Origin of the sequence: Microbacterium endophyticum, assembly GCF_011047135.1 — a bacterium.
GTDB classification, from domain to species: Bacteria; Actinomycetota; Actinomycetes; order Actinomycetales; family Microbacteriaceae; genus Microbacterium; species Microbacterium endophyticum.
The window spans coordinates 2012056-2069726 of sequence record NZ_CP049255.1 but is presented as its reverse complement, the minus strand read 5'-3'; the positions used below and the strand labels follow the sequence as shown (position 1 = coordinate 2069726).

Sequence of the window (57671 nt, the reverse complement as noted above, 5' to 3'; positions counted from 1 at the left end):
CGTGATATCAGCGGCGACCGAGCCCTTGACCTGCTCGCCGATAACAGCGGCCTTGTCGAGAGCATCGTTCACAATCGTCGACACCTCAGCAACCCGCGGATACGTCGCGATCAGATCAGCGTCCGCCGTCTTTGACCGTGCCACGTTCTTCGCCTCGTACGCCTCAACATCGCCCGTGACCGGATCAACCTCGAGCACAACCTGACCAATGTTCTCGCCATAGCTACCCGTCTGAACCACCGGACGCGTGCCCTCAGAACCCGGAATCGGACCATCCCACGCATACTGCTTATGCGTGTGACCGGTGAAGATCGCATCCACCGACGCCGAAGTCTTCGTCACGATATCCGCAAACGCACCACCCGCCGCGATCTCTTGCTCGATCGTCGCGTTCTCCGCAACACCATCGGTAGAACCCTCGTGATACTCAGCGATGATGACATCCGCCGTGCCCTCAAGCTCAGCCGCAACACGGTTAACGGCCTCGACAGGATCCCCAAACGTCAATCCCGAAATCCCACCAGGCGACACCAAAGCCGGCGTCTCCTCAGTAATCGCACCAATGACAGCAACAGTCAGACCATCCACCTCGAACAAGGCGTACTCATCCATGATCGGATCACCCGACGCGTCATACACATTCGCCGCCAAATACGAGAAATCAGCCTCATCCGACACCCGACCCGTCAGATCACCAACACCCTTATCGAACTCGTGATTACCCACAGCAGACGCCGCAAGACCCAAAGCGTTCAACACATCCAACGTCGGCTGATCATCAGCAGACGACGACGCGAACAACGACGCCCCAATATTGTCACCCGCAGACAAGAACAACGTGTTCTCATCGCCATACTCCGCACGCAACTGCTCAATCGTGCCCGCAAACTTCACCGTATTCGCATCGATACGACCATGAAAATCATTGATATTCAACAAGTTGAGCTCGACAGTAGCGTCAGCTGCATCGAGGTCGAGACCGACAACGACGGGGTCGTGATCGCTGGAGCGATACGGTGACTTGTCATAGAAGATGGTCGCGTTGTAGTTGTAGCGACTGTACTCAAGAGCGATCGACTCACCAGAGTTGATGTTCCAGATGTCGACGCCGGTCACCATGTCATCCGCAGCCGAAGAGGCCAGGATGTGGTCCAGTGATCCGCTCTGGCCGCTGAAAGAGTAGGTGTACTTGTCTGTCTTCGAGCCCTGGTCGACGTATCCCGCTTCGTAGAAGACCTGCATCGGATCTTCTTGCGTATAGGAGTTGAAGTCACCGATGAGGAAGACGTCGTCGGTACCAACCTCAAGCTGAAGCTCAGCAGAGAAGTCGACGAGCGCTTCAGCCTGCGCAACTCGCGCCGCGTTCGATGCGCCCTGACCGTCGCCCTGGTCAGCGTTTTCGCCTTCACCCGAACCCTTCGACTTGAAGTGGTTCACGATCGCGAGGAATGTGTCATCTTCGGTACCACCGACAGGCTTGAATGCCTGAGCGAGTGGGTAGCGCGCATTGCTGAAAGCAGCGTCATCGTCGATGACTGAGTCGCCGACGGGCTCGACAACAGCCTTCTTATAGATGAATGCGGTACGAATCACGTCTTCGCCCGTGGGAACTGCGTCGGGCGTGCGTGCGTAGTCCCACACGTCGCTACCAGCATCATCGTTGAGCGCGCCCACGAGTTCGGCCACAGCCGAGTCGCGGTCTTCGCCGGCGATGGTCGAGTTCTCGATCTCTTCGAGCGAGACAACCTCAGCGTCCAGGCCGTTGATCGCCGAGACGATCTTCGCCTGCTGGCGCGCAAGGTTCGCGTCATCTGCAGCGCCTCGAACTGCGGCGGTTCCGCTGCAGTTGTTGACGGTGACCTTGTTTCCGGCGCGGTCGTTGTAGTAAGAGCACGATGAGCCGAGCGCTACAGCATCCTCACCGGTCGTGGTGAAGTAGTTGAGCACGTTGAAACTTGCGATCTGGATATCACCACCGACGTCTGCGGGTGATGCGGTGCGCGTGTTTTCGAACGTCGCGGGCTGCACAGTTGACGCGTTGTCGGCCGTGAGGTGCTGGGTGGGCTGGAAGTTCCACCCGGAGTTGCGATATTCCACGATCACTGGCGCGGTGAAGCTCACTGCGGCACCCACGCGCACGGGGTCGGTAGTCGAAAGATACGGCAACGGGATGCTCTTGTTCGCCGAGGAGTTGAAATTGATCGATGCACCATCGTCGAGTGTCACCGCCCGAGCTGCGTTGTCGGTCACTGCGGCGTCATATTCCGCACTGCCGGGCTTCGCAATCTCGGTCGGCGTCATCAGGGGCGTCGTGCCCGACGCGAGGCCGATCGATGCGTAGTAGTTGGTGCTGTAAGTGTCGCTCACGGTGAAGTCGCCCTGGGGGGCTACGAGCATTCCCTCGAGAGTCTCGCGGGCTTCTTCGCTCTCAGGCCAGGCAACGTCGGCCGCTGAGACACCGGCAAAATCTTCGTCGAGCACTGTCACGTTGGCTGCCGAAGGCGAGATCTCAGTCGTACCGTTGTACTCGCTGACGGGGCCAGTGACCTCGACGTAGTCGCCGATATTCACCTTTGCGGTCGCCTGCGAGCCGTAGATAAACACAGCTTCAGACGCCGCGTGCGTCGCCATATCGAGCGCGCCACCGGTACCCGGTGTCTGTATGTAGAAACCGTTGAAACCGCCCGTAGGATACGCGGCTGTCACAACACCACGCGTCGTGACGGTCTGCCCGGCGAGCGGACTCGCAGCACCGGTGCCCTGAATTTCCCTGATCGACGTCATTGTTGGCTCAGCCGGGGTCGTCGGCTCCGGCGATGCGGTTGCGGTGGGTTCCGGTGACGCGGTTTCCGTCGGCTCCGGGGACGGTTCGCTCGAACCTGACGACGCCTGTGGCGTCACTGTGGTCGCGACGGTGATGTCGGCGGCATTGTTGTCGCTGTCACCGAAGTTCGTGCGAACGAGCGAATTGGGAGTCGGGTTACCACCGGCGTCGGGACCAACCGCGGTTTCGTACGTGTTCGAGGAGCCATAGCCGATGAGATCGACGATATCCGCCGCTCCCACGTTTGAACCGACTGCGGGGCTGAGTGCAGAGGTCGTGTCAGCCAACCAGAGTGTGCCGTTCTGTCCACCCGGATTCACGGAGGTCCCCGTCAGGTCGGGAGTCGGCAGAGCCGCACCGTTCGCGCCGTTACTCCCCAACCCGATAAGGAAGTAGTCACCAGCGTCTATCGATCCTTCGAGTGTCAAGACGCCATTAGCCGCCCCGGTTCCGCCCGCTGAGCGATACTGCAGCGACCATCCGGAGAGGTCTTGAGCAACATCTCCCGCGTTGTAAAGCTCAACGAACTTGTTGGTGAACGGTGCGCCAGCACTCCCGCCCTTCAGGTAAGCCTCGTTGATGATGACGTCTGAGCCATCGGCTGCCATCGCTGGCAAAGGAAAGAGCATTCCCCCTGCGAGTGTGGCGCCGATGCCTACTGCAAGCACGCTACGCGAGCGCGACTGCTGTGAGCTGAACATGAATCTCCCGATGATTTCCTCGACACGAACCATCAGAGGCTATGCGCCGGACAGCTACGCACTTTTGCCGAAAAATGTCGCTCGGGTGAACATCGGAGGAGAACTTTCTCATCTCGCTCTCATCTACGGAGGTGAGGGGTCATAAAAAGAACCCCGGATGCCGAAGCATCCGGGGTTCTTTTTAAGAGAACGAGATTACTTGAGGGTAACCGTCGCGCCAGCCTCTTCGAGGGTGGCCTTTGCCTTCTCGGCGGTCTCCTTGTTGGCGCCTTCGAGGACGGGCTTGGGAGCACCGTCGACGACAGCCTTTGCCTCACCGAGGCCGAGCGAGGTGAGCTCGCGAACGACCTTGATGACCTGGATCTTCTTGTCGCCAACCGACTCGAGGATGACGTCGAAGGAGTCCTTCTCTTCAACCTCTTCAGCTCCGGCTCCACCGGCGGCCGGAGCGGCAGCAACGGCGACGGGAGCGGCAGCGGTGACCTCGAAGGTCTCCTCGAACTTCTTCACGAACTCGCTGAGTTCGATGAGCGTGAGCTCCTTGAAGGCTTCGAGCAGCTCGTCAGTGCTGAGCTTTGCCATGTTGTATCTCCTTATTTGGGGTTTCGACTAGCCGCGGGCCGTAAATCAGGCTGCGGATTCCTGCTTTTCACGCAGCGCGTCGACCGTACGAACGGCCTTCGACAGCGGTGCATTGAACAGATAGGCAGCGCCAAACATCGAAGCCTTCATCGCACCGGCAAGCTTTGCCAGCAGGACTTCACGGCTTTCGAGGTCAGCGAGCTTGTTGACCTCTTCTGCGGAAAGTGCGGCACCGTCGAAGTAGCCGCCCTTGATAACCAGAAGAGGGTGTGCCTTGGCGAAGGCGCGCAAGCCCTTTGCGACGGCGACAGGGTCACCGTGCACGAAAGCAATAGCCGACGGACCCTTAAGGTCGTCGTCCAGACCCGAGATGCCAGCCTTTTCAGCGGCAATCTTGGTCAGCGTGTTCTTCACCACGGCGTATTCCGCGTCCTGACGAATGTTGTTGCGTAGCTCTTTGAGCTCGGCAACCGTCAGACCGCGGTACTCGGTCAGCAGAACAGCGGTCGAGTCCTCGAAGTTCTTCGTGAGCTCGGCAACCGTTGCATCCTTCTGCGCCATGGCCACTCCTTGTGTGTACGTGACACCCCGCGGAGGCGGAGCGCCGCCGGAGACACTGGCACCGCAATAAGAAAAGCTCCGGCGCAAGCGCACGGAGCTTCGGTTCCCGTTGAGGAAATTCGTTCGTGATGCCTGCGCGGGCCCCTGCATTGCAGAGCTTCGATTGGAGCCTGATTTCTCAGGCGCCAATGACCAGCGGTCTTCGGATACGCCAATAGTACCCCATCGACACGCCACACCGAAACCAACCGCTGAGTGCACGGCATCCTGTCTAGTGAACGACTTCCGACCGCAGCGATCTCGCTCACTCGGCGGCAGCCCGCGGTCTCGAGGGCACTTGCCTCGCAGCGCTAGTTCGGAAAGATATGGAAACTAGAAAGCCGTTGCGCCAGATCTTGTGGAGTTCGGATGTGCTCATGGCCCCAGCGTGCGAATTTTCGCTGAGTTGCGCCGCGGATCCAGTCTTCCCGGGATTTCTCCGCCAGCAAGACCTGCTCAATGGTTCGCCCCGAGCGCATCGCTTCATCCAGATACTTGTCTTTGCCATCAAATTCGCCAAATGCTTCTTTTCCCAGTTCAAAGTCGAGATAGTACGAACCACCCCCGGGTGCGGCAACAGGTACCTGCAGCCGCACATTCACGAAGCCGAGACGCGCAAGCTGCACTCGACTCACGCTTTCGCCCGGAAGTTGCGCCCTGCCATCGCAGAATTCGACGACTCTCCTTGCTGAACGGATGCCGCGAACACCCGTTGCTGCCGCGCGAGTGATCATTTTGCTGCGCCACTTTTCGGCCTCAATTTCGTCGTACAGATTCCCCGCCAGAGCCACGCTGCGTAGGGCCGCGTCGGCGCTAGCGGTAGCGGCTTCAACGTTGAGAGTGCAAGCGAGATCGAAGACGGTTCGCTCCAAGCTCGTGCACCGATGACCGAAGCGGACGACGACATCCGCCGCATCCACGTCAGCCACGTGACGCATCACGTCCGGAGACGAAGAGATGCGTACGTCCGGCCCGACGGTGAGGTGCACCCGCGGTGTGGGCACCCGATAGAGCGGTAGCCCATGCAATACAGCCGCGGAGGAGTGAGAGGCAACAACAGCCTCGCTGTTACTCGCACGCAGGACAGCAAGTGTGTGCAGCAGGTGGCGCGACTCCGGCCATAATTCGCGCCAAAGCGTTCCAGTGACATAAATACCGCGCCGCACCCGATGCAAGGCGCCCTCTGCCACTGCTGCCCGGATACTTCGTTCACTCCATCCCGCGTCACGCAGCGTGCTCCACATGACAAGGGCAGTCTCAATCTTGGATCTCGCCAGATGTCGCGGCATCTGCCAACTCTCTCTGAGCGCATTTCACTCGCGCCCATTCGACTGTCTTTCTGTTGAGCACCTTATTTTCACTCCCGCATGTGGAGAGGTGCCGAGCGCGCGGCTTCACGACGAAGACACGGCCTGTCTTCAACGCCATGCCGTTCTTTCGACGCGACGGCGTGCGTTCGGCGCAATCCGGAAGTCACGGTTAGCCTCGAATAGTGACACCCGAACTCGCCGCACGTATCGTCGCGGATTCCCGCGACCGTGTCGCCTGGATTCGGGCTCGCTCGCGCGGGATCACCGCGACAGATGTAGCGGGTCTCACTACCGAGAAATCAATCCAACGGGCAGCAGACGCGAAGCTCATGGGCTCCGGGTTTTCAGGAAATGCGTACACCGATCATGGCCGCCGCCGTGAGCCTGAGATCGCCTCGTGGGTTGCCGCTACTCACGGCATTGTCCCGTCATCCGCGCTGTTTCACGCCGAGATCGAAAAACGCCATCTCGCAACACCCGATGGCGTCGGGTTAGACAGCCAAGGACGGATTATCTTGGCGGAGATCAAGACGACGAATAAAGCGTGGCGCTCAATCCCTCGTCCCTACCTTCGTCAGGTGTGGTGGCAACAGCACGTGCTCGGCGCCGAGCGCACTCTCGTCGCCTGGGAGCAGCACGCTGACTTTGTTCCGATTGACGACGAGCCCCGGTGTGCTTGGGTCGACCGCGACGACGCCGAGATCGCCAAGCTTGTGGAACTCGCAACAAGCCTGATCGACGAGCTCCACCACCGAACGATGGGAACTCGTGCGCGGATGCCGCAACCCGTCGCACCGGTTGCAACCAGTGCGATCAAGACACCCTCCGCGTCTCGCGACCTCTTCCGCGCACTCGCACTTGGCGACTAGTCGCTGAGGCCCCCGCGTCACACGCGACGGCGCAAACCACATCCGTTTAGTTGACCCGAGTCAACCAAACGGATGTATAGTTGATTTCAGTCAACTATCTGCGCCAGTGTCGTCGCGCCTACACATCTTCAGGAAGTCATTGCATGGCCACTTCACTTGACGCGACAGCCGCTAGCGGATCAGCCCCCGCGATGTCGCACCGGAAAGTCCTCGAAGCACTGTCGGGCCTGCTGCTCGGCATGTTCGTCTCGATGCTTGCATCCACTGTCGTATCCTCGTCACTCCCCGTCATCATCCATGACCTCGAGGGGAATCAAGCGGCGTATACCTGGGTCGTGACGGCGACTCTTCTGACCACCGCGATCTCCACGCCGGTGTGGGGAAAGCTTGCCGACCTGTTTAATCGCAAGCTGCTCATCCAGATCGCGATCGTGATCTTTGTTCTCGCGACGGCTGCCGCCGGATTCTCGCAAGACACCACGACACTGATCGCCTTCCGCGCGATCCAGGGCCTCGGCGCAGGTGGACTGGCCGCCCTCAGTCAGGTCATCATGGCCGACATCATCAGCCCGCGCGAGCGCGGCCGCTACATGGGATTGTTCGGTGCGGTACTCGCCGTCGCCACGGTCGGCGGCCCGCTTCTCGGTGGGGTGATCACCGACACGTGGGGATGGCGTTGGAACTTCTTTGTCGCGCTTCCCTTCGCAGTCCTCGCACTCATCATCCTGCAGCGGACGCTGCACATTCCGGCACGCGCTCGACGCAAGGTCCACATCGACTACGTCGGCATCGTGCTGCTCGCATCCGCCGTCTCGCTCCTGCTGATTTGGATAACGATCGCGGGAGACAGCTTCGAATGGTGGAGTCTGCAAAGCGCCCTCATGGTGGGCGGCGCCCTTCTCGCCGCCATACTCTTCGTCATCGTCGAGCTGCGCGCACGCGAGCCGCTCATCCCCTTGACCCTGTTTCGGAACCGCACCTTCAGCCTCGCCGTCATCGCATCGATTGCCACCGGAATTGCGATGTTCGGAGCATCCGTCTATTTGAGCCAGTACATGCAGTTGGCGCGCGGTGCAACACCGACGGAGGCGGGCCTCATGACGATTCCGATGATCGCAGGACTTCTCCTCGCGTCGGTTGGAGTCGGTGCGTTGATCACCCGCACCGGAAAATGGAAGCCGTTCTTGATCGTGGGCGCTGTGTCGCTCATCGCCGGCGCCTCGCTTCTGTCGACGATTCACTACGACACGAACTTCGTACTCGTCTCGGTGTACATGTTTCTCCTCGGCGCCGGAGTCGGCATGACCATGCAGAATCTCGTTCTCATCGTGCAAAACACCTCGAACCCGAACGAAATCGGTGTCGCCAGCTCTGGAGTCACGTTCTTCCGGAGTCTGGGCGGCACAATCGGCGTCTCAGTGATGGGGGCAGCGCTCGCGTCGAGCGTGACCTCGCTTGTGGCAGATCGCACCAAAGAGATAAGCGCAGCAATCGCTGGTCTCGGCGACAGCGGAACCGCAGTCGCCGCGCAGTTGCAGTCCGGCACCATTCCCGCCGTGGCATCCCTGCCCGACACAGTGCGCGTGATCTTTGAAGACATTTACGCGCAGGGTATCTCGCACTCGTTTCTGATCGCGGTTCCTTTCGCGATCGCCAGCCTCATCGCGATCATCTTCATTCCAAACAAGCCGCTGACGCGCATGACGACAAGTGAGCGAATCGCTGCCAGCGAAGCTGACCTTGCCACGGTTTCTGTCAGCGAAGGTATGGATACGCTTGGTGCATCCGCATCACCCGAAACGGATGCACCAACCACCCCCATAACCACCCGCACCCGAGGAGACCAGCGTTGACGACTGACCCGGCGGCGCCCGACCCGCGCACTCAAGCGGTGCGGGTGCTCGAAGCCGAGATGGGCGAGCTGATCGTCCGATTTCGCACGGTTATTCGCGAAGCTGCCGAACGCTTCTCGCCCGGTATGCACCCCGGCGCATACAAGATGTTCACGATGATCGCTCGCCGCGGGCCGTTGACGTCGTCAGCACTGGCCGAGCGGTCAGGTATCGATAAGGGCTTGCTCAGCAGAACTGTACGGCAGCTCGAAGACCTCGGTTTGATCGAACGAACACCAGACCCGGATGACGGGCGCTCGAGCCTTTTGAGTGCATCGCCTGAAGGGCGCGCTCGACTCGAGGCAACGCGCGGAACACGCAGTTCTCATCTTGCCGAGTCGCTCGACACGTGGTCGGTTGAGAACATTCAAAAACTCGCAGTGCTGTTACACGCACTCTCCACGGGAGAAGAGCCGGCCGCGTTCGAAGATCTCGCGACACCCAGCGAAGAACAGTGAGCGAGGCTGTGCAGCGCTCACACCAGCGCTGCACAGCCTCATCTTCAGTCGTGAATGGCAAGCTCGTAGACTCGAGCGATCTTCACTTCCGTCGTTGATGCGGATGGGTTGCTCACCGTGAGGCGTACGCCGTCAACGTCAGCGATCCCCACAGCCACTTCGCGCGCGCTCGACGTATTTCCGGTGATTGCCGCGACCTGTTGCCACCCGGCCGTGGTGTGGACGTCCACGGTGAAATCAACGAGTACGACACCGCTCCCACCGGTGTAGCCGCTATAGATACCCACCGACGACACGTACTGCGCCGCATCCAGGGACACCGTGGCCGTCGGCGCGGTGTCGCCCGTCGCCGACAACCAACGCCCGGCATTGGTGCAGTCCCCATCCGTGAGGTTTTCACCGCCATACGCTGTGCTGTATTGCGAAGACACTTGAACTGAGGCGCCAACCGCGTCATGCGAAGAGCATGGAGATCCATTCGGCTCGCCCGCCAACCAGTCCTTGATGAACTGGCCCTGATATTCCCCACCCAGCAAGTTCCAGTCGTAGTCGAACATCTGCGGCTTCCAGAAGTTGTCGAGTATCCACGCCTGCCAACCAATCGAGGGGTGCGCATCGAGGTATTCGCGAAACGGCACTCCCCAGCTCGTTGTAGTTCCCGCGGTGATGCTGTCGGAGAACTCCCCCGGCGGGTTCCAGCCGAATTCGGTTATGACGACCGCAAGTTGGTTGGCCGCATTGCCGAATTTGCTGTCGAGCAGGGCAGTCGTGGGTGAGCCCTGATTGGGATAGATGTGGAACACGTACGCGGTGTTGTCATCTTCGATCGGGTTGGTCAACGCACCGTTCAGCATCGTGCTCCACTGCGGCGACCCCATCAATATCAGCGTGTCCGGAGCATCCTCTCGAATACTGTCGACAACAGGCTGGATGTAGTCCTTCCACGTATCCCAATTCGCCGGATTGATCGGCTCATTGAACACTTCAAAGATCACGTTGTCAACGCCGCCGTAGATCGGTGCGACATAGTCCCAGAACCGCGACACCGTCGATCGCGGCACCCCGCCGGCAGCATCGCCGTAGTCTCGCACCAGATGCAGATCGATGATGAGGTAAACCCCGAGCTCAACGGCCTGCTCGACATAGGGCGCGATGTACTCAGCGTCGTACGCTGCGAGGTCCGTTGTCGCTCCGATTTCGGTTACTGGCAACCTCACGACCCCGGAACCCCACTCCGCCGCAAGCTCGATCAACTCTGACGTGGGACGGGAATCGCAGTATGTGCACAGGTCGTTTTGTTCCGGAGCGAGCACAGATACACCCTGTAATGTCACCTCCTCACCGTCTGCGTTCGTGATCCAGTTGCCGTCAACGTGAAGCGCGGGCAACTCGGCTGGCGCTTCATCTTCGTCAGCGCTCGCGACAGCAGGCATACTCACCGCTATCAGCGCTGTCGCGGCGAGTGCCGCGAGTATGACGCGGATGCGTCTCGGGCGATGGGATAGTTTCATATTCTTTCCCTTTCCAGTGTGCGTTGTTGCACTGCGCTGACGGCATCGTTGCCGCCGGCCCGCTCGGTCCTAACCGACCGAGACACTATCTTTCGACTCTTGCGCGTCCTGTGGCACATAGTGATGAGTGCGGACGACTTCGGGCCACTGCAGAGTGATCCCCAGACGAGCGGTGAGCACGTGTTGATAGTCGAGAAGAAGTCTGCGGTCCGCGCGCACAGCGCGCGGCGGACACCCTCGCTCGAGCGCAAATGCCGCGAGAGCGCCGACTGCTTCGCCGATGCTCCACTCCACGGGGTGAAGTCGATAGCACCCGTTCGTAATGTGAGTAGATCCGATATTTTTCGCGGCAGGAAGCAGGTTGTCTACCCGAACCGGCAGGAGCGCTCCGAGCGGGATCTGGAACGGGTACGACTCGATATCAACGTACGTTCGACCCGCCGTGCTCGGATGCAAATCAATACGGTAGTGACCGAGCCCCACGCTGTCGTCGAAAACTTCGCTCCCGGCTCCCGCACCCCGAGCTTCCACACCGACGTGTTGCTCCACGACGCGAAACTCGGTGAGTGCACGTCGCGACTCGCGCACGTACACAGCCTTGGCGTATCCGTCATCTGTTCCTGTGATATCACCACGTAGCCGCAGGCCGCGGTAACCGTGGCCACCATCTTCGCGAGGCGCCTCCGTCTGCATCCAGTACAGAAAGGATGCCGACAATTCTCTGCTGGCGTGGAGTGCACGCTGGGCTGAGACCTCGTCGACGCCGAGAAGCGGCGCCTCCCAGTAGTCGATCTGTGGCCAGTTTACGAGCGAGACATCAGAATCGATCGTTCCATTACGGAAGTTCTCCGCAGCTAGAATCCTGCGGAACCGCCACAGGTCGAACGATGCGTGAGGCGTGGGCCTCGACTGGAATATGGGCCTCGTGCGCACCGCGAGTCCGATGGGTTCAACATCGGTCCACGACAGCTGCGGTCCGGGCCAAAACGGATCGACGTGTGTGCGCCAATGATCGTAGCGTTTGGGTTTGTCACCGACGTGGTCCTCGCCAGACCTGTACTCAAGCGCGAAGCACCACGACACGGCTTGCTGATCAAGAGGGTTCGCGACTTCCGGGGCGTGCAGCTCTCCAGTGTCGTCGCGCCCTTCTGCTCCGATGACGTGTTCGATGTGGCCGAGCTCCAGCAGGTCGCCGAGTTCAGTCGCATCGACGATGATCGGAGCCGCTAACGTTCGCTCGACACCGTTGATGTCACGCACCGTGACAGATCGCACGAGGTCGCCAGCGATCTCGACGTGCACGGGGCGATGCTGTAGCAACACCTCGAGGTGCCCTGATGCCCGCCAAGGCGCGAGCATCTCATCGATTACAGCCACGGCGACCCTGGGCTCGTGGCAGAGCCTGCTTACCACTCCGAGCCCCGGATTGAGAGCTGGGTCGGATGCCGCAGATGTCGTCAGCGGATAGTTTCTGCGGTAGTAGTCCCGCACGCGTCGCCGAAAATCGGCATAGCTAGGAGAGGTCTGGGGCCCTTCCATCCATGCATTCTCATCAGGTGGCACCGCCTGGCTTGTGAGTTGTCCGCCGAGCCAATCGGTTTCTTCGGTCATGATGACACGGCGACCGAGTCGAAGGGCTGCAAGAGCTGCAGCGACCCCTCCGGTGCCGCCACCGATCACGAGCAGGTCTGGTGTCGTTTGACTCATGCGTCTCTCTCATTTCGTGCAGCTGCAATGGTTTCGCCGTGCACGGCGTCGCACGCGACGAGCACGCTCTCACGCGGTCCGGCCGGGTCCTCGACCATCGCAATAAGGCGGTCGACAGCGATCGTGCCAATTTCTTTGCGCGGAATACGAAGATCGCTCCACGGCACTCCCGCGCCGCTCGTGTCTTCGAGCACCGCCACCGAGACATCGCGCGGAATGCTGACGCCTCGTCGGGTCAACTCCGCGTGCAGTAAAACCGCAAGCCCTTCCGACTCGACGACCGCCGCGGTCGCTCGCCCGCTCACGAGATCTTCGAGAACTGAATCGGGAAGGTCTCTTTCTCCGCTGGTGAAGCCCGGCGAATCATCGCGCAGGCGTAACCTCTCAACGGCCTCCCGGTAGCCTGAGCGCCGGTCGTCGTAGGGCTCACCTTCGATGGGCGAGCGCACATACACAATCGATCGGTGTCCGTTGTCGTACAGGCGACGCACGATCTCGGCTGCAGCGCCCCAATAGTCCGGAACGACACACGGAAAAGGCGCGCCAGCGACTTCACGGCGTCCGATGTGAATGAAGGGGTAGCCGTCTCGCCATAGCCGTGCCAGCTCATCGCGATCAGGGCTCATACCCAGGAGCACGCTGCCATCGGCAATCGTCAGGCGATTGGTTTCTTCTCGATATATTCGCCGTGCCCCAGCACCGTCTCCTGTCGAGCTGAAGAGCACGAGATCATGACCGGTCTGTTCTGCACGCTGCTCGATCCCGAGCAGAAACTCGAAATAGAAGGATTCCCTCGGATTAGGAAAGAGCGGTTCGAAAGTGTGCACGCCAAGCAACTGCGTGCGCTTCCCGCGGAGATTTCTGGCAACAGGGTTCGGCACATAACCTAGCGCCGCAATCGCCTCCTGAATGCGCTTACGGGTCTCCTCCGGAATGCGTGAAACGGACGGGTCTCCGCTAATTACGCGAGAAACCGCTGACTGCGACACTCCTGCCAGACGTGCAACGTCTGACTGTCGAGCAGCACGCGCACGAGGCTCTCTCGGCGTGATATCGGTCATCGGGTTTCCTTACGTCGGCGAGAAATCAACTCGGTCATCGAATGCTCACTGAGCTCGTCAGCACGGCCGGCATCGTGGAGCCAGCAATCCGCCCACCGACCCGAATCGAGCTGAACTCGCGGCGGCGCGGTTGTGAGACATTGCTCCATCGCTAGCGGGCATCGCGGATGAAACCGGCAACCCGATGGCGGATCGATCAGACTCGGCGGCTCGCCCAGTTCGTCAGCTGCCGCGAAAATCTCATCTCTGTCAACAGTCGTGTCTCGGTGCGGATCCGGCGAAGACTCGACGAGCAATTTGGTATACGGATGCTGCGGGCGAGAGATGATCTCATCTTTCGGCCCCGCTTCCACCATTTGTCCGGCGTACATCACGACGATGTCATCGCAGAGGTACCTCGCGCTCGCGATGTCGTGAGTAATGTAGAGCATCGCGAGGCCGTCTTCACGGCAGAGCTCGTTGAGTAGATTCAACATTTCGAGCCTGATCGAGACATCAAGCATTGAAATTGGTTCGTCACCGAGCAACACGCGCGGTCCTACCGCTAGCGCACGCGCGATGACAACACGCTGGCGCTGACCTCCAGAAAGTTCGTGCGGGAACTTGTCGAGGAACTCTCTCGCCGGGCTCAAGCTCACGCGCTCCAACAACGTGATCATGCGAGCCTCACGCTCCGCCCGTGAGAGTTTTTCATGGTGAAGGCTCAGCGCGCGTTCAAGATTGTGTCGCACGCGATGCAGAGAATTAAGCGAACCGAACGGATCTTGGAAGATCAGCTGCACATCTTTTCGATACTGCTTTTGCACAGAGCGCCCGTCAGAAACCGTGTTTCCATCGAGAAGGATCTCGCCGGATGTGGGTTCGTAGAACCGCGCAAGCAGACGGGCCAGGGTCGTCTTCCCGCTGCCGCTCTCACCGACGACTGCCGTGATCCGGCCAGGCACTAACCGAATACTGGCGTTTTCGACCGCGCGAACAGTCGCAGAACTTCCGACCGAGTTGGTGACCGTGAAGTGTTTTGAAACTCCGGCCGCTTCCAGAACCGCGTGTGTCATGAGCTGATCTCCTCATCGTGAAGATGGCACGCGACGGCGCGCGAGTCGTGCAAGGTAAGTAGCGGAAGCTCGGTCCGGCACCGATCCATCACTGCCGGACAACGGTCGGCAAACGCGCAGCCCGGAGGCAGCGCACGCAGATCAGGCGGAGTTCCCGGAATCCCTTCGAGCCTGCTCACCGGAGCATGCAGTGGCGGGAAGGAATCCCGCAGGCCGCGGGTGTAAGGATGAAGCGGCGAGCGGTAGATCGCGGCTGCGGATGCCAACTCGACTATCCGGCCCGCGTACATCACCGCGATGCGGTCGGCGAGTTCGAGAAGCAACGAAAGATCGTGCGTCACGAAGACAACCGCGAAGCCGAACTCATGTCGAAGTCGCAGTACCTGCGCAAGAATCTGGCGCTGCATTACGACGTCCACTGCTGTCGTCGGCTCGTCCATCACGATGAGCTCTGGTCGGCAAGCCAGTGCGAGCGCAATGGTCGCGCGCTGGCGCATTCCGCCGGAGAGCTCGTGCGGATAGCTGCGTACACGGTCAGCCGAGATACCCACGAGCGCAAGCAGACGGCGAGCTTCCTCCCACGCACCGGCCTTACTCAGCGAACGATCGTGCTCACGCAGAACATCGACAAACTGAGCGCCCACCCGCATAACCGGGTTGAGGGCATCCATGGCACTTTGCAAGACGATCGACAGTCGAGTCCAGCGCAGCTTTCGAAGCTCCTTCGGCGGCAGCGTAACGAGGTCGATCGCTTCGCCGCCCTCTCGCGGCCGGTACAGGATGCTGCCAGCCGACGTCACGGCTGGAGCGCGCTGAAGTCTGGTCAGCGCCGTGATCAGCGTCGATTTGCCCGAGCCGGACTCGCCGACGACGCCGAGAATCTCGCCGCGCCGCAATGCAAAGGTCACATCGGTGCACGCACGCGTCGGTTCCCCTGCGGAGGCATACTCTACGCACAGTCCGTCAACCTGCAGAAGCACATCACGGTCAACGTCCACGTCGTGGATTCGCTGAAGGTTCACATCAGTGATCGTCATCATTTAGCTTCCGTAGCGAGGGCTGCACGTCGGGCAGCAGACGTGCGTTTGACGAGGGCACGTGAGGCCGATCGCATCTTGGGGTTGGCGAGCTCGTCGACCCCGAAATTGATGAGCGACGCAGCCGTTCCCACGAGTGCGATGCAAAGCCCTGGCGGGATGAGCCACCACCACAGTCCTCGCAGCACCGCGCTCTGCTGTTGCGCAGACTGAATCATCGTCCCCCAGCTGATCGCAGTGGAGTCTGAAACCCCCAAAAACGCAAGGCCCGCTTCTGCCATGACCGCCCCGATGAGTCCTCCGAGGAACATCGACGCGATCCAGCCATACAGGTGCGGCATGACTTCAGTGAAAATAACGCGTCGATGGGATTCGCCGAGCATGCGCATGGCCTGCACGAAGTCACGGCTGCTCACACTCATTGCTTGTGCGCGCAGCGTGCGGGCACCGCCTGCCCATCCGAAGACGCCGATGATGATGGCGATCATGACGAGACCTGTGCCCTGCAGGTAACCTGCGATCACGAAGATCAGGGGCAGAACCGGCATGACCAGGAACAGATTCGTCAGAAAGTTCAGCGAATGCCCGGTGATGCCATTGAAGTAGCCGGATGGCACCCCCACCACGATCGCAATGGCGGTACCGATAGTCGCCGCAAGAAAGCCGACGAACATCGAACCTCTCGCACCTTCAACGACCTGCGCAAGCACGTCTTGACCGAACTGGGTCGTGCCCAATAAGTGCTGCGCGCTCGGAGGTTGAGAGATCGCAGATATGTCGTTGGCTCGCGGGTTCAATCCGAAGATATCGAGGAAAAGCCCACCAAAGATCGCCAGCAACACGAAGAAGCCGAGCACGATGACGCCAAAGGTTACTTTTCCATTGCCGAAGAGGTGATACTTCATCTCAGTTCTCCTCTCTCACACGCGGATCGAGCCATACGTAGACCGAATCTGCGATCAGGTTTGCGAGCAACACGGTCAGGGTGACGAGCAGAAAGACACCCTGCATCACTGGGTAATCCCGTTTTTGGAGCGCCGAGAACAGGAGGTATCCGATGCCCGGGTAGCTGAACACGATCTCGGTGAGTAGAGCTCCACCGACGACCCCTCCTAGCGCCATTGCGAACCCGGTGAATTGAGGCAGCATCGCGTTGCGGGCGGCATAGCGCCAACGCACGCGCGCCGGCGAAAGACCTTTCGCCTGCGCCAGCAGCACGTAGTCCTCACCCACTGTTGTCACCGTCATGTTGCGCATTCCCAACATCCAGCCGCCAAACGCCGAGAACACGATCGTCGCCGCAGGAAGAGCGCCGTACTGAAGCGCGCTGAGAGCGAAGGGGAAGGAGAACGCAATAGGGAGGTTCGGGTCGTACCCACCTGAGAGCGGAAACCAGCCCAAGATGAATCCGAAGTACCAGACTGCCAACAGCGCAACCCAGAAGTACGGAACCGACGACAGGAATGTGGTCAGTGGCGTCACGATCGAGTCGAACCTCGATCCCGCCCGCCACCCTGTCGCCACTCCGAGCGAGGTGCCGATCACGAAGGCGGCAACGGTTGTGACACCCACGAGCATGAGCGTCCACGGCAAACCAGTCGCCACGAGACTTGCAACCGGAACCGGAAAGTTCACGATCGAAACTCCGAGATCGAAGCGTGCGAGCTGACCGAGATAGACGATGTATTGCTCGAACAAGTTTTGATCGGGATCACCGAACAGCCCTTGGATCGACACCAGCGTGGACGGAGCGAGGGCTTGTCCGCTGACTCGCTCCAGCTGATCGATGATCGCAGCAGATGGATCGCCAGGCATAAGACGCGGGATCACAAAATTGAGAGTGATCGCGGCCCAAGCGGCGGCGAGGTAGAACCCCAACCTCTTGAAGAGGAAGTTCCTTCGACCGCGCCCGCCCTTTTTACGCGTTCTTCCGCGGGCTTCAGCCACCGCGATGTTCACGGTAGCCGAAGCCTCATGCTGAGGAGTGATGGTCATGATGCGGGAGTGAGCGACAGGAGGGTGAGGATGGTGTCGGGCCCGAGACTCGGGAACGGCACTGCGTCAAAGTCGTCCGGCGTGGGCCAGCCCTTCCAAAGCGACGCATTCACATCGACGAACCAGTAAGAGTTGTAGATGGGACTGAACGGAACCTCGTCGACGACGATCTGCTGCATCTGCATGCCCAGCTCTTTCATCGTGGCCTCATCCGACGTCTGCGCCATTTCACCTAGGACTGCGTCGGTTTCCGCGTCATCCCATCGTCCGATGTTCGTTGCCGCTGCGGTACCGAGCGGCTCGACGTAGCGACTGTCCAAGAAGCTATAGAGGCCGTAGACGCCGGCGCCCCCCGTGGTTGCGATTGTCATGTCGAACTCGCCGGTCTTCTGCTGGTCGTAAAGGGTCGCGCTTGGAGCACCAGAGGGCGTGACCGTTACTCCGAGAACTTCTTTCCAACTGTTGATCATGATGTCTGCGTAGGCGTTCCACCCAAAGTCCTGGTTGAACGAGAGCTTCGGGGTGTAGCTCTGTCCGTCTTTGACGAGCGCGCCGTCGACGACTTCATATCCGCTCGCAGCGAGTGCTGCTTGTGCGCTGGACGCGTCCACTTCTTGCACCACGTCCCGGTATTCGGGAGCGATCCAATCGCCGTAGATTTGGTCGACGAGCCCGGTAGGACCGGCCTCCGTGCCGGGTCGATTGAGCGTCGCGGTGATATCCGAGCGCGGAATCGACAGTGCAAACGCGCGACGCAGATTGACGTCGTCAAACGGTGCCTGCGCGGTGTTGTACATCATCGAGTACGCACCGCCTGTCGCGTACAGCTGATAAATATTGTTCTCGGGATCTTTCGCAACGAACTCTTCTTCAGCGTCGGGCCAGCCCGCAGGCGCCCAATCGATGTCTCCTCGCAGAAGCTGCGCTTTCACTGCCTCCCCGCTCGTCGCCAGGATCTTGTAGTACTTCATGGGCATCTGTCCGCCCCAGTAGTCATCACGTGCTTTGAGAGTGACCTGCTGAGGAGCGAAAGCATCGAGCGTGAACGGCCCGGTGCCCACCGGATCGGGGTTTGTCCACGTCGTGAGGTCCTGGTCTTTCCAAATGTGCTCGGGAACCATCGGTAGCGATGCCGACGTGAACTGATTGAGCGCCGCAAACGACGGCGCGTCGAAGTCCACTTGCACCGTCGCGTCATCGATGATCTCAACGCTCGAATACGTGATGCCCGCGAGGTTCAGATCAGGGTTGTCGATCGGTAGCGAGAGCGAGTATGCGACATCGTCGGCGGTCAAAGCCTCACCGTCAGAGAATGTGACATCGTCCCGAATAACAATCGTGAGGTGTTCCCCGGTCTCGTCGAACTCCATCGACTCCGCCAGCCACGGCACCACGACGGCACCGTCCGAGTAGTCGATACGGGCAAGCGGTTCGTAAATGAGCTCGGAGTTGGGAGCCTTCTCGGTCGCTGGGCCGAGGACGTTGTAGTTGCGCACGTACGTCGTGCCGCCATCCGACTTTCCGTAGATGAGGGTCTCGTTACGCTCTCCACCGGTGGCCTCGCCCCCGGCACTGCAAGCGCTTGTCGCGATAAGCGCGGTTGCGACGGATGCCGCAAGGCAAATTCGGACGATAGTTCGCATTCGTGTCTCCTTTGACGGAATGGTGCTGTGTGAGATTGTTTGGTGCTGAAAATTGTTGCTCATTCGTATGCACAACTGGATACGATATTCCGAAGCTCAGTTGCTACTACGTATGCGCAGAACATTATGACGAGCACGACGATGTGTCAACAGTCAGATGAGGAGAAATCAGATGGAGTCGAAAATCGACGTCGAAACGGCGCGAATGCGCCAATCAGACTCACTCCCCCAGCCCGCCGGACAGAACCTCTGGCGTGTACACGCCATGACAGCGCGAGCGAGCACTGAACCCCTCGAGGTGGTCTGTTGTGGCTCTTCAACGACATCCGGGATGTCGGCCACGGCCCCTTCCCGTCGCTGGGTGAATCTGTGCGCGGAGGCTCTCCAGCGCAGCATTCATCCAACCTTGCCCACACACCCAACCCTCGTTCTCGACGACGCAGATCAACGGAATACGGATGCTCCGGGTCTACGGATCATCAACGCGGGCGTTCCAGGCACCACATCGCAAAACTACCTGACCCCGGCGAGCGTTTCGGCGATATCTCGCATCGCACCCAGGTTGGTCATTCACATGGTCGGATCGAATGACGCCTGGGCAGGCGTGCACCCGGACCGATATCGTGCGCAACTGCACGCGCAGTTCTCACGGCTGCAAGATGCAACATCAGTCGACTGCATCCACCTGCTTGTGCACTCCTACGCGAGGTATGACGAGTTCACCCCGGTCGCACCTTGGGCCGCCTACGGGGAAGTTCTCTCGGCAATCGCGGCCGAACGAGAAGATACCGCCGCTGTCGATATCAGCGGAATCTACGCCGCGGTCGGGGTGCCGGGCAACGACCCCCGTCATTTCATGACCGATGATCGGGTGCATCAAACCGATGCGGGCCACGCCTTCATGGCAAAGGTCATGGCCCGCGTGTTAGAGCCGGCGCAGGGCGCTACTGGTTACTGAAAGCCGCATCGAACGACGCAGTGGGAACCGGCCACAGCAGTGACCGTACGTACTTCACGGCTTCCGCAGCCCCATGGAGGCGGTCCATTCCGGCGTCCTCCCACTCGATCGAAATGGGTCCGCGGTATCCGATCGATTCCAAAGCGCGGAACGAGTCTTCCCACGGCACGTCGCCGTGTCCTGTCGACACGAAGTCCCAGCCTCTTCGAGGATCACCCCACGGCAGATGTGACCCCATAACTCCCGCGCGCCCATTACGGGGGCGAAGTCGCGTGTCTTTGCAATCAACGTGGTAGATGCGGTCTTTGAAGTCCCAAATGAACCCGACCGGGTCGATGTTTTGCCACATCATGTGACTCGGGTCCCAGTTGAAACCGAACGCATCACGGTGCTCGATGGCTTCAAGCGCACGCATACTCGTCCAGTAGTCGTAGGCGATCTCACCGGGGTGCACTTCATGCGCGAAACGCACGCCTTCACCATCGAACACGTCGAGAATCGGGTTCCATCGCGCGGCGAAGTCTTCGTATCCGGCGTCGATGACATCCGCGGAGACGGGCGGGAACATGGCCATATATGGCCAAATCGATGATCCGGTGAAGCCCACGACGGTATCAACATCGAGCTTTCTCGCCACGCGAGCCGCGCGCTGCATGTCTTCAGCGGCACGTTGCCTCACGCCCTCTGCGTCACCATCGCCCCAGACGTATTCGCGCACGATCGCTTTGTGACGAAAATCGATGGGGTCATCACACACGGCTTGGCCCGCAAGGTGATTCGAGATCGCGAATAGGCGCAGGCCGTGTCGGTCGAGAAGCTCTCGCCGTGAACGCAAGTACGATTCGTCTTCATCGGCTCGCTGTAGATCGAGATGGTCGCCGCTCGCAGCGATTTCGAGGCCGTCATACCCCCAACCGGCGGCGAGCGCGGCAACTTCTTCGAGCGGCAGGTCAGCCCACTGCCCGGTAAAAAGCGTGACGGGGTGCGAAACAGCAGTCATGAAGTGCTCCTCGGGGTTTTGTCTTGCTTGTCGGTGGGCGGGCTTGGTGCGACCGTGACCCACTCGCCACTGCGAGCTGAGTCCAGCACTGCGGCCGTAATGTGCGCTGCACGCACACCGTCTTCGAACGTGGGGAGCCCGTCCGGAGACTCACCCGCGATCGCAGCGTACGCATCGGAAACGAAGGCGTTGAAGGCATCCTGGTACCCCATCGGGTGACCTGCCGGAACGAGCGAAAGCTCGCGATCGCCGAGCGCGTCTGGTGAGCGGAGGAGCGTGCGTGACGAGTCTCGTGTCCCGACCCATAACTCTTCCGGGCGCTCCTGTGCGAATCGAATGCTCTGCTGCGACCCGTGGATCTCAAAGACGAGTGCGTTCTTACGTCCGGGCGCCATCTGTGAAATGAGCAGCGTGCCGAGAGCTCCCGAGTCGAGTTCGACGATCACAGCGGCGATGTCCTCGTTGGCTACCGGCTGGCCACCGCGCTCGTCATACACAGTCCGCGTGCGCGCACTGAGCGATTCGATGCGAGATCCCGTCACGAACTCGATGAGGTCGCACAGGTGGGAGCCGATGTCGGCGAACGCTCGTGATTGCCCGCCGGAGGCGGCATCCACTCGCCAATTCGTCTCACCCGAGCCCAGCAACCAGTCCTGAAGATATGACGCGTCGACAGTTAAGACTGTGCCGATCTCGCCGGCGGAAATCAACGCTCTCGCGTGGCGCACGGTCGGGTGATAGCGGTAGATAAACGGAACAGCTCCCACCACTCCGGCAGCACTCGCAGCATTCGCTACAGCGATTGCATCGGGGACGGTCGTCGCGAGCGGTTTCTCGCAAATGACGTGTTTTCGATGCCCGAGAGCGGTCATGGTGTCGGCGACGTGTTGTGCATTAGGCGTGCACACGTGAACGACGGAGATCTCCGGGCTAGCCGCAATGCCCTCAGCACTGTCGACACCGTTCTCTATCCCGAGCCTTGCGGCTGCCTCGCGCGACCGTTCGACAGAAGAGCTTGCGACGGCCACGAGACGCGCCCCTGCCGCGCGCGCGGCACGTGAGTGAACGGCTGCCATGAAGCCGCCACCGATGAAACCTGCGCCGATGCGTCGCCCGGAAGGAACGTCGGTCACAGCGTCGCCTGGCGTGGATCGCGATCGAGCGGCACGAGGGGAATCTCCCCCACGGTGCTCTCCACCTCGATGAAGCGCCCCTCTGCCGCTGACTCGTCCATCGACAGCAACGTGTCGAGTACGTGGAAACCCAACTCGCCTGTCGCGATGTGTTGGTCGCCCGAGCGGATGGCACGTGCCAGATCGAGCACTCCCAGTCCTCTTCCACCCTCTGTGCCTGCGACGGGAACCGTTTCCCACAACGGCTGTGGGCCGGATGCTGTCTGCTCTGAACCGCGCGTGATCTTCACGTCGCCCGTGAACATGTTCGGATCGGCCATCACGAGAGTGCCCTCGGTTCCGCTGACTTCGATCACGCCAGCTCGCGGAAGTGCCGAATCGAAGCTGAAGACGCTGTCACTCGTCGCGCCGCTCTCAAAGCGAGCGATCGCCTGCACGTGCGTGTTTACCTCTACCGGAAATACAGTTCCTGCGCGCTCTCCGACCTGAATGCTTCGCACGTCACGTCCACGTGACGCGACAGCGGCGACCGAAGCCACCGGCCCGAACACGTTGACCAGGGCGGAGACGTAGTACGGTCCCATATCGAAGAGCGGTCCGGCACCCCGGGCGAACAAGAATTCCGGGTTCGGGTGGAAGGTGTCAGGGCCGATGTACTGCATCGTCGTATGCGCCGAAAGCGGCACGCCGATGTCACCACGCGCAATAGCGCGGCGAGCGCTCTGCAGGCCGGGGCCGAGCATCGTGTCAGGTGCTATGCCTACCCTCAGGCCTGCGGCATCCGCCTCTGCCAGCAGCAAGTGGGCCGATTCGCGATCTATGCCGATGGGCTTTTCAGACCACACGTGTTTTCCCGCAGCAATCGCCGCGCGGCTCACCGCGACATGCGCCTGCGGAATCGTGAGGTTGACGACGATCTCCACATCAGGGTGCGCAAGCACTTCGTCAGGGCTACCGCTAAACGGCACGCCGTGCTTCTGCGCCTGCGCAGCTGCGCGTTCAGTGTCGATGTCACCGACGATGATGACGCTGACATCTGGAAATGAGGTCAGATTTTCGAGGTAGGTGTTACTGATCATGCCAGCGCCGATAAAGCCGACGCCCACGGGACCGCCGGTGGCGCTCATCGCACGCCTCGATTCGAGAGATACTGCACGCTCGCTTCGATACCGGAGAAGACATCGCCCGCGAATTCGTCGTACTCGACGACCGCGAACTCGAGACTCTGGGCGGCGTCGAGCACGTCACCGAGCGGCACCGCGCCCGTCCCGGCGGCCACCTGCCCGAGATCGATAGGTCCCGCGGAGTCAGCACGGAATGGGTCCGCATCGATACTGCCGTCCTTCACGTGCAAAGCAACGAGACGCGTTCCTAGACGCGTAGCGAGAGCCGCGACATCCTGTTTGCCAACAGCAGCCCAATACGCATCGAGTTCGAGCACAACCTTGTCGTCGAGCAATGAGACAAAGTACTCATATGCGCTGACGCCATCGAATTCGTGATGGAACTCGTGAGAGTGATTGTGGTAGCCGACACGGATGCCGCGCGAAGCAGCCAACGCCGCGGCGTCGTTGAGGCGTTCGGCTGTAAGCGCAACATCATCTGGTGCGGCCCAGAGCACGGGGTCGACCATGGGGTCAATGACGATGCGTGCTCCGAGTTGACCGGCGGCGTCGAAGACTGCTTCGTCCACGGGGGCGGGCACGCGGTTCGCATCTGTCACCAGGGCTGCGTGCATCGTGGGCGAGGAAAGGTCGTAGCGAGCAAACGCATCTGCGAGTTCCGTCGCCCGCTGCACAGCACCGAATGCTTCGACATTCCGGAAACCGAGTCGAGAAACCCGCGCCAAAGTGCCATCAAGGTCTTCGGCAAGCGCATCGCGCACCGTATAAAGCTGGAGGGAGAGTTGGGGCTCAGTCACGCTACATCCTCATCGATTGAACTGGCGCTGCGTCTTCGCGTCGCCACGGCGTTGCCGTGTCGACGAGCGTAGCACCAATACCGACATAGGTGTAGGTATTGGTGCTACCGAATTAGCGCTACGGTCTTTTCATGCCCAAAGCCGTGCCGCAGAGTTCGTACGCACCTGGTCGCGTGCGACGCGAGCAGATCATCTCAGCTGCATTCACCGCCTTCGGCGCCGTTGGATACCGGCAGACAAGCATGAGCAAGATCGCAGAAGACTGCGGTGTCTCACGCGCGGGGCTCCTCCACCACTTCCCTACTAAAGAAGCCCTCTTGCAGGCGGTTCTCGATGAACGCGACCGCCTCGCATACGAAAAGATTTTCGCTGACGCGCCCGGCCCGCAAGCCGATGGACTTGATCATTTCGAACGACTAGTGCGCCTCAGTGCGTATAACGCATCGACGCCCGGGTTGGTGAGTTTGTACGCGGTGCTGTCGGCCGAAGCCACCGACCACGCACATCCCGCGCATCCATACTTCTCGCGTCGCTACGACGGATCGCGTCTCGACCTCGGCGCGGCCGTCGACAATCTCCGCTCACGAGGGCTCCTCCGCTCGCCCGATATTCGCAGCACTGATACCGCCATAGATGTCATCGCACTCATGGATGGGCTTCAGATTCAGTGGCTCATTTCACCGGGCGTCGTCGACATGCCCGCGCGCTTGCGCGAGCGACTGGAGAGCGTGCTCGCTGAGCCGCTTGCGCCGGGTGAGGATCCGCGCTGAGCTTCTCGACGTGGTATCACTCGCGTAACACGTGCGAGACAAACCCGGGGTTTACTGAGGCAACGAACGGCCCATTAGCGCTGCCGCCGCAGCTACACCTTTGAGGAGCGACCAATGTCACAACGGCCGCTACATCCAACCGAGTCTTCGCCTGCGACCATGCGGGCTTGCGTCTTTGATACCACGGGGGTCGAGGATGTGCTGCACGAAGCAGAAGTCCCTATCCCGTCGCCGATTCTAGGAGAGCTGCTCGTCAGAATCGTCGCGGCTGGCATCAATCCCATCGATGCCAAGACACGCGCCGGTGCCGGTGTATCCGCGGCAATACCCGGCTTCCCCTCAACTTTGGGTTTCGACTTCAGCGGTGTTGTCGAGAAGAGCCCGTTCGAAAACCATCCTTTCCCGAGTGGTACGGAAGTCTTCGGAATGCTGCCATTTCCGCGTACCGGCGGGAGCTATGCAGAGTACGCCGTTGTTCCGTCTCTTTCGGTAGCGCGTAAACCTGCGGCCCTTTCACACGTCGAAGCGGCCGGCGTTCCACTCGCAGCGCTTACCGCGTGGGGAATCGTCGTCGAAACTGCGCGCGCCCACGAGGGACAGAGCATATTGATCCACGCCGGGAGCGGCGGGGTAGGTCACTTTGCCGTTCAGTTCGCGGCGTACTTCGGAGCCCGCGTTACAGCCACGACATCCGGACATAATTCTGCTTGGCTGAGGGACCTCGGCGCCGCGAGAGTCATCGACTACACGCTGCAGCGATTCGAAGACGAGGTCGCCGACGTCGACGTGGTGATCGACCTCGTGGGCAATACTCATGACGAAACCGGCACCAGGTCTCTTGATGTGCTGCGTCCCGGCGGAATGTACATCCTCGTGCCGACGGGTTCATGGCCAGGCTTTGCGGAGGCCGCATCATCGCGGGGCCTACGGGCGACGAGCTACAAGGTTGCTCCCGACGGCGCCGCCCTTGCAACGATCAGTCGCCTCCTCGAGTCGGGGTCAATTCAGGTCTACATCGACCAGGTGTTTGATCTAGCGGATGCCGCCGCTGCCCACACCGAGTTAGAAAAAGGCCACACTCGCGGCAAGATCGTGCTGCAGGTGAGCGAAGACTAACCCGCCGGAAAGAGCACTCGGCGGCCCTCCGCAACGATGTCGGAGGCGACAGCGTCGAGCAGGTCGGAGTGGAGATTCCACTGCTGCCAGTAGAGGGGCACATCCACGTGCGCACCGCCCAATGCCACAAGCTTCCCCGAATCGAGACCATCTTGTGCCTGCGGACGAGGGAGCAAGCCCCAGCCGAGCCCAAGATGGACGGCGGTGGCAAAGTCTTGTGACGCGGGAACATAATGCCGCGGTGGCGCACTCGGATTTATGCCGCGGGCGGCGAGCCACTGTCTTTGCAAGTCATCACGCCGATCGAACTCCACGACGGGTGCTCTCTCGAATGCCGCGCTGACGGCCCCTCCCGCCAGCCATCGCTCGGCATACTCAGCGGATGCCACGGCGTCGTAACGCATGATGCCCAAGGCTTGCAGGCGGCAACCAGCGACAGGAACAGCCGTCGATGTCACGGCACCCATAACCTGACCTGTTTCGAGAAGTTGCGCAGTAAAGTCCTGGTCGTCTCGATGAAGATCGAAGGTCACGTTCAATCGCGATGACAGGCGCGCGAGCGGCGCAAGAAACCATGTGCCGAGCGAATCAGCGTTCACAGCGAGTGGAACAGATGTCGGACTCGACGTTGCGAATCCGGCGGAAACATCGTGAGCGAGAAGCTCCACTTGTCGCGCAAACCTCACAATTCGCATACCTGCCGGGGTCGCGCGCACGGGTTTCGAGCGCACGAGCAGCACTCTTCCCACCTGCTCTTCGAGTGACTTGACACGTTGACTGACAGCAGATGCTGTCACATTGAGGCGACGAGCCGCCGCGTCCATCGTGCCTTCGTCCAGCACCGCCGCGAGTGTGCGGGCAAGCTCGGTATCGATGTTCATTAAGTAAATCTAATGGTTCTTAAGAATCATTCGCTATACACCAGATGGCGCGATGGTTAGCGTGCTCCTGTGTGGGAATCTCTTGTGGCTGGGCTTGGTGTCGGGCTGTCTCTTATCGCCGCGATCGGTGCGCAAAACCTCTTCGTCATCCGACAGGGAGTGAGGCGGAACCATTTCGGCTTGGTGATCGTGATCTGCACGCTCAGCGACGTGCTGCTCATCGCCGCTGGGATTGCCGGCCTCGCCGTGATCATTCAGAGAGCTTCGTGGTTCATGGTGGTCGCACGGTGGGGCGGCGGGCTCTTTCTGATCGGCTATGGCGTCCTAGCTGGCCGTCGCGCTCTTCAAGGGAGCGATGAGGGGCTCGACGCATCGGCAAGCTCGCCAATGTTGGCCTCGCGGGCGGCCGTCGCAGCGACGGCACTCGCACTCACCTGGCTCAACCCCCACGTGTATCTCGACACCTTATTGCTCTTGGGTTCGGTCGCGAATACGAAACAAGCACCCTGGCTTTTCGGAATTGGTGCGGGCGTCGCAAGTCTTACGTGGTTTTCTGCACTGGGGTTCGGCGCCCGATATCTCGCCCGCTCGCTGAGTAGTGCGCGGTCATGGCGCATAATCGACGCCATGGTCGCGATCGTCATGATTGTTTTCGGCATCGGTCTGATAGTGGCGCGCTAGCTGTGCGGCAACGACGAAGGGGCCCCACCTCGCGGTGGAGCCCCTTCGTTTCGTGAGGTGATCTGAAGAGATCAGAGACCGTTGACGTCCAGCGGGATGCCGGGACCGAACGTCGTCGACACAGCACCCTTCTGGATGTAGCGACCCTTCGAGCTGGAGGGCTTGAGGCGAACGATCTCGTCAAGCGCAACCGTGATGTTCTCGTCGAGCTGCTCAGCCGTGAACGATGCCTTACCTACGACGAAGTGCACGTTGGCGTGCTTGTCGACGCGGAATTCGATCTTTCCACCCTTGATGTCTTCGACTGCCTTGGCAGCGTTAGGCGTCACGGTTCCGGTCTTCGGGTTCGGCATCAGGCCACGAGGACCGAGAACCTTACCCAAACGACCAACCTGGCCCATGAGCTCCGGGGTCGATACGGCAGCGTCGAACGACGTGTAGCCATCGGCGACCTTCTGGATGAGCTCGGCTCCACCGACCTCGTCAGCACCAGCAGCGATAGCTGCCTCGGCTGCGGGGCCCGTTGCGAAGACGATGACGCGAGCCGTCTTGCCCGTTCCGTGGGGCAGAATGACGGTGCCGCGCACCATCTGGTCCGCCTTGCGGGGGTCAACAGCGAGCTTGAGCGCAACCTCGACGGTCGAGTCGAACTTCGCCGAACCGGTTTCCTTCGCCAGGGCGACGGCTTCGGTCGGTGTGTAGAACTTGTCTGCTGCGATTTTCGCAGCGGCAGCCTCGTAGGCCTTGGACTTGGTAGCCATAGTCGTTATCTCCCTCAGCCCTCAACCGTGATGCCCATGGAACGGGCGGTGCCGGCGATGATCTTCGAGGCAGCCTCGATGTCATTCGCGTTCAGGTCAGGCTGCTTCGCTTCAGCGATTTCGCGAACCTGGTCCTTGGTGAGCTTGCCCACCTTCACGGTGTGGGGCGTTGCGGACCCCTTCTGGAGGCCTGCGGCCTTCTTGATGAGTTCCGCAGCCGGCGGTGTCTTCAGGATGAACGTGAAGCTGCGGTCCTCGTAGACGGTGATCTCTACGGGGATGACGTTGCCACGCTGCGACTCGGTCGCGGCGTTGTACGCCTTGCAGAACTCCATGATGTTAACGCCGTGCTGACCGAGCGCGGGCCCGATCGGCGGCGCCGGGTTGGCAGCACCAGCCTTGATCTGAAGTTTGATCAGGCCGGTCACCTTCTTCTTCGGTGCCATTCTTTTTCCTTTCATCGAACCGAGCGCGTATCGCTGCGGTTCTCCCGCAATTCCGGCTTGTCCGGATCGCGGTGGTCTATGGGAGATTCGTCAGATCTGCTTCGTGACCTGATCGAATGAGAGCTCTACCGGCGTCTCACGCTCGAAGAGCGAAACCAGAACAGTGAGCTTGCCGCTTTCCGGCTTGATCTCGCTGATCGAACCTGGAAGGCCCGCGAACGAACCCTCCTTGATCGTGATGGTTTCGCCGATTTCGAAGTCGACCTCAGTCGCGATGCTGCGCGCAGTGACCGGAGCACCCTTTGTTGCGCCAGCCTTCGTCGGTGCAGCTTCCTTGACCTCGACAAGGCTCTTCAACATATTGAAAGCCTCTTCAAATCGAAGCGGTGTCGGGTTGTGGGCGTTGCCCACAAAGCCCGTGACGCCGGGCGTATGACGCACGACCGACCAGGTGTCTTCGTTTAGCTCCATACGTACGAGAACGTAGCCGGGGATTCGAACGCGAGTGACCATCTTGCGCTGGCCATTCTTGATCTCGACGACGTCCTCCATCGGGACCTCGATCTGGTAAATGTCTTCTTCAACCTCGAGCGTCGACTTGCGCTGCTCGATGTTGGCTTTCACCTTGCGCTCGAAGCCTGCGTAGGAGTGCAGGACGTACCACTTGCCGGGAAGTGAGCGCAGCTCGGTGCGAAAAGCCTCGAATGGGTCGACGTCATCGTCGTCGGCGTCAGGCTCGGGACCGTCGTAGGGGGTCACTTCGTCGGCAGCTTCTGCCTCGGCTTCGGCCTCATCTTCGGCCTGGGCATCCGTGAGCACCTCGGCGGCAGCTTCAACCTCAGCTGTCTCGTCGATCTCAAGAGCATCGTTCACGATGCGATCGGCTTCGGGGTCGTTGATCTCGATGTCGTCCAACTCCTCGTCGTCACTCTCGTCTTCACCGTCTTCAGAAACCTCGTGGACGGCGATGTGCTCGGCCGCCTCAGAGGCGCGCTCTTCTACCGCGAGGATGTTTCCCTCTTGGGCTTCATCGTCCTCGCTGGACTGCTCGGCAGTCGGCGCCCAATCGGCGTCGTCGACATATCTTTCAGACAATTAAGTTCACTTCCATTCGTGGTTGCGGAAGACAACTCCCACTACCGCGGAGCTTTTTAGGCCACGCCTCCCGGCGTGCCGAAGACGACGGTCGTCACCCAGACAAAAAGCAGGTCAAGGCCATACACGAGGGCCATCATGACCACAACGAAAGCCAGCACAACACCGGTGAACTTCAGAAGCTCTTGGCGCGTAGGCGTGACCACCTTGCGGAGCTCGGCAAAGACCTGGCGGATGAAAATGACGATGCGCTGGAAGAAGTTGGGCTTCTTCTCACGCGGGGCATCGCGTTTCGCGACAACCTCGCCCTTCTGCTCGTCCTGGACCATTAACCCACCTGAATCATTCACTGTGTGCCAGCATTCGCTGACGCGCAGGGCGGACAGGAATCGAACCTGCAACCTGCGGTTTTGGAGACCGCTGCTCTGCCAATTGAGCTACCGCCCTAGAGACCGGAAGGTCCCAGGGAACCTGCATCCGCTGCCGCGACGCGATTCGAGGAACACTTCGAACCGCGGGCACGGCAAAAGAATGCAGACTTCTACTGCATCTTCAAGTGTACGCCATGGCAATGCGACAGGCGAACTCCAGCCGCGTGCTGCGGGCGCGGATAACGCGTCTACGCCGATTGAGGAGCGGTGCGGACAAGCTTCTTGTTGACGAATTCGTCAGCGGCAAGAAGCCCCATCTCGCGCCCTGTCCCCGAGCGTTTCACTCCCCCGAATGGAAGCTCAGGAGAGTCTGCGAGTACACAGTTGACGAAAACCATTCCCGCCTCAATTCGGTCTGCCACTCGATCCGCCTGGTCTGCATCTGTCGTGAACAGGTAGGAGCCAAGTCCGAACGGGGTGTCGTTCGCCACAAGAACAGCTTCGTCTTCATCGGCAACTCGATAGACAACACCGACCGGTCCGAAAAACTCTTCGCGATACGCATCCATCTGCGCCGTTACACCGGTGAGTACCGTCGGTTCGAAGAACGCTTGGTCGCGATGCCCTCCGACAACCACCGTTGCGCCCTGGGCCGCTGCCCGATCGACTTGCTCCTCGAGCCGCTCAGCCGCAGTCAGCGACGAGAGCGGCCCGAGCACGGTGTCGGGATCGAAGGGATCCCCCATGTTGCAGGACTGCATTGCGGCGGCGAACTTCTCCACGAAGGCGTCGTACAGCTCGTCAACCACGATGAAGCGCTTCGGCGCGTTACAGGACTGGCCGTTGTTGTCCATGCGGGCGTCCACAGCGGCAGTCACCGTGGCACTCAAATCAGGCGTAGAGAGCACGATGAAAGGATCCGACCCACCTAGTTCGAGCGCCACCTTCTTCAAGTGTTTGCCCGCAAGTGCAGCAACGGCCGAGCCGGCGCGCTCGGAACCTGTCACGGAGACACCCTGCACCCTCGGGTCCGCGATAACGTCCGCTGCCTGCGCATTGGTGATGTAGAGGTTGACGTACGCCCCCTCCGGTGCGCCAGCGTCGAGGTACATTTGCTCGATAGCAGCAGCGGACTCGGGGCACTGCGGAGCGTGCTTGAGCAGAATAGTGTTGCCGAGCACCAGGTTGGGAGCAGCAAAACGCGCCACCTGGTAATACGGAAAGTTCCACGGCATGATCCCGAGCAGAACACCCAGCGGTGAGCGGCGGATGAATGCCGACCCCTCGCCGAGGATGTCTAGCGGCTGATCGGCCGTGATGCGCTCGGACTGGTCGGCGTAGAACTCGGTAATATCCGCAGCGAAGTCGACTTCGCCAAGGGCCGCGTCCAGCGGCTTCCCCATTTCTCGGACGATGATCGCGGCGAGATTCTCACGTCGCTCGCGGTGGAGCTCGGCTACATGCCGCAACACCGCGGCACGATCAGCGACCGGAGTGTCACGCCACTCCCGGTAGGCGGCATCCGCAGTTTCTGTCTTTTCCCCGACAACAGCGTCGGTGAAGGTGTCGTACTGGGCCAGCGTCTGACCCGTGGCTGGGTTCACAACCGCATACTCACTCATGTGCGCTCCAATGTCTCCGTCGTGGTTCTTAGGCTGACTTGCGGCGCGGTAGCCGAAGCGTGTCTGGCGCGTCTACTGCAAGCGTCTCTCCTTTGAAGAAAGCGGGATGCTTCGCCGCCTGCCAGATCATGATGATGATCCCGATCCCGATGACCGTGACCCCCAGGACGAACACCAGTCCGAGCCCGAAGATGCTCGAGCCACTGCCGTAGTCCGGGTTCATTGAATCGACGAGAGTCGTCACGAAAAGCACCGCCAGAATTGCGCCACCAACGAGCGGGAACAAGAACGTGAAGAACACGTTCCGCGCTGAGTCGAACCATTGCTTTCGGAAGTACCACACGCACGCGAAGGCGGTGATGCCGTAGTAGAAGCAGATCATCATTCCGAGTGCCGTGATCGTGTCCCACAACACGTTCTCGCTCACGAATCGCATGACCGCGTAAAAGAGCGAGGCGACCACCGCCGAGATGATCGTTGCGAAGCCAGGGGTGAAGAACCTCGGGTGCACGGTCGCAAAACGCTTCGGAAGCGCCCCGTAGTGCCCCATCGCCAGGAGGGTTCGCGCCGGCGAGACGAACGTCGATTGCAGACTCGACGCCGAGCTTGTGAGCACAGCCAGCGAAACGAGCGCCGCGAGCGGTCCGAGGATTGGCCCTGACAGGTGGAAGAACACGTTGTCTTGAATGTCTGGGTTTCCGAGCCCGTACTCCCCTGTACCCACTCCCGCGAACATGATGAGCGAGACGGCGAGCAACAGGTAGAGCGTCACGATCGCCACGACCGTCAGCGTGGCGGCGCGGCCGGGGGTCTTGTCGGGATCTTTCGTCTCCTCATTCATCGTGAGCGTGACATCCCACCCCCAGAAGATGAAGATCGAGAGTGAGAGTCCAGCGGCGAAAGCGCTGAAAGACGAAACAGCAAACGGGTTGAACCATGACCAATCGATCGGCGTGGGGTCGAACCCGTTCCCATTCATCGTCGCGACGATGGCGGCGACGGCAAACACGACCAGAATGACCACTTGGAAACTCACGAGTACGTACTGGAGCTTCTGCGTCGTCTGCATATCTCGGTAGGAGATCATCGTCGCGCCCAGCATGAAAAGCAGACACACCGCAACGTTGATGAACGGATTCGATGCGAGGTCAGCAATCGAATCATTTCCAGAGAGCTGTGCAATCAGAAGGAACAGAAAATCGACGGCAATGCCCGCGAGATTCGACAACACGAGGATCGTGGCAGCGATCAGCCCCCACCCTGCCATCCAGCCCACCCACGGACCGAACGCGCGCGTCGCCCAAGTGAACGACGTCCCAGAGTCAGGCATCCGGTTATTCAACTCGCGGTAGCCAAATGCGACGAGCAGCATCGGGATGAACCCGACAAGGATGATGGCGGGAACCTGCACACCGACCGCCGATACCGTCGGCCCAAGCGCCGCCGTCAGTGTGTACGCCGGAGCGATACACGAAATGCCGATCACCACAGCGCCGATGAGCCCGACGGTGCCGGCGCTCAATCCTTTCGAAGACAACCCTCCTGTGACTGCTTCACTCGAGGTTGATTTCTGTTCTGGAGTGCTCATTGCCGTGCTCCTTCCGTTGCACGCGTGCGAGGCACGACAATCAGTGGTACCGAAAGAACGTGCAGCATTTTCGCTGCCGTGGATCCGAGAAAGAGCCGCCGAGGTTGAGCAAGACGGCTTGATGCGACCATCACGATCTCGTCCGGGTCCCACCCGACCTCCTGCACAGCATCTTCGATGCTTTCGCCCGTGCCCACGAGAACCTGGGCATCGACGCCCTGAGGCAGCTGATCGTGCGCCTGCGCGAGGACATCATGTGCGTGCGAGGCACCGGTGAGTCTTATCGCCCCGGTATCGGTTCCCGGCGGCATGTCCACCGTCGCAAGCGAGATCAAGCGCAGATTCGCGCCGCTTGCTGCAGCGAGCGCCACCGCTTCGGCAAGTAGCGCGTCTGCACCAGGCCGCGTGCCTACGGCCGCCGTTACCCGTGCAATGGCTACGCCCGGCGAATTGTGCCGAGCACCCTCCGGGGCGAGCACCACCGGGACATCGGACGAGTGCAACAGTTCTGATGCGACGGTGCCGAGGCGGTGCTTGCCACGAAGCCCTCCGCTTCCAGCCCCGACGACGATATAGCTCGCGCTGAACTCAGCGGCTGCCGCAATCAGCCCCTCGGCGAACGATTCGCCGTACCTGATATGCCCGCTGTGGGCGACGGCATCCTGCAGAAGTTCAGCGGCAGACGCCAGCCACTGACGCGCGACTTCACGAAGATGCCGGTCGAAACCCGCGTCCGGCGGTGTAATGACGCTGCGATCATCGGACGGCAGCACGATCACAATTTCGAGCTGGCTCCCGCTCGCCGCGGCGAGACGTGCACCCAGGACAAGAGCGTCCGCTCCCGAGTCCGTCGCGGTGTAGCCCACCACGATGGAGCGACTCACGACCTCACCTGCGCCACGATCTGACTTGCGACGAGATGGCCCATACGAATCGCGCCGTCGACGTGCTGGTACCCGGCACCGGCGAGGTCGCTACAAGCGAAGTGGATCGGGCCAACGGCAGTGCGAAGATCGGCCCCGTATCGATGCAAACCACCGAGGTCAAAGCTTGCCGCGTACGCTCCGCGAGTCCATTCTTCGCTGCCCCAGTCGCTTTCGTAGTAGACGACCGGAGACTTCGCCTCGTCACCGTAATAGTGAGAAAGCGATTCGAGAATTCGCTCTTTTCGCTCCGCCGCGCTCAACCGGAAAAGGTCGTCAGCATGTTTATCAGAGACAAAACCCACGAGTGTGCCGCGTTCATCGCCGTGGTTGGTGTTGTCGTAAGCTTCGTGCGAAATTTCATAGGGGCTGAAGGCGGTTCCCGACAGACCCTGTTCCCGCCAAAAGGGCCGGTCGTACACCGCGTGGACTTTGATAACGAAACCCATCGACAGATGCTGGTGCAGCTGGTGCTGAAGTCGCGGTAGCGGCGGCACGAATGAGACGCGGTTGTAGAGAACTGGCGGAACGGCTAGAACCGCCGCGCGCGCGTGCACGGTGACCCCGTCTGCTGCCACCGTCACCGCGCCGTCTCCCCATTCCAGCCGACGAACAGGCTGACCGAGGTACACGTCGTCGCCCAGACGCTCCGCCAGAAGGAGGGGCACCTGCTGGAGGCCTCCCACAACACGCTTATCCAGAATGAAGTCAGCATCGACGAGGTTCGTGAAGCTTCCTGCGCTTGCCGCCATGAGAAGCGCCTGCAGTGCAGAAAACGCATGCGGCGGCTTCGTGAGCATCGCCCCTGCGATGAAGAGAGCGATGTTGTCGACGGCTTCTGCGTCATCCGTCTGCTGGCGCAGCCACCCTTCGAACGAGACACGATCAAGAGCCTCAGCATCGGGGTGCTCCCATGGGCGATCGGGATCCATCTGCGCGACCATCACGTCAAGTCGATCGATGAGATCGACCATGATCTTCTCGGTCGCGGGAGCCACGGGAAAAATGTCTCCCGTGAAGCGGGTCAATGTGCCGTCAGGCCCGATGTAAACGCTCTCGCCTTCGCGATAGCGACTAAAGGTTTCGAGGCCGAGTTCCGCGACGGTGTCGATCAAGGCATCTTGATCGGGTGACACCCACTGCCCGCCAAGTTCGAGCATCGCGCCGTCGACGACGTCGGTCCACAATCTTCCTCCCACGCGGTCTCGGGCCTCGAGAACAGCGACCGACACCCCGGCCTTCCTCAGGTCGTTGGCTGCGGTCAGCCCAGCTGCGCCCGCTCCTACCACCACGACATCGCGGTTAATCTCGGCCATCATCGACTCCTTTGTCTCGCCGTTCATCAGATGCGCGCCATTACTTCGGCGACAACATCGAGGCCCTCATGCAGCAGCTCATCGCCGATCGACAACGGCGGCAAAAACCGGATGACGTTGCCGTAGGTTCCGCAGGTCAGCACGATGACGCCGGCGGCGATGCACGCCTTCGCGATGTCGGCCGCGAGCGCGCTGTCGGGCGCACCCGTGTCGGGATCCGCCAGTTCGACTGCCACCATCGCTCCGCGCCCGCGCACATCACCTATCCGCGAGTCCCGCGCCTGCATCTCTTCAAGCCGGGCGAACAAGATCTTCTCGATTTCGACAGCACGTTCGATGAGCGCATCGTTCTCATACACGTCGATTGCCGCGAGAGCTGCGGCACACGCAATCGGGTTTCCGCCGTACGTGCCCCCCAGCCCGCCCGCGTGCGAGGCATCCATGATCTCGGCGCGGCCAGTGACGGCGGCGAGCGGTAAGCCGGCGGCAAGGCCTTTCGCTGTCGTGACGAGGTCGGGCTCGATTCCGAAACCCGAGCTTGCAAACATGGCACCAGTGCGAGCGAACCCGGTCTGCACTTCATCAGCGATGAAGACCACACCGTTTTTCCGGCACCACGCAACCAGGGCCGGGAGAAAACCGTCAGCCGGCACGATGAAGCCGCCCTCACCCTGAATGGGTTCGATGATGATCGCTGCGAGGTTCTCTGCTCCTACCTGCTTCTCGATCAAGGAGATGGCTCTGCGGGCGGCTTCTGGCCCGCTCAAGCCATCCCGGTAGGGATACGACGTCGGGGCGCGATAGATCTCTCCCGCGAACGGACCGAATCCACTCTTGTAGGGCATCGACTTCGCAGTCAGCGCCATCGTGAGATTGGTGCGGCCGTGATACGCGTTATCGAAAGCGACAACTGCCTGCTTGCCTGTGAATTTTCGAGCAACTTTGACGGCGTTTTCTACTGCCTCTGCACCCGAATTGAACAGCGCCGTCTTCTTCGCGTACCGTCCTGGTGTCAGGCGGTTCAGCGCCTCGGCGACAGCAACGTACGACTCGTAGGGCGAGATCATGAAGCAGGTGTGAGTAAAACGCGCGACCTGTTCTTGCACAGCGGCGACAACAGCCGGGTGCGCGTTACCGACCGTCGTGACAGCGATACCCGACCCCAGATCGATGAGGCTGTTGCCGTCAGCGTCGATGATCACGCCACCGCCTGCGGCGACAGCGGCAATCGGGACGGTGTGTCCGACTCCCGCGGGCACAGAGTCGGCCTTCCGCGCGAGTAGCTCCTTCGAACGCGGCCCGGGAATCGTCGTCGAGAGAAATCGCTGCTGCGGAAGCTGGGGCCCGCCGCTGATCGCTGTGGACTGGGGGCTGGTGATGCTCATGGCCGTGAGCGTAGAAGTGAATCTTCCGCACCGCACTCGCCGGGCTGTACAGTTTGGGCCAGAGAAGTAGACAGGATGTATATGGGCGGCACCGGCGACTCGACGGCAGATAGACCAACCCTCAGCGCGCTTCTCGGCCGCACTGACCTCGGGCTGCGCCTTGCCTCGTCACCCGAGTCCCTTCCGCCTGGTGCTCTAGAGCAGGACGTTCGCTGGGTTCACAGCTCGGATCTCGCTGATCCGACGCCCTTCCTTTCGGATGGACTCGCCCTCCTCACGACAGGAACCCAGTTCACCGACGAGAGCCCCGCTTCGTTCGATGACTATGTGGCTCGTCTAAAGCGACGAGGGGTTGTTGCCCTCGGATTCGGCACCGAGGTTGTGCGCGAGGGCATCCCCGAGCCGCTTCGCGCTGCGTGTCAAGCGCACAGCATCCCGCTCTTCGAGGTGCCGTACGTCACGCCTTTCATCGCAATCGCTCGCGCGAATGCCGAAGCTATCGCTGCGCTCTCGTACGCCCGCAGGTCATGGGCGCTGTCAGCTCAGCGCGCGATCTCCCTGGCGGCACTTCGCCCCAATGCCCTCGGCGCCACGCTCACCGAACTCTCTCGTCAACTCGGCGCGTGGGTCGGGCTTTTCGACGCGAGCGGGAGCCTGACGCGCCAGCATCCCGAAGCCGGTCTCTCAGAATCCACAATGGGAGCATTATCCGACGAAGTGCGCGGGGTGCTGCGCCGCAATGCGCGTGCCGGGTCGTCCTTCCGTATCGAGCAGACTTCGTTCAGTCTGCAAACACTAGGGCGTGGCGGCCGCTTGCGTGGCGTTATTGCCATCGGAGGCGGCGAACTCGATCAGGAGAGTCGAGGCCTGGTGACATCGGTGGTCGCGATGGCTGGCCTGGCCCTTGAGCAGCAGCAGAATTTGCAGCGCGCACGAACCCAGCTGCGCGCCGGCGTTCTCCAGGCGCTTCGCGCACAGAACCCGACTCTCGCAGCGAAACTTGCCCGCGAGGTATTCGGGCCGCTCCCCGCGCCGCCACTAACCATCGGCGTCACATCGGCGGGATCGACCGCCATCGCGCCCCTCGCCGAGTGGCTGGAGCTACGCGCCGAAGAGCAGCAAGGTGCACTGTTCTTCGGGCGCTGTGATGACGCGCTCGTGCTGCTCCTTGGCGCCGGCGGGAATGGTGCCGTGTTCGCTGACATGACCGAGCTCTTCGACGTACGGCTCGGCGTCGCTGAGCACGCGCACTGGGATGACTTCTCAACGGGCTACGAGCAAGCGCTTCTAGCCCGCAAACGTGGGCGTGACAGCGTCAGCGTGTTTTCGGAGGTGTCGCGCGCCGGCATCCGCGCTGTCTTAGACACAGCTGACGCGCGGACTTTCGCGAGAGCCTCACTCGCACCGCTCCGAGCTCTCGACGAGCGCGAGCGATCTGAGCTCGAAAACTCCTTGCGCGTGTGGCTCGCAAACAACTGCTCCTATGAGACGACTGCCCGAGTGCTGCGCGTCCACCGCCATACGGTGCGTGCACGCATAGCGCAGGCCGAGAAAGTACTGAAACGAGACCTCTCTCATTTCGGCACCCGCGCCGAGCTATGGGCCGCGTTCGAAGCCACGAGCGACGAGCTGGCATGAGGGTTCAGTTCGGCGCGTGGGCCTCGAGAAATTTATAGACGTCCGTCGAGTCGACACCCGGAAATGATCCCGTCGGCAACGTCGCCAACAGGGTCCGCGGCGTGCGCACATTCGGCCACGCGTTTTCTCGCCACGTCGATTCGAGCTCAGCCGGCGCCCGTCGACAGCACACGTCGACGGAATGCCGCGAAACCCCGCGATTGGCGGTGTCTCGGCCGATGAACCATTTCGTGTCGTCGAATCTCACACCGACGCTAACCGAGTGCTCGCCTTCGCTCGATGCTTCAACTCGAGCTGTGCACCAGTACGTGCCGTTTCCGGTGTCGGTGTATTGGTAATAGGGATTGAATCTGTCGTCTTCATCGAAGACCACTCGGCTCGTCCACTTTCGGCAGCACATCTGGCCTTCGATCGACCCGAGCCGGTCGCTCGGAAAGTTCACATCGTCGTTCTCGTATGCCTTGGTGATCGTGCCCGACTCGTGCACCTTGAGAAAGTGCACCGGGATGCCGAGGTGCACAGTTGCGAGGTTGGTGAACCTGTGCGCGGCTGTTTCATAAGAGACAGAATAGGTATCGCGCAGATCTTCGATCGAAATAGACCTCGCCTTTTTTGCTTCGACGAGCGCGGGGACCACGTGTGCTTCTGGAATCAAAAGCGCACCCGTGAGGTAGTTGGTCTCCACCCTTTGTCGCAAGAAGTCGGCGTAGCTTGACGGTTCGGTGTGCCCGAGAACTCGGGCCGAGAGCGCCTGCAAGACAGCAGTCCGAGGGTCGGCTTTGGCCACGCGAGTCGAAAGGTAGAGTCGGCCATTCTTCAGGTCGGCAACGCTTCTCGTGGTTTGCGGCAGGTCGGGCACGTAGTGCAGCGTGAAGCCAAGATGGGCGGCGATATCGCTGGCGGTTCGCTGCGTCAATGGTCCGCCGGCATGCCCAACCGCCGAAAGAAGCTCTCGCGCTGTCGCCTCGAGAGTGTCGAAGTAATTGTCTTGATGCCGCATGAGGTGGCGCAGCTCGACATTTGCGCGCCGCGCCTCTTCTGGTGTTGCCGAACGCTCATCTCGGAGGCGTTCAATCTCACCCTGTAGCGCGAGCATTGTGCGTATTGCCTCGTCGGGCATCGATTTAGCGATGCGAAATGGTGCTATCCCGAGCGCTGAGAATGTCTGGCTGTGCATCGCCCGCTCCAGCGAAATCTCCAGCGTTGCTCGTTCGTCAAGCGGCTCCGATTCAACAAGCGCCTCCATCGGGACCTTGAGCGCATGCGCAATCTCCCGCAGCAGCGTGAGCTTGGGTTCGCGCTTGCCGGTTTCGATCATCGACAGCTGGCTTGGCACGCGCTTTACTGCGCGCGCCAGTGCGTCAAGAGTGAGTCCGCGTTCAAGTCTCAGCTGACGGATGCGGCGGCCAATCGTGAGCGCGTCAGCATCTGGCTCTTCGGCCTCTGCGCCGTCGGCGAGATCTTCTTCGATCGTCATGGCGGTGAGTATGTCACATTTTGTGAAAAACGCGTGAAATTCTCTCCCGATTTGACCATAGACAGTGTCGAACTTGACTCAGAGTGGAGCCACATCGAACAACGGAACACGAAAGTTCCGGCATCCAATGGAGGAAGACATCATGATCCACGCCACGCCTGGACAGCCCCCGCTGCGTGCGGGAGATCAGACGCAGACCGCAGCAGAACTCGCGGCCATGTGGGAAAGCGACCCGCGCTGGGATGGCGTCGAACGCACCTTTACTGCCGAAGATGTCATCCGCCTGCGCGGATCGGTTCGCGAAGAGAACACGCTCGCACGTCGCGGCGCGGAGAACCTCTGGAACCTCCTGCACACCGAGGAGTACATTCGGGCACTCGGCGCCTACACCGGTGGCCAGGCAGTGCAGCAGGTGCGCGCAGGACTCAAAGCGATCTACCTTTCCGGGTGGCAGGTGGCAGCCGACGGCAACCTCGCGGGTGAGACCTACCCCGACCAGAGCCTGTACCCAGCCAACTCGGTCCCCGCTGTCGTTCGACGCATCAACAATGCGCTCCTGCGTCAAGATCAACTCGAGCACGCCGAGGGCACGATCACCCAAGACTGGATGGCTCCCATCGTTGCCGACGCTGAAGCCGGATTCGGCGGCCCCCTGAACGCGTTCGAGCTCGCACAGTCCCTCATCCAGGCGGGTGCGGCCGGCATCCATTGGGAAGACCAATTGGCGAGCGAAAAGAAGTGCGGGCACCTCGGCGGAAAGGTTCTCGTTCCGACCCGTCAGCACATCCGCACGCTGAACGCGGCGCGGCTCGCAGCCGACGTCGCCGACGTGCCCACTGTGATCATTGCGAGAACAGATGCACTGGCAGCAGACCTGCTCACGAGCGACATCGACGACCGCGACCGCGAATTCACGACGGGAGAACGCACAAGCGAAGGCTTCTACCGTGTGAAGCCGGGACTCGATGCCGTCATCAGTCGTGGTCTTGCGTTCGCACCGTACGCCGATCTGCTCTGGGTGGAGACCGGTGCGCCTGACATCGAACTCGCTCGCGACTTCGCAACAGCGATCCACGAACAGTTCCCCGGCAAAATGCTCGCGTACAACTGCTCGCCAAGCTTCAACTGGAAACGTCATCTTGACGATGCTCAGATTGCGAGCTTCCAGGAAGAGTTGGCATCCCTCGGGTATGCGTTCCAGTTCATCACCCTGGCGGGCTTCCATGCCGTCAACTACTCGATGTTCGATCTTGCCGCCGGCTACGCACAGAACGCGATGAGCGCCTACGTCGAACTGCAAGAAGCCGAATTCGCCGCTGAGTCGCGGGGCTACACCGCCACCAAGCATCAGCGTGAGGTCGGCACGGGCTACTTCGACACGATCTCGACAGCCCTGAACCCCGAGAGCGCAACCCTCGCTCTCGCCGGTTCGACCGAAACCGCCCAATTCCACTGACCCCACCGCCCCACACCCCACTGCCGAAGGGTCGCAACACGCCGCATCCCCATCGCAACGCCGCCCCCATTACGGCGTGTTGCGACCCCTCGGCGGCAGGGATATTCACTTTTTCGCAACTTGAATCGAAAGGCACGAACATGACTCTCACGACGGCTCCCCCCGCTCCACCTCAGACAGCAGGCCAAACAGCACCGGGCATCACAGTGCTCGGGCACCTCGGCGAGCGCTACGACGAAATCCTCACCTCAGAAGCGCTTTCTTTCCTCGAGCAATTGCATCACCGCTTTGCCGGGCGCAGACACGACCGCCTCGCCGACCGCGAGCGCCGTCGCTTCGAAATCGGCAACGGGCACGACCCTCAGTTCCGCGATGACACAGCGCATATCCGTGACGACACCGAGTGGCGAGTCGCGGGTGCCGGCCCGGGCCTTGAAGATCGTCGCGTTGAGATCACGGGACCAACAGACCCCAAGATGACCATCAATGCTCTCAACTCGGGCGCGAAGGTCTGGCTTGCCGATCAAGAGGATGCCACGAGCCCGACCTGGAAGAACGTAATCGAGGGTCAGCTCTCGCTGCGCGATGCGATCCGAGGCGAGCTGAGCTTCACGAACGCTGCCGGGAAGCGCTACGAGGTGACCGCAGAGCACACTCCGACAATCGTTATGCGACCGCGCGGCTGGCACCTCGGCGAAAAGCACATGAGCTACACGGACCTCTCGGGGCGAAGCCTTGCGGCATCCGGGTCTCTCGTTGATTTCGGGTTGTACTTCTTCCACAATGCAACCCGGTTGATCGCGAACGGTGCGGGCCCGTACTTCTACATCGCCAAGCTCGAAAACGCTGCTGAAGCGAAGTTGTGGGATGACATCTTCACCTTCAGCGAGCAGTACCTCGATATTCCGCACGGCACGATCCGCGCGACGGTATTGATCGAGACGCTGCCTGCCGCATTCGAGATGGAAGAAATCTTGTTCGAGCTGCGCGACCACTGCGCGGGGCTGAACGCCGGGCGCTGGGACTACATCTTCTCGATCATCAAGAACTACCGCGGGCGTGGAGCTCGGTTCGTGTTGCCAGATCGCAGCGAAGTCACCATGACTGTTCCATTCATGCGCTCCTACACCGACCTCCTCGTGAAAACCTGCCACAAGCGGGGTGCGTTCGCGATCGGCGGGATGAGTGCATTCATCCCGAACCGCCGCGACCCGGAGGTGACGGCCCAAGCATTCGAGAAGGTTGCCGCCGACAAGAAGCGCGAGGCAGGCGATGGTTTCGACGGCACGTGGGTCGCGCATCCTGACCTCATTCCGGTCGCCCGGGCTGAGTTCGATGCTGTTCTCGGCGAGCGCCCCAACCAGCTCGATCGTCAGCGCGACGATGTTGAGGTGATGGCAGCAGATCTGCTGAACGTGCACATCGGGCTGCCGGTGACGGCCGCCGGCGTGCATGCGAACGTGTCTGTTGCCATCCGCTACCTCGAAGCGTGGCTGCGCGGACTCGGCGCCGTCGCGATCGACAATCTCATGGAGGATGCCGCAACGGCCGAGATCTCACGATCCCAGGTGTGGCAGTGGATTCACCAGGATCGCGAGACGCAAGAGGGCACCGCGATCACCGTGGGATACATCGAAGAACTCATCTCTCAGGTGCTACAGAGTGCCGAGCGGTTCGATGGCGATCGTTTCGACGACGCGGCTCAAATCTTTCGCGATGTGGCATTGCGTCCGGAATTCCCGGCCTTCTTAACCCTCACCGCCTACGAGCGTTACCTCGTCGAGGTGTAGCCGGCCAAACCATGGAGCGCGGACTTCTTACGTCAAGAGTCCGCGCTCCATCGCGAGAGTTACCGCACGCGTGCGGTCGGTGACGTCCAGCTTCTCGAAGACACGCAACAGGTGTGTTTTCACCGTCGACTCTCCGATACCAAGCTGCACGCCGATTTGTTTGTTGCTCTGCCCCTGCGCGACAAGACGGAGAACTTCGGTTTCTCGGGCAGTGAGCGAAACGGATGCCACGGGCACATGCATTCGCTGTACCAAACGTGCGGCAACCTGCGGCGATAGCGCCGTCTGGCCCTGTGCGACTGACCTGATGCCCGCGACAATCTCCTCCTGCGGTGCCGCTTTGAGCAGGTACCCGGCAGCTCCTGCCTCGATCGCACTGAGAATCTGATCGTCTGATTCGTAGGTCGTGAGAATGAGCACTCGCGGCGCGCCGGCGCCAAGCGCCACGATCTCGGCGGTTGCAGCGACGCCGTCGAGCACCGGCATCCGGAGATCCATGAGTACAACGTCGGGTCGTGTCTCGGCTGCCAGCTTTACTGCGGCTGCGCCATCAGCGACTTGGCCGACAACGTCAAACCCCGGCTCGTTGCCGAAGAGGCCCGCAAGACCCGCCCGAACGACGGGGTGGTCGTCTGCAATCAGAAGTCGAATCACTGTTTCGGCACCCTCACGTTCAGTTGCGTACCCGATCCGGGTGTTGAGTCGATAACGACCGCTCCGCCAGCAAGCACCACACGGTCGACAATGCCGTCGAGCCCAAAGCCGCGATGAGCGCGGGATGAGTCGAACCCCACCCCGTCATCGCGCACCGACATGACAATCTCATCGTCGTCAGAGGTGAGAGATACCGTCACGAGAGTCGCATGCGCATGCTTTCGCACGTTTGCGAGCGCCTCCTGTAGGCAGCGCAGCAATACGACTTGGCCGTCGCGCGGCAGAGCAGCGCCCGCATCCACCGAGACATCGATCGTCAATCCCACCTCGGTGCGGAATCTCTCTGCGAGACGCTCGATGGCTGCCGCGAGCGCGTCATCGGAGGGAACAGCTGCCATTCGTGCAACCAACGCGCGCGATTCGTTCAGCGCTTCGCGCGCTGTTCGTTCTACTGTCTCGATCGTTTGGGCTGCGGCATCCGCCTTGCCGTCTCGAATGTGGCGTGAAGAGAGCTCGCTCAGCAGCACAAGGCCCGCGAGAGTTTGAGCAAGAGTGTCGTGAATATCTCGGGCGATGCGTTCACGCTCAGCCGCGATCCCGCGGTCGTGATTGAGCGCAGCCACGACAGATTGCGCCGCCGTGAGTTCCGCGACAAGCCGCGCACGCTCGGCCCCGTATTCAGTGATGCTGGTGATCCAGAGCCCCATCGCGATGGCGAAAATCACCGATAGTCCGCCGGACGCAAACCCTGATGCCAGCGCTTCGGTGGTGAAGCCTCCACCCACTGCGAACCCCGCAAAGACCGCCAGCCCGATAGCGGCCGAGCCAAGAGCACCGCCCACCCGAGAGCGAGTCGTCACCCACACCAGCGGGTAGGCCAGGGTCTGCAAAATAGCGAAGAAGGGAGCTGCGGCGATGCCCATGACAAGTGCCACGCACAACCCTCCGCAGAACCACGCGGCACGGGCGGCTGACGTTGACGTCAGTAGACCGCGGCCCAGCACGAAGTAACAACCCACGAAAAGCAACGACGCCAGGGCAACAACAAGAACGTCACGCTGGCCGGGGTCTCCCTGGAAAAGAACAGCGATCACAGCGATGACAGCCGTGAAGCCAGGGATGACAGCATCCCACCATCGCCGACCGGTCATTTCGATGCCCTTGCTGTTTTTCGCACACGAACGCGCACGTCTCAGGCTACGCGTCTCGTCGAATCCAGCGGAAAGTCAGCCGACTGAGCACAAGACCGACGACAAGCCAGATGGCCAAGACGGCCGCTATCGCGCCAAGGCCCCACTCACCCGACTGTTCAAGGGTGGCGTAGTCAGCGGGCAGAAAAACCGAACGCATTCCCTTTGCAAGCCACGCGAGCGGAAAGAGATTCGCGATGTTCTGGAGCCATTCCGGCAACAACCAGAAAAAGAGGTAAACCCCGGAGATGAACTGCAGCACGAGCACGATAGGAATCACAACACCAGTTGCGCCCTTCGCGGATCGGGGCAGGGCAGAAATCCCGATGCCAAGCAGCGCCGACGTCACGAGTCCTAGCAAAAATACCCATGCGAATGTCGCCCACGCTTCGATTGTTGTCGGCACAGTGGCGCCAAGTACCCACACCGCGAACGCCAGCAGAACTGCAGCTTGCGCAATCGCTGTGACGAGCACCTGTCCGATCTTGCCAAGAAAGTAGCTCACCGGAGACAGCGGGGTACCACCCAGGTGTTTCAGTGTTCCGTTATGCCGTTCGACGGCAATATCTATCGCCAAGTTCTGCAGCCCAGAAAGCAGGATGCCGGCGGCCAACATGCTCGGCAGGTAAAGGTCCACTGCCGAGACTTCGGGAAGCCCCGGCCCGTAACTCGTGGGGCCATCGCCGCCGAAGACAACGCTAAACAGGCCCAGCAGCATTATCGGGAAGAGAAAGGTGAACACGATCGTCTCGGGCGAGCGAATGTATCCGCGAATTTCGTATCCGGCGCGGCGGATGCCCTGACGAAACACATGGAATGTGGGTAGGGTCCGGGTCACGGTTGTGGCGCTCATTGCTGAATCTCCTCTTTCACGTCGTGCGCAACCATCCCGAGGTAAATGTCCTCCAAAGTTGGCCGGCGAATCTCTAGTTCCGGTAGTTCGCCTCCGCTTCGGTCGGCGAGCGCAGAAACGAATGCCCACGGCTCGCTGGTGCGGTGCTCGCGGCGTTGACCGCCCTCCCGCCAGTGGACGACCGGCATCCGTGCTTCTTCTCCGCCGAAAGTGTCGAGGGGCCCAATCGCCTGCAGCTTGCCGTGGTTGATCACGGCAACCCGGTCCGCGAGTTGCGCCGCTTCATCGAGATAGTGGGTCGTCAGCAGGATCGTCGTGCCTTCGCGCTTCAGTTGACGGATGAGGTCCCAGAACTCGCGTCGTGCTTGCGGGTCGAACCCCGTCGTCGGCTCGTCAAGAAAGAGCAGCTCCGGCCGGCCGATAATGCCGAGAGCCACATCGACGCGACGCTGTTGACCGCCCGAGAGCTTGGAGATCTGAGTTGCAGCTTTCTCCTCAAGCCCTACTGCGGCGATGACTTCCTCGACGTTTCGCGGGCGTGGATAGTACCCAGCGAATTGGCGCAGTTGCTCTCGCACTGTGAAGGTTGCCGCCTGGCCGGTGCTCTGCAGCACGATCCCCAGTCGGGCGCGCCATGCGAGGTTTCCGTCGCTCGGGTCGACACCGACGACGCTCACGTCGCCGCTGGTGCGATTTCGATATCCCTCGAGTATTTCCACGGTCGTTGACTTGCCGGCGCCGTTCGGGCCCAGAAGGGCGAATGTCTCGCCCTGTTCGATATCGAACGAGACGTCATCGACAGCCGAGTTCGAGCCATAGAGCTTTCGAAGATTGCGCACCCGCACAGCAGCATTTTCCATACCTCTAGCGTCTCGCCCACGGCATGGCTGCGCTAGCGGTCATTCGGTCGAAGGAGGGTCCCCCATTCGGTGGACGGCCGAGCACGAAAACGAGGAAGACCAGCGCGAGAATGTCTCGCCTACTACGCTTTAGGCGTGACCGAACGCGCGCCTCTCTCCCGCAAGCTATCCGCCATCGCCGAATCGGCGACTCTCAAGGTCGATGCGAAGGCCAAGGCCCTCCAGGCCGCGGGTCGACCGGTCATTAGCTATGCCGCGGGTGAGCCCGATTTCGCAACACCGCAGTTCATCGTGGATGCCGCAGCTGACGCGCTCAAGAACCCCGCAAACTTTCGCTACACACCGGGCGTCGGTCTTCCGGTGCTCCGCGAAGCCATCGCAGAAAAGACGCAGCGCGACTCGGGTCTCGCGGTCGAACCCAGCCAGGTCATCGTGACCAACGGCGGCAAGCAGGCCGTTTACCAGGCGTTCCAAGCGGTCGTAAACCCCGGCGACGAGGTACTGCTCCCCGCACCGTACTGGACCACCTACCCAGAGGCCATTGCTCTCGCCGACGGCGTTCCGGTGCAGGTGTTCGCCGGCGCTGATCAGGAGTACAAGGTCACAGTCGACCAGCTTGAAGCTGCCCGCACTGAACGCACGACGGTACTCGTCTTTGTTTCACCATCGAACCCCACGGGTTCTGTCTACACGCCCGATGAAACACGCGCGATCGGCGAATGGGCACTTGCACACGGCATCTGGGTGATCTCAGACGAGATCTACCAGAACCTGGTTTACGAGGGTGCGCGCGCTGTTTCGATCGTCGAAGCGGTACCAGAGCTTGCCGGTCAGACAATCCTTGTCAACGGGGTCGCCAAAACGTACGCGATGACCGGATGGCGCGTGGGGTGGATGGTCGGCCCCACAGACGCGATCAAGGTTGCGGGCAACCTGCAGTCGCACCTGTCGAGCAACGTCAACAACATTGCGCAGCGTGCAGCGCTTGCGGCCCTCACCGGGCCACAAGATGAAGCCGAACAGTTCCGCACGGCATTCGACCGGCGCCGCCGCTTGATCGTCGATGAGCTTTCGAAGATCGAAGGGGTCACTGTTCCGACACCGCTCGGAGCTTTCTACGTCTACCCTGATGTACGCGGCCTACTTGGTAAGACGTGGCGCGGTGTCACACCGACGACATCGCTCGAGCTCGCAGACTTCATCCTCGAACAGGCCGAAGTTGCAGCGGTGCCCGGCGAAGCTTTCGGCCCCAGCGGATACCTCCGGTTGTCGTACGCACTGAGCGACGAGCAGCTCCTCGAGGGTATCCGCCGCCTGCAAGACCTCTTCCGAGCGTAGGGTCCAGCCTCGTTCTACAGTTCGACGCCCACCAAAACGGGCTCGGGCTGCAGAATGAGACCATATTCGGATTGCACGCGTCCCACGATGTAGCGAGCGAGTTCAGCGAGCTCAGCGGCCGACGCACCGCCACGATTTGTGAGCGCAAGCGCATGCTTCGTCGACAGCCCGGCGCGCGAACGAGGTAGCTTAAAGCCCTTCGCGAAGCCCGAGTTCTCAATGAGCCACGCTGAGCTCACTTTCACCATCGTTTGCCGCGGCGCAGGAGGCTGCACGACTCCGTCAAAGCGGTCAAGCGGGATCACGGTAACCGATTCAAGGTCATTGGTCAGTGGCCACCGCGGACAAGCGTCCGGCAGGGAACGGGCAAACGACTCCGACACGATCGCGTTCTGGAAAAAAGATCCCGCGCTGTACGTGTCAGGGTCATCGGCGTCGAGCACCATCCCCTTACGGCTCCTCGTAGACAGCACCTGCTCGCGGACCCACTGAAGGGTGACGGATGCCTCAGCCTCGATGCCCAAGGCACCCCGAAGTTGCTCGCCGCTCACGCGTGCCTCTCCGCTACCGACCACAACGAGATCGAAGGTTGCCGACAGCACCACCGCCGGTCGCTTCGGAACAGAGCCGTAGTGGTTTTTCAGCACCGACGTACGGAAACCCAACGCGAGGTCTGATGCCAGGACGGTCTCGATATCGCCTGTTGATTCGTCGATCAGATCAACCTCGACAAGCGTCTGCACGATCTCCTGACCATACGCGCCAATGTTCTGCACCGGAGCGGCGCCGACTGTCCCTGGAATTCCTGACAGTGCCTCAACACCCGCGAGACCGCGCTCGACGGTAGTGGCGACAAAGTCATCCCAGCCATGACCCGCCTCAACTTTCAGGCGCACACGACCGTCACGCGCGGAAGGCAGCTCTTCGATCCCCGACGTGAGTACTCGGATGACGGTGCCGTCAAAAGCTTCGTCTCCGACGAAGAGATTCGATCCTCCGCCGACGACAAACCACGCGTCACCCGACTCCCACACGTCTCGCAGAGCAGAAACGAGCTCTTCGCGAGTGTGTGCGTCAATCATGCGCGCAGGGGTTCCGCCGGTGTGCAGCGTGGTGAGTTGAGCGAGCGGAATCGGCTCGATTTCCGGCATCGTCACACCAACCGGACGCGCACCTGGGCTTTGCCCAGCACCGTCACATCAGCGCTACGCACAGTCAGATCGATGCGCGCGATGCTGTCGTCGACTGCGCCAACGGTTGCCGTGACGCTCACGTCGGCCCCCGCGTCCGCGTCGACGACGACCGGGCGCGTGAACCGCACGCCGTACTCGACTATGCGGCCCGCGTCGCCCACCCACGGTACGACAGTCTCGACGGCGAGGCCCATCGTCAGCATCCCGTGAGCGAGTACTCCCGGCAGTCCAACACGTGCCGCGACGTCGTCACGAAAGTGAATGGGGTTGAAATCTCCGGATGCTCCGGCATAGCGCACGAGGTCTTCTCGCGTCAGATGCACCTGGCGTTCCGCGACGATCTGTCCCACTTCGAGCTCGAGGGAGCCTTTTTCGATACTCATGCGTCTTCGCCCCCGATGAGCAGAATCGAGATGGCGGTTACGACGTGAGCACCCTCGGCATCCGTCACTTCCGCCTCGCTCGTCACCATGGCGCCTTTTCCGATCGCACGTACCCCGGTCACGGCAAGGCTCGCGCTCAGTTCGTCTCCGGCGACGATCGGGCGTGAGTAACGAAACCGCTGCTCAGCATGAATCGTTCGCTCGAGCGCGATGCCCGAGTCAGGTTCTGCCAACAGGATCTGCAAAGTCAGGTCCTGGATGACCATCGCGAAAGTCGGGGGCGCGACGACATCGGCATAGCCGAGAGCTCTCGCAGCCTCCGGCTCGAAGTGCTGGGGATCTGTGGCGAAGACGGCGCGCGAAAATTCCCGCACTTTCTCTCGCCCGACGAGGTAGGGGGCTGTCGACGGAAATACTCGGCCGACGAGCTCAGGGTTCACTGGCACCACACCATCCTATCGAGCGCATGTGGCCCGATCAGGATGCCGTCAGCTCTTCTTCTTGCCCGCGCGAATAGCTTTGTAAGCCATCTGACTCGCAATGAAGATCAAGAAAGCGGCGAACAACACGTTGGCAACCGTCGGCGTCATGAGGGTCGCAAGCCATGCACCGACGGCGGTCGTTGTGCAGGCGGCGACTCCGACCAAAATTGCAGCGAGGAGGTCAACGTTCCGGCGTCGTGCGTTTCCGATCGTTCCGGAGATAGCGGTCGGAATCATCATGAGCAATGACGTGCCCTTGGCGATCAGGTCACTCGTACCAAACAGAAGCATGAGCGCCGGAACGACGATCACACCTCCACCAACTCCGATGAGCCCGGCAACGATTCCGGTGATCACGCCGAGAGCGATGAGGCCAAAAATGGTTCCCACTGTCAACACAAGCTCGGCATCACGAGACGGAATGATGATGAACAAGCTCACGATGACGACAGCCAGGAAGCCGACGAACGCCCAGCGCAGGGCTACCTGCGATACGCGCGGGAGCAGCCAGGTGCCGATCTGTGCACCCACGACGGCGCCGGCAGCCAGGATGAGCGCCGGAACCCATGCGACTGAGTCATGCACCGCGTAAGAAATCACGCCGACCGTTGCGGTCGGCACAATCGCGGCGAGCGATGTACCCGCTGCAAGTCGCTGATCGAACTTCAAAAACAGCACCAGAAGCGGCACGATGACAGTGCCACCGCCGACGCCGAAGAGACCCGACAGCAAACCAGCGAGCAGTCCGGTTGCGATGCAAGTGATGATGAATGCAGGCGTGCGCGCAGCACGAACAGGAGCGTCAGTCACTCGAATACCCTACTCGCGGCTGACCGGCGGCATTTACCGGCTGGGCACCGGCTCAGCTCACGTCAGCGGATGCGATCGCCCACCCGGAGCCTTCTGCGACAAGGGTGTAAACGTAGTGGTCGCTGTAGGAGATGGGCTCATCGACCTCTTCGCCCATCGAATCGATGTAGGCAAAGTAGGACTCAGTCGTTTCAACCGTGATGTTGTCCGCCGTAGCGACGACGCTCGTCACGGTGACGGCGTAATCCTCTGTCGATTGCGCGAAATATCCGGCCTGGTCGTTGAACAGATCGCAGTCGGTGAGCCCCGTGCTGTCGCGGAATGTCTCGGTCGTCGCAGCTTCGAACTTTTCGCAATCGACCTCGCGCCACGCCTGATCGTAAAGTTCCACGACAGCGACTCCCGCCGTCTCTTGCTCTCCTTCAGGAGAGTAAGCCTGCCCACCGATAACCGCTCGAATCGCCATCGGAATGAAGACTGCGGCCAGCACGATAAGCGCTACAAGCACCGCTCCGACCGCGACGAACAAGATCCACAGCTTCGATTTCGCCGGAGGTTGGGACGGAGGTTCAGTACCGTCGGCCACGGCAAAGCCCAAAGCTGTTCCCGCGTCCATATCAGGCAATGGCGGTCGCGGCGGAATCGTCGCACCGTCGTTCGCCCATACTTCATGCGCCTGTGGCTGCACCTCAAGCGCCTGCGTTTGCTGAGTCCACTGCGAGCCGTCCCACCAGCGCGCCGAGCCGTTGCCGTCGTCGTACCAGCCAGGGGGCGTCGTCGTCATGCCGTCTCTCTTCGCTCGAGGCCTTGCACACTCTGCCGTCCCCACACTAATCCCAGCTGTGGAGTTGCAGGCGAGTCAAGCGAGCATGAGAAAAAGCTTTTCCAGCTCCTCCGTCGTCATGTCTCCTTCGGACCGATCGGCCGGATCTGCGACGCAGTCCTTCATCGCCGAAGCCACAATTGCAAAACCCGCGCGATCAAGCGCGCTCGATACCGCAGCGAGCTGAGTGACGACGTCGCGGCACGACTTCTCGCTTTCGACGGCCGCAATCACCGCATCCAGCTGACCGCGCGCGCGACGCAAGCGATTCACGACGCGGCGCTGCGCGTCGTCGTCTGGTGTACTCATGCCTGGTCGCCCTGCGGCTCGGCTTTAGCGGCGATCTGTGCGCGCACATCGTCCATGTCCAGTCCCCGGACAGCGGTGATGAGCTGTTCGAGTTGCGGTGCGGGAAGGGCTCCCGGCTGAGCGAAGACGAGGACGTTCTCGCGAAAAGCCATCAGTGTCGGAATTGACGTGATCTGGAACTGAGCGGCGAGCTCCTGTTGCGCCTCGGTATCGATCTTGCCGAAAACGATGTCCTCGTGAGTTTCTGAAGATTCCTCGAATACGGGCGCGAACGAACGGCACGGGCCGCACCATGCTGCCCAAAAATCAAGGAGGACGATGTCGTTGTCGACGATCGTGGGTTCGAGACTGTCGAGGGTAATTTCTGTCGTAGCCATGCGGCTAATATACCCCCGCTGGTATGCCTCAGGGCCAACCCTGCGAGATCACCCGCCGGGCTTAGCTCGCGAAGATCTGCCCGATCGGCTCCCGCTTTTCGGCTTGGAAGCCATCTTCCGAGCGCCCGAAGGCCCAATAGGCCGAAAGCGACATTGCGCGGCGATCAATGCCCCAATCTTCCTGCAGGGTGGCCCGAATAGCTTTCATTGCCTCACGCTCACCGTGAGCAAAAACTTCGACTCGATTCGAGCGTGGAGCAAGGCTCGCCACCTCTGCGGCGAGCCGCGCTCCATACGCTGCCTGATCGGTCTCATTCGCTCGATGTATCCAACGAAGATCGACATCATCGGGTCTACTCATCGGCAATTCACCCGTAGAATCCTCCACTTCGATCAGTGCCAGTCCTCTGGCCGACGCGGGGAGCAGTTCAAGGGCTGCAGCGATCGCCGGGATAGCGGAGTCATCGCCAATATAGAGATAAAAGGTCTCGCCGGTCGTGCTCGGCGTGTACTGGCCGCCCGGTCCAGAGAGCACGAGCATATCGCCAGGAATCGCTTGTGCCGCCCACGGACCTGCCACTCCTTCCTCACCGTGTAAGACAAAGTCGATGGCGAGCGTACGGTCCTGGTAGTTGATTCCTCGCAGGGTATAGGTGCGGCGGACAGGCATGTCGGCAAACGAGAGCTCTGCGCGCAGTGCATCGAGGTCGTAGGGCGGCGTAAGCCCGAGTTCGGGTCGGGCAAAGAGCAGCTTGACGTAGGTGTCGGCTGCGGCGAGCTTCACCGGATCTGCGCCCGCGACAAAAGCGTTGAAAGCATCGTCTCCGCCAAGATGAACGCGCACGAGGGATGCCGCCATTTTCTCGGTTCCAATGACTGTGAAAATGTGCTGCGCACCGCGGCGCGCACGTGGCGCGGCTGAATTCGACGTATTTGAATTGTTCACGTCTCCAGTCTGTGCGCAGAATGCGCGCAGGGGATTGCGAATCTCGCTTCCTCTTTCGAGACTGTCGAGGGATAACCCTCGCTGTTCAATGCAAAGCTCATCGCAGAAGTTGGCGAGGGCAAACACGAGGCACAGACAGCCTGACTCCGAACGAGGGCTGACGTGCTGCTGCCGTTACGGCCGAAAAAACGGATCCGCGTAGAGCGCTTCTGGCACACGGAATCCAAAGATCGCGCGTCCCGAGTTCCAGATAGCGGCAGATGCCGCGCGAACCAGGTCGATGGGCCGATCCCCCGCCGCTTCGATGACGAGATCAATTCCGTCGATGCGTACTGAAGCATTTCCGACGGTCGTGACGGCCCCCTTGATGCGGGTCTTCGGATAGGGCTCATGCAGCTCACGCAGGTCGCCCAAGATATAAGTGGGTCGCGAATCAGCAGGTGCCGCAAGTACATGCTTCGGCCGATCAATACCAGTGAGCACCAGCACCGAGTCCATACCGGCGCGGCACGCACCAGCGATGTCGGTATCGAGACGGTCGCCGATAAAAAGCGGATGCCGCGCTTCGAATCTAGTGACGGCCTCGTCGAAGATCGGCCGCTCCGGCTTACCCGCAACTGTCGCAAGGCGGCCAACAGCGGTGTGGACCGCGGAGACGAGGGTTCCATTACCCGGCGCGATGCCACGTGCCTGCGGTATCGTCCAGTCAGTATTCGTCGCTATCCACGGGATGCCGCCTTCTTCTTCCGGAAGAGCGAGCGCGTAGGCCGCTTCGGCGAGGTCTTTCCAGCCGATGTCCGGGGTGAAGCCCTGAATAACAGCCGAAGGACTGTCATCGGCGCTGCGCGTAACTACGAACCCCGCTTTTTCGAGCTCGACGACCAACCCCTCGCCACCGACCACCATCACCTTTGCACCCGCGGGAACGACGCCCGCCAACAAACGAACCGCGGCCTGCGGGCTCGTCACCACGTCCGTTGGCTGCACGCTGGCCAGCCCGAGATCACGCAAATGAGCTGCGACACTCGCGTCGGTTCGCGAAGCGTTGTTCGTGATGAATCCGAGACGACGCGTTTGGCTGGCTTTAGTGAGGCTGTCGACAGCATGCGGAAGAGCTCCCGCCCCGGCGTAGACCACGCCATCGAGATCGGCGAGGACGACATCGACGTCCTCTAGCGGTGAGGGGCCAATTTTGGCACCGAAAAGCGACATTAGCTCTGTTTGTCCTCGGTCTCGCCCGCCTCTACTTCGGCCTCGTCATCGCTCGCCTCGGTGTCCCCATCGAGTTCTTCGATCTCGAGCACCTCGTCCGTCCCAGCCCCGTGTGCGGACTCGATAGCGTCCGCGGCGATTACAGCTCGCGCGTGCCACTGTGCTGCTTCATCATCGCGTCCGAGCTCTTCGAGCACGGTCGCACGAGCTGCGAACAACCCTGCGCTCCACTCGAAGGCGCGGTCAGGGTCGAGCTCAGGAATCTCGAGCTCTTGCAGCGCCCGATCCGGCTCCCCGAGGTCAAGGCGTGCGCCCGACATCGCAATTGCGAGTTCGACGCGGCTCTCTGTCGAGAGGGTCGAGCGGTCAACACTGCGTCCTAGTTCGAGCGCGCGATCAGGCTTTCCCACGCCACGCTCACTGTCGACCATGAGCGCGATCTGATCGTCACGACCAGAAATGCGTCGATATGTGCGCAATTCACGAAGCGCAAGCGCGAAGTCACCAACGGCGTATGCAGTGATTGCCGCGGTCTCCCGAACGACAGCGACCCGACCTGCCCGGCGAACGGCCGCGAGCGCGTGCTGATGCGCAAGCGCCGGATCTTCGCCCAGAACACGAGCGGCCATCGCAAGATGCCGAGCGACGTTATCTGCGTTCTCCTTGCTCAGTGTTTTTAGCTCGTTGCGAGCAGGGCCGTTCAGATCGTATGCAGTGAGATCGTCAGGCAGTTCAGGCGCGCGCTCGCTATCCGCGCGGTCATCCGGCACGAATCCTGACTCTCGTGGAGCTCGATCATCCCGCCGCGGACGGTCATCTCGATACGGGCGGTCGGCGCTGGGACGGGAGGAACGGTCGCCATCACGGTTCGGGCGATCTCCGGACGGACGGTAGGGACGATCGCCATCACGGCGTGCCCGATCCCCATCACGGTTCGGTCGGTCGCCGGAGGGCCGATAAGGCCGATCACCACTCGGACGGTATGGGCGGTCGCCATCACGACGCTGCGGGCGATCTCCGGACGGGCGGTATGGCCGGTCACCGTCTCGACGCTGGGGACGATCACCGTCACGGTTCGGGCGATCACCGGAAGGACGGTACGGCCGGTCACCATCACGATTGGGACGATCACCGGAGGGACGGTACGGCCGGTCACCATCACGATTGGGACGATCACCGGAGGGACGGTACGGCCGGTCACCACTGGGGCGATACGGCCGGTCGCCATCTCGACGCTGCGGCCGATCACCGTCACGGTTCGGGCGATCACCCGAGGGACGGTACGGTCGGTCACCATCACGACGCTGTGGACGATCACCGTCACGGTTCGGGCGATCACCCGAGGGACGGTACGGCCGGTCACCGCTGGGGCGATAGGGGCGGTCGCCATCACGGCGCGGCCGATCACCATCACGGTTCGGTCGGTCACCCGACGGACGGTACGGGCGGTCACCATCACGACGCTGCGGACGATCACCATCGCGACGCGGCTCGCTCGAGCGCGGCGAACGTGACGACTCGCCACCGTTGTTTCCGCCAGAGCGCGGATCACGGGAGTTAGGCCTTGAGGAGCCTCGATCTGGGCGCTCACGGCGCGATCGGTCGCGATCCTGCGACTCGTTGTGCTCCTCGGCCATTGTTACTCCTTGCAAAAGTTACTGCGTAAATGCGAAAAGGGCCACCCAGCGTTGGGTGGCCCTTTTCTTAAAAGAAGTCCGGCGGTGTCCTACTCTCCCACAGGGTCCCCCCTGCAGTACCATCGGCGCTGAGAGGCTTAGCTTCCGGGTTCGGAATGTGACCGGGCGTTTCCCTCTCGCTATGGCCGCCGAAACACTATTGATGTTTCAATCGTTCAAAAGCATGAGTTCCTGCAACTTTCATGCAGGCACAACACAGCATATGTGTGTTGTTCATGCGGTTCTCGACCGTACATCGAGAACCACTCAGTGGACGCGCACACCTTCAAAGAGGTTATGTGTTATCAAGTCATCGGCTTATTAGTACCGGTCAGCTACACGTGTTGCCACGCTTACACACCCGGCCTATCAACCCAGTAGTCTGGCTGGGAGCCTCTCACCCGAAGGTATGGAAATCTCATCTTGAGGCCGGCTTCCCGCTTAGATGCTTTCAGCGGTTATCCATCCCGAACGTAGCTAATCAGCGGTGCTCCTGGCGGAACAACTGACACACCAGAGGTTCGTCCAACCCGGTCCTCTCGTACTAGGGTCAGATCCTCTCAAATTTCCTACGCGCGCAGCGGATAGGGACCGAACTGTCTCACGACGTTCTAAACCCAGCTCGCGTACCGCTTTAATGGGCGAACAGCCCAACCCTTGGGACCTACTCCAGCCCCAGGATGCGACGAGCCGACATCGAGGTGCCAAACCATGCCGTCGATATGGACTCTTGGGCAAGATCAGCCTGTTATCCCCGAGGTACCTTTTATCCGTTGAGCGACAGCGCTTCCACAAGCCACTGCCGGATCACTAGTCCCGACTTTCGTCCCTGCTCGACCTGTCAGTCTCACAGTCAAGCTCCCTTGTGCACTTACACTCGCCATCTGATTGCCAACCAGATTGAGGGAACCTTTGGGCGCCTCCGTTACTTTTTGGGAGGCAACCGCCCCAGTTAAACTACCCACCAGGCACTGTCCCTGAACCGGATTACG

The 57671-nt window shown here is 61.0% G+C and carries 53 protein-coding genes, 1 tRNA gene and 2 rRNA genes (2 of these 56 only partly in view); 11 read left to right on the top strand and 45 right to left on the bottom strand.

Annotation, left to right across the window (positions count from 1 at the left end; all coding sequences use genetic code 11):
- The 4 genes from G6N83_RS09670 to G6N83_RS09655 all read right to left on the bottom strand — a co-directional run.
- On the bottom strand, positions 1 to 3558 hold the 5' portion of the coding sequence (locus tag G6N83_RS09670) for an ExeM/NucH family extracellular endonuclease (RefSeq protein ID WP_241246175.1). 1434 nt of this gene lie to the left of the window's left edge; 3558 of the gene's 4992 nt are visible here — the first part of the coding sequence; it begins with the start codon at positions 3556 to 3558; its stop codon lies off the left edge, out of view.
- A gap of 162 nt (positions 3559 to 3720) precedes the next feature.
- Positions 3721 to 4107, bottom strand: a complete 387-nt coding sequence (rplL, locus tag G6N83_RS09665; protein ID WP_165141558.1) for a 50S ribosomal protein L7/L12 — start codon at positions 4105 to 4107, stop codon at positions 3721 to 3723.
- Between the two features lie 45 nt (positions 4108 to 4152).
- Positions 4153 to 4668, bottom strand: coding sequence for a 50S ribosomal protein L10 (gene rplJ / locus G6N83_RS09660; protein ID WP_165141556.1), 516 nt, complete (start codon positions 4666 to 4668; stop codon positions 4153 to 4155).
- A gap of 350 nt (positions 4669 to 5018) precedes the next feature.
- A complete protein-coding gene (locus tag G6N83_RS09655) occupies positions 5019 to 5996 on the bottom strand; it encodes a type IV toxin-antitoxin system AbiEi family antitoxin domain-containing protein (RefSeq protein ID WP_165141554.1) in 978 nt (325 codons plus the stop codon).
- Positions 5997 to 6199: 203 nt separating this feature from the next.
- Here G6N83_RS09655 and G6N83_RS09650 point away from each other — a divergent pair, with 203 nt between their 5' ends.
- The 3 genes from G6N83_RS09650 to G6N83_RS09640 all read left to right on the top strand — a co-directional run bounded on the left by G6N83_RS09650 (position 6200) and on the right by G6N83_RS09640 (position 9236).
- On the top strand, positions 6200 to 6886 hold the full coding sequence (locus tag G6N83_RS09650; RefSeq protein WP_165141552.1) for a YqaJ viral recombinase family protein: 687 nt from the start codon (positions 6200 to 6202) through the stop codon (positions 6884 to 6886).
- 143 nt (positions 6887 to 7029) lie between these two features.
- Positions 7030 to 8739, top strand: coding sequence for an MDR family MFS transporter (locus tag G6N83_RS09645; RefSeq protein WP_241246173.1), 1710 nt, complete (start codon positions 7030 to 7032; stop codon positions 8737 to 8739).
- Positions 8736 to 9236, top strand: coding sequence for a MarR family winged helix-turn-helix transcriptional regulator (locus G6N83_RS09640; protein ID WP_241246170.1), 501 nt, complete (start codon positions 8736 to 8738; stop codon positions 9234 to 9236). Before G6N83_RS09645 ends, G6N83_RS09640 begins: the two co-directional genes overlap by 4 nt.
- 44 nt (positions 9237 to 9280) lie before the next feature.
- Here the strand turns inward: G6N83_RS09640 and G6N83_RS09635 are convergent, their stop codons facing one another.
- The 8 genes from G6N83_RS09635 to G6N83_RS09600 form a co-directional block, all read right to left on the bottom strand.
- Positions 9281 to 10747, bottom strand: coding sequence for a glycoside hydrolase family 5 protein (locus G6N83_RS09635; protein ID WP_165141550.1), 1467 nt, complete (start codon positions 10745 to 10747; stop codon positions 9281 to 9283).
- Between the two features lie 69 nt (positions 10748 to 10816).
- Positions 10817 to 12454, bottom strand: a complete 1638-nt coding sequence (locus G6N83_RS09630; RefSeq protein WP_165141548.1) for an FAD-dependent oxidoreductase — start codon at positions 12452 to 12454, stop codon at positions 10817 to 10819.
- Complete coding sequence (locus G6N83_RS09625) at positions 12451 to 13515, bottom strand: LacI family DNA-binding transcriptional regulator (protein ID WP_165141546.1); 1065 nt, start codon at positions 13513 to 13515, stop codon at positions 12451 to 12453. Before G6N83_RS09625 ends, G6N83_RS09630 begins: the two co-directional genes overlap by 4 nt.
- Positions 13512 to 14570 carry an ABC transporter ATP-binding protein gene (locus G6N83_RS09620; protein WP_165141544.1) on the bottom strand — a complete coding sequence of 353 codons (1059 nt, stop codon included), beginning with the start codon at positions 14568 to 14570 and terminating at the stop codon, positions 13512 to 13514. The genes G6N83_RS09625 and G6N83_RS09620 overlap by 4 nt, the downstream gene beginning before the upstream one ends.
- Positions 14567 to 15610, bottom strand: coding sequence for an ABC transporter ATP-binding protein (locus G6N83_RS09615; RefSeq protein WP_206535803.1), 1044 nt, complete (start codon positions 15608 to 15610; stop codon positions 14567 to 14569). Before G6N83_RS09615 ends, G6N83_RS09620 begins: the two co-directional genes overlap by 4 nt.
- Positions 15607 to 16512: an ABC transporter permease gene (locus G6N83_RS09610; RefSeq protein WP_165141542.1), complete on the bottom strand. Its 906-nt coding sequence runs from the start codon at positions 16510 to 16512 to the stop codon at positions 15607 to 15609. Before G6N83_RS09610 ends, G6N83_RS09615 begins: the two co-directional genes overlap by 4 nt.
- Position 16513: 1 nt before the next feature.
- Positions 16514 to 17602, bottom strand: coding sequence for an ABC transporter permease (locus tag G6N83_RS09605; RefSeq protein WP_165141540.1), 1089 nt, complete (start codon positions 17600 to 17602; stop codon positions 16514 to 16516).
- Positions 17599 to 19245, bottom strand: a complete 1647-nt coding sequence (locus G6N83_RS09600) for an ABC transporter substrate-binding protein (protein WP_165141538.1) — start codon at positions 19243 to 19245, stop codon at positions 17599 to 17601. Before G6N83_RS09600 ends, G6N83_RS09605 begins: the two co-directional genes overlap by 4 nt.
- A 157-nt stretch (positions 19246 to 19402) precedes the next feature.
- Here G6N83_RS09600 and G6N83_RS09595 point away from each other — a divergent pair, with 157 nt between their 5' ends.
- Complete coding sequence (locus G6N83_RS09595) at positions 19403 to 20203, top strand: SGNH/GDSL hydrolase family protein (RefSeq protein WP_338143801.1); 801 nt, start codon at positions 19403 to 19405, stop codon at positions 20201 to 20203.
- Here G6N83_RS09595 and G6N83_RS09590 read toward each other — a convergent pair.
- Genes G6N83_RS09590 through G6N83_RS09575 form a run of 4 tightly spaced genes read right to left on the bottom strand, consistent with a single transcriptional unit; the run spans position 20190 to position 24257 of the window.
- Positions 20190 to 21203, bottom strand: a complete 1014-nt coding sequence (locus tag G6N83_RS09590) for a sugar phosphate isomerase/epimerase family protein (protein WP_165141534.1) — start codon at positions 21201 to 21203, stop codon at positions 20190 to 20192. The genes G6N83_RS09595 and G6N83_RS09590 overlap by 14 nt on opposite strands.
- On the bottom strand, positions 21200 to 22336 hold the full coding sequence (locus G6N83_RS09585) for a Gfo/Idh/MocA family protein (RefSeq protein WP_241246168.1): 1137 nt from the start codon (positions 22334 to 22336) through the stop codon (positions 21200 to 21202). The genes G6N83_RS09590 and G6N83_RS09585 overlap by 4 nt, the downstream gene beginning before the upstream one ends.
- Positions 22333 to 23463, bottom strand: a complete 1131-nt coding sequence (locus G6N83_RS09580; RefSeq protein WP_165141532.1) for a Gfo/Idh/MocA family protein — start codon at positions 23461 to 23463, stop codon at positions 22333 to 22335. The genes G6N83_RS09585 and G6N83_RS09580 overlap by 4 nt, the downstream gene beginning before the upstream one ends.
- Complete coding sequence (locus tag G6N83_RS09575) at positions 23460 to 24257, bottom strand: sugar phosphate isomerase/epimerase family protein (RefSeq protein WP_165141530.1); 798 nt, start codon at positions 24255 to 24257, stop codon at positions 23460 to 23462. Before G6N83_RS09575 ends, G6N83_RS09580 begins: the two co-directional genes overlap by 4 nt.
- 131 nt (positions 24258 to 24388) lie before the next feature.
- Here G6N83_RS09575 and G6N83_RS09570 point away from each other — a divergent pair, with 131 nt between their 5' ends.
- Together G6N83_RS09570 and G6N83_RS09565 are read left to right on the top strand one after the other, a co-directional pair.
- Entirely contained in the window at positions 24389 to 25027 is a 639-nt protein-coding gene (locus G6N83_RS09570; RefSeq protein ID WP_165141528.1) for a TetR/AcrR family transcriptional regulator, read from the top strand.
- A 159-nt stretch (positions 25028 to 25186) separates the two neighbouring features.
- Positions 25187 to 26143: an NADP-dependent oxidoreductase gene (locus G6N83_RS09565; protein WP_165141526.1), complete on the top strand. Its 957-nt coding sequence runs from the start codon at positions 25187 to 25189 to the stop codon at positions 26141 to 26143.
- On the opposite strand, the gene G6N83_RS09560 is transcribed toward G6N83_RS09565, so the two are convergent.
- Positions 26140 to 27024 carry a LysR family transcriptional regulator ArgP gene (locus G6N83_RS09560; protein ID WP_165141524.1) on the bottom strand — a complete coding sequence of 295 codons (885 nt, stop codon included), beginning with the start codon at positions 27022 to 27024 and terminating at the stop codon, positions 26140 to 26142. The two genes, G6N83_RS09565 and G6N83_RS09560, sit on opposite strands and share 4 nt — an antisense overlap.
- A gap of 69 nt (positions 27025 to 27093) precedes the next feature.
- On the opposite strand from G6N83_RS09560, the gene G6N83_RS09555 reads away from it, so the two are divergent.
- The gene (locus G6N83_RS09555) at positions 27094 to 27705 is read left to right on the top strand and encodes a LysE/ArgO family amino acid transporter (protein ID WP_165141522.1); all 612 of its coding nucleotides are present in this window, start codon (positions 27094 to 27096) and stop codon (positions 27703 to 27705) included.
- A 71-nt stretch (positions 27706 to 27776) separates the two neighbouring features.
- Here G6N83_RS09555 and rplA read toward each other — a convergent pair whose 3' ends face one another.
- The 10 genes from rplA to gabT form a co-directional block, all read right to left on the bottom strand.
- Complete coding sequence (gene rplA / locus G6N83_RS09550) at positions 27777 to 28466, bottom strand: 50S ribosomal protein L1 (RefSeq protein WP_165141520.1); 690 nt, start codon at positions 28464 to 28466, stop codon at positions 27777 to 27779.
- 14 nt (positions 28467 to 28480) lie between these two features.
- Positions 28481 to 28912 (bottom strand): 50S ribosomal protein L11, encoded by a 432-nt coding sequence (gene rplK / locus G6N83_RS09545; RefSeq protein WP_165141518.1) that lies wholly within the window; start codon positions 28910 to 28912, stop codon positions 28481 to 28483.
- 90 nt (positions 28913 to 29002) lie between these two features.
- Positions 29003 to 30007 (bottom strand): transcription termination/antitermination protein NusG, encoded by a 1005-nt coding sequence (gene nusG / locus G6N83_RS09540; RefSeq protein WP_165141516.1) that lies wholly within the window; start codon positions 30005 to 30007, stop codon positions 29003 to 29005.
- 56 nt (positions 30008 to 30063) lie between these two features.
- On the bottom strand, positions 30064 to 30336 hold the full coding sequence (gene secE, locus G6N83_RS09535) for a preprotein translocase subunit SecE (protein ID WP_165141514.1): 273 nt from the start codon (positions 30334 to 30336) through the stop codon (positions 30064 to 30066).
- A 45-nt stretch (positions 30337 to 30381) separates the two neighbouring features.
- Positions 30382 to 30454 (bottom strand) — tRNA-Trp (locus tag G6N83_RS09530).
- Between the two features lie 172 nt (positions 30455 to 30626).
- The gene (locus G6N83_RS09525; RefSeq protein ID WP_165141512.1) at positions 30627 to 32000 is read right to left on the bottom strand and encodes an NAD-dependent succinate-semialdehyde dehydrogenase; all 1374 of its coding nucleotides are present in this window, start codon (positions 31998 to 32000) and stop codon (positions 30627 to 30629) included.
- Positions 32001 to 32028: 28 nt separating this feature from the next.
- Positions 32029 to 33588 carry an APC family permease gene (locus tag G6N83_RS09520; protein WP_165141510.1) on the bottom strand — a complete coding sequence of 520 codons (1560 nt, stop codon included), beginning with the start codon at positions 33586 to 33588 and terminating at the stop codon, positions 32029 to 32031.
- Complete coding sequence (locus G6N83_RS09515; protein WP_165141508.1) at positions 33585 to 34472, bottom strand: universal stress protein; 888 nt, start codon at positions 34470 to 34472, stop codon at positions 33585 to 33587. Before G6N83_RS09515 ends, G6N83_RS09520 begins: the two co-directional genes overlap by 4 nt.
- On the bottom strand, positions 34469 to 35827 hold the full coding sequence (locus tag G6N83_RS09510) for a flavin monoamine oxidase family protein (RefSeq protein ID WP_165141506.1): 1359 nt from the start codon (positions 35825 to 35827) through the stop codon (positions 34469 to 34471). The genes G6N83_RS09515 and G6N83_RS09510 overlap by 4 nt, the downstream gene beginning before the upstream one ends.
- 26 nt (positions 35828 to 35853) lie before the next feature.
- Positions 35854 to 37212 (bottom strand): 4-aminobutyrate--2-oxoglutarate transaminase, encoded by a 1359-nt coding sequence (gene gabT, locus G6N83_RS09505; protein ID WP_165141504.1) that lies wholly within the window; start codon positions 37210 to 37212, stop codon positions 35854 to 35856.
- 81 nt (positions 37213 to 37293) lie between these two features.
- Between gabT and G6N83_RS09500 the strand changes: the two genes are divergently transcribed.
- Entirely contained in the window at positions 37294 to 38850 is a 1557-nt protein-coding gene (locus G6N83_RS09500; protein WP_165141502.1) for a PucR family transcriptional regulator, read from the top strand.
- Between the two features lie 4 nt (positions 38851 to 38854).
- On the opposite strand, the gene G6N83_RS09495 is transcribed toward G6N83_RS09500, so the two are convergent.
- Positions 38855 to 40327, bottom strand: coding sequence for an XRE family transcriptional regulator (locus G6N83_RS09495; RefSeq protein WP_165141500.1), 1473 nt, complete (start codon positions 40325 to 40327; stop codon positions 38855 to 38857).
- Between the two features lie 142 nt (positions 40328 to 40469).
- On the opposite strand from G6N83_RS09495, the gene aceA reads away from it, so the two are divergent.
- Both aceA and aceB read left to right on the top strand, forming a co-directional pair.
- The gene (gene aceA, locus G6N83_RS09490) at positions 40470 to 41783 is read left to right on the top strand and encodes an isocitrate lyase (RefSeq protein WP_165141498.1); all 1314 of its coding nucleotides are present in this window, start codon (positions 40470 to 40472) and stop codon (positions 41781 to 41783) included.
- A gap of 140 nt (positions 41784 to 41923) precedes the next feature.
- Positions 41924 to 43573 (top strand): malate synthase A, encoded by a 1650-nt coding sequence (aceB, locus tag G6N83_RS09485; RefSeq protein WP_165141496.1) that lies wholly within the window; start codon positions 41924 to 41926, stop codon positions 43571 to 43573.
- Positions 43574 to 43600: 27 nt separating this feature from the next.
- Here aceB and G6N83_RS09480 read toward each other — a convergent pair whose 3' ends face one another.
- Genes G6N83_RS09480 through G6N83_RS09465 form a run of 4 tightly spaced genes read right to left on the bottom strand, consistent with a single transcriptional unit; the run spans position 43601 to position 47130 of the window.
- A complete protein-coding gene (locus tag G6N83_RS09480; RefSeq protein WP_165141494.1) occupies positions 43601 to 44227 on the bottom strand; it encodes a response regulator in 627 nt (208 codons plus the stop codon).
- Positions 44224 to 45378, bottom strand: a complete 1155-nt coding sequence (locus tag G6N83_RS09475; RefSeq protein WP_165141492.1) for a sensor histidine kinase — start codon at positions 45376 to 45378, stop codon at positions 44224 to 44226. Before G6N83_RS09475 ends, G6N83_RS09480 begins: the two co-directional genes overlap by 4 nt.
- A 46-nt stretch (positions 45379 to 45424) precedes the next feature.
- The gene (locus tag G6N83_RS09470; RefSeq protein ID WP_165141490.1) at positions 45425 to 46270 is read right to left on the bottom strand and encodes an ABC transporter permease; all 846 of its coding nucleotides are present in this window, start codon (positions 46268 to 46270) and stop codon (positions 45425 to 45427) included.
- Complete coding sequence (locus tag G6N83_RS09465; protein WP_165141488.1) at positions 46267 to 47130, bottom strand: ABC transporter ATP-binding protein; 864 nt, start codon at positions 47128 to 47130, stop codon at positions 46267 to 46269. The genes G6N83_RS09470 and G6N83_RS09465 overlap by 4 nt, the downstream gene beginning before the upstream one ends.
- 135 nt (positions 47131 to 47265) lie before the next feature.
- Between G6N83_RS09465 and G6N83_RS09460 the strand changes: the two genes are divergently transcribed.
- The gene (locus tag G6N83_RS09460) at positions 47266 to 48468 is read left to right on the top strand and encodes a pyridoxal phosphate-dependent aminotransferase (RefSeq protein WP_165141486.1); all 1203 of its coding nucleotides are present in this window, start codon (positions 47266 to 47268) and stop codon (positions 48466 to 48468) included.
- 14 nt (positions 48469 to 48482) lie between these two features.
- Here G6N83_RS09460 and G6N83_RS09455 read toward each other — a convergent pair whose 3' ends face one another.
- From G6N83_RS09455 to G6N83_RS09400, 13 genes are all read right to left on the bottom strand, one after another.
- Positions 48483 to 49619 (bottom strand): UDP-N-acetylmuramate dehydrogenase, encoded by a 1137-nt coding sequence (locus G6N83_RS09455; protein ID WP_165141484.1) that lies wholly within the window; start codon positions 49617 to 49619, stop codon positions 48483 to 48485.
- Between the two features lie 2 nt (positions 49620 to 49621).
- The gene (locus G6N83_RS09450; RefSeq protein ID WP_165141482.1) at positions 49622 to 50044 is read right to left on the bottom strand and encodes a MaoC/PaaZ C-terminal domain-containing protein; all 423 of its coding nucleotides are present in this window, start codon (positions 50042 to 50044) and stop codon (positions 49622 to 49624) included.
- Entirely contained in the window at positions 50041 to 50490 is a 450-nt protein-coding gene (locus G6N83_RS09445; protein WP_165141480.1) for an FAS1-like dehydratase domain-containing protein, read from the bottom strand. The genes G6N83_RS09450 and G6N83_RS09445 overlap by 4 nt, the downstream gene beginning before the upstream one ends.
- Positions 50491 to 50532: 42 nt before the next feature.
- Positions 50533 to 51336, bottom strand: coding sequence for a sulfite exporter TauE/SafE family protein (locus tag G6N83_RS09440; protein WP_165141478.1), 804 nt, complete (start codon positions 51334 to 51336; stop codon positions 50533 to 50535).
- 52 nt (positions 51337 to 51388) lie between these two features.
- Positions 51389 to 52120, bottom strand: a complete 732-nt coding sequence (locus G6N83_RS09435) for a DUF2510 domain-containing protein (RefSeq protein WP_165141476.1) — start codon at positions 52118 to 52120, stop codon at positions 51389 to 51391.
- A 75-nt stretch (positions 52121 to 52195) separates the two neighbouring features.
- A complete protein-coding gene (locus G6N83_RS09430; protein WP_165141474.1) occupies positions 52196 to 52468 on the bottom strand; it encodes a metal-sensitive transcriptional regulator in 273 nt (90 codons plus the stop codon).
- Entirely contained in the window at positions 52465 to 52845 is a 381-nt protein-coding gene (trxA, locus tag G6N83_RS09425) for a thioredoxin (protein WP_165141472.1), read from the bottom strand. Before trxA ends, G6N83_RS09430 begins: the two co-directional genes overlap by 4 nt.
- Positions 52846 to 52906: 61 nt before the next feature.
- A complete protein-coding gene (locus G6N83_RS09420) occupies positions 52907 to 53791 on the bottom strand; it encodes a siderophore-interacting protein (protein WP_241246164.1) in 885 nt (294 codons plus the stop codon).
- 174 nt (positions 53792 to 53965) lie between these two features.
- On the bottom strand, positions 53966 to 55003 hold the full coding sequence (locus G6N83_RS09415) for an HAD-IIA family hydrolase (protein ID WP_165141470.1): 1038 nt from the start codon (positions 55001 to 55003) through the stop codon (positions 53966 to 53968).
- Positions 55003 to 55632, bottom strand: a complete 630-nt coding sequence (locus G6N83_RS13790) for a hypothetical protein (protein ID WP_241246163.1) — start codon at positions 55630 to 55632, stop codon at positions 55003 to 55005. Before G6N83_RS13790 ends, G6N83_RS09415 begins: the two co-directional genes overlap by 1 nt.
- A 71-nt stretch (positions 55633 to 55703) precedes the next feature.
- The gene (locus tag G6N83_RS13785) at positions 55704 to 56483 is read right to left on the bottom strand and encodes a hypothetical protein (RefSeq protein WP_183408464.1); all 780 of its coding nucleotides are present in this window, start codon (positions 56481 to 56483) and stop codon (positions 55704 to 55706) included.
- A gap of 233 nt (positions 56484 to 56716) precedes the next feature.
- Positions 56717 to 56833, bottom strand: a 5S ribosomal RNA gene (gene rrf / locus G6N83_RS09405).
- 147 nt (positions 56834 to 56980) lie between these two features.
- Positions 56981 to 57671: ribosomal RNA gene (locus G6N83_RS09400) — 23S ribosomal RNA — on the bottom strand (it continues 2412 nt past the right edge of the window).

Bases quoted from the DNA above. Each gene is read 5' to 3' on its own strand.
- gabT (WP_165141504.1), bottom strand. From the start codon at position 37,212: ATGAGCATCACCAGCCCCCAGTCCACAGCGATCAGCGGCGGGCCCCAG.
- G6N83_RS09435 (WP_165141476.1), bottom strand. From the start codon at position 52,120: ATGACGACGACGCCCCCTGGCTGGTACGACGACGGCAACGGCTCGGCG.
- G6N83_RS09620 (WP_165141544.1), bottom strand. From the start codon at position 14,570: ATGACACACGCGGTTCTGGAAGCGGCCGGAGTTTCAAAACACTTCACG.
- G6N83_RS09525 (WP_165141512.1), bottom strand. From the start codon at position 32,000: ATGAGTGAGTATGCGGTTGTGAACCCAGCCACGGGTCAGACGCTGGCC.
- G6N83_RS09565 (WP_165141526.1), top strand. From the start codon at position 25,187: ATGCGGGCTTGCGTCTTTGATACCACGGGGGTCGAGGATGTGCTGCAC.
- G6N83_RS09610 (WP_165141542.1), bottom strand. From the start codon at position 16,512: ATGAAGTATCACCTCTTCGGCAATGGAAAAGTAACCTTTGGCGTCATC.
- G6N83_RS09615 (WP_206535803.1), bottom strand. From the start codon at position 15,610: ATGATGACGATCACTGATGTGAACCTTCAGCGAATCCACGACGTGGAC.
- G6N83_RS09475 (WP_165141492.1), bottom strand. From the start codon at position 45,378: ATGACCGGTCGGCGATGGTGGGATGCTGTCATCCCTGGCTTCACGGCT.
- G6N83_RS09465 (WP_165141488.1), bottom strand. From the start codon at position 47,130: ATGGAAAATGCTGCTGTGCGGGTGCGCAATCTTCGAAAGCTCTATGGC.
- G6N83_RS09450 (WP_165141482.1), bottom strand. From the start codon at position 50,044: ATGAGTATCGAAAAAGGCTCCCTCGAGCTCGAAGTGGGACAGATCGTC.
- rplL (WP_165141558.1), bottom strand. From the start codon at position 4,107: ATGGCAAAGCTCAGCACTGACGAGCTGCTCGAAGCCTTCAAGGAGCTC.
- G6N83_RS09430 (WP_165141474.1), bottom strand. From the start codon at position 52,468: ATGAGTACACCAGACGACGACGCGCAGCGCCGCGTCGTGAATCGCTTG.
- G6N83_RS09605 (WP_165141540.1), bottom strand. From the start codon at position 17,602: ATGACCATCACTCCTCAGCATGAGGCTTCGGCTACCGTGAACATCGCG.
- G6N83_RS09455 (WP_165141484.1), bottom strand. From the start codon at position 49,619: ATGCCGGAAATCGAGCCGATTCCGCTCGCTCAACTCACCACGCTGCAC.
- G6N83_RS09570 (WP_165141528.1), top strand. From the start codon at position 24,389: ATGCCCAAAGCCGTGCCGCAGAGTTCGTACGCACCTGGTCGCGTGCGA.
- G6N83_RS09645 (WP_241246173.1), top strand. From the start codon at position 7,030: ATGGCCACTTCACTTGACGCGACAGCCGCTAGCGGATCAGCCCCCGCG.
- G6N83_RS09595 (WP_338143801.1), top strand. From the start codon at position 19,403: ATGAGGAGAAATCAGATGGAGTCGAAAATCGACGTCGAAACGGCGCGA.
- G6N83_RS09600 (WP_165141538.1), bottom strand. From the start codon at position 19,245: ATGCGAACTATCGTCCGAATTTGCCTTGCGGCATCCGTCGCAACCGCG.
- aceA (WP_165141498.1), top strand. From the start codon at position 40,470: ATGATCCACGCCACGCCTGGACAGCCCCCGCTGCGTGCGGGAGATCAG.
- G6N83_RS09415 (WP_165141470.1), bottom strand. From the start codon at position 55,003: ATGTCGCTTTTCGGTGCCAAAATTGGCCCCTCACCGCTAGAGGACGTC.
- G6N83_RS13790 (WP_241246163.1), bottom strand. From the start codon at position 55,632: ATGGCCGCTCGTGTTCTGGGCGAAGATCCGGCGCTTGCGCATCAGCAC.
- G6N83_RS09560 (WP_165141524.1), bottom strand. From the start codon at position 27,024: ATGAACATCGATACCGAGCTTGCCCGCACACTCGCGGCGGTGCTGGAC.
- rplJ (WP_165141556.1), bottom strand. From the start codon at position 4,668: ATGGCGCAGAAGGATGCAACGGTTGCCGAGCTCACGAAGAACTTCGAG.
- G6N83_RS09510 (WP_165141506.1), bottom strand. From the start codon at position 35,827: ATGGCCGAGATTAACCGCGATGTCGTGGTGGTAGGAGCGGGCGCAGCT.
- rplK (WP_165141518.1), bottom strand. From the start codon at position 28,912: ATGGCACCGAAGAAGAAGGTGACCGGCCTGATCAAACTTCAGATCAAG.
- G6N83_RS09655 (WP_165141554.1), bottom strand. From the start codon at position 5,996: ATGCCGCGACATCTGGCGAGATCCAAGATTGAGACTGCCCTTGTCATG.
- G6N83_RS13785 (WP_183408464.1), bottom strand. From the start codon at position 56,483: ATGGTGATCGTCCGCAGCGTCGTGATGGTGACCGCCCGTACCGTCCGT.
- G6N83_RS09635 (WP_165141550.1), bottom strand. From the start codon at position 10,747: ATGAAACTATCCCATCGCCCGAGACGCATCCGCGTCATACTCGCGGCA.
- G6N83_RS09520 (WP_165141510.1), bottom strand. From the start codon at position 33,588: ATGAGCACTCCAGAACAGAAATCAACCTCGAGTGAAGCAGTCACAGGA.
- G6N83_RS09495 (WP_165141500.1), bottom strand. From the start codon at position 40,327: ATGACGATCGAAGAAGATCTCGCCGACGGCGCAGAGGCCGAAGAGCCA.
- G6N83_RS09500 (WP_165141502.1), top strand. From the start codon at position 37,294: ATGGGCGGCACCGGCGACTCGACGGCAGATAGACCAACCCTCAGCGCG.
- G6N83_RS09625 (WP_165141546.1), bottom strand. From the start codon at position 13,515: ATGACCGATATCACGCCGAGAGAGCCTCGTGCGCGTGCTGCTCGACAG.
- trxA (WP_165141472.1), bottom strand. From the start codon at position 52,845: ATGGCTACGACAGAAATTACCCTCGACAGTCTCGAACCCACGATCGTC.
- secE (WP_165141514.1), bottom strand. From the start codon at position 30,336: ATGGTCCAGGACGAGCAGAAGGGCGAGGTTGTCGCGAAACGCGATGCC.
- rplA (WP_165141520.1), bottom strand. From the start codon at position 28,466: ATGGCTACCAAGTCCAAGGCCTACGAGGCTGCCGCTGCGAAAATCGCA.
- G6N83_RS09470 (WP_165141490.1), bottom strand. From the start codon at position 46,270: ATGAGCGCCACAACCGTGACCCGGACCCTACCCACATTCCATGTGTTT.
- aceB (WP_165141496.1), top strand. From the start codon at position 41,924: ATGACTCTCACGACGGCTCCCCCCGCTCCACCTCAGACAGCAGGCCAA.
- G6N83_RS09590 (WP_165141534.1), bottom strand. From the start codon at position 21,203: ATGACTGCTGTTTCGCACCCCGTCACGCTTTTTACCGGGCAGTGGGCT.
- G6N83_RS09580 (WP_165141532.1), bottom strand. From the start codon at position 23,463: ATGAGCGCCACCGGCGGTCCCGTGGGCGTCGGCTTTATCGGCGCTGGC.
- G6N83_RS09630 (WP_165141548.1), bottom strand. From the start codon at position 12,454: ATGAGTCAAACGACACCAGACCTGCTCGTGATCGGTGGCGGCACCGGA.